General features: G+C 65.0%; 51 protein-coding genes, 2 tRNA genes and 1 riboswitch (2 of these 54 cut by a window edge). Of the genes, 38 read left to right on the forward strand and 15 right to left on the reverse strand.

What is annotated here, in order from left to right:
- A protein-coding gene (locus tag AC25Y4_RS00480) for a helix-turn-helix transcriptional regulator (protein ID WP_488118411.1) crosses the window boundary here: on the reverse strand, positions 1-537 show its 5' portion. 453 nt of this gene lie to the left of the window's left edge; only the first 537 of its 990 coding nucleotides appear in the window; it begins with the start codon at positions 535-537; its stop codon lies beyond the left edge, outside the window.
- A 60-nt stretch (positions 538-597) separates the two neighbouring features.
- Between AC25Y4_RS00480 and AC25Y4_RS00485 the strand changes: the two genes are divergently transcribed.
- Together AC25Y4_RS00485 and AC25Y4_RS00490 are read left to right on the forward strand one after the other, a co-directional pair.
- Positions 598-1,731 carry an ATP-binding cassette domain-containing protein gene (locus AC25Y4_RS00485; RefSeq protein WP_488118412.1) on the forward strand — a complete coding sequence of 378 codons (1,134 nt, stop codon included), beginning with the start codon at positions 598-600 and terminating at the stop codon, positions 1,729-1,731.
- Positions 1,728-2,549: an ABC transporter permease gene (locus tag AC25Y4_RS00490; RefSeq protein ID WP_488118413.1), complete on the forward strand. Its 822-nt coding sequence runs from the start codon at positions 1,728-1,730 to the stop codon at positions 2,547-2,549. Before AC25Y4_RS00485 ends, AC25Y4_RS00490 begins: the two co-directional genes overlap by 4 nt.
- Positions 2,550-2,688: 139 nt before the next feature.
- Here AC25Y4_RS00490 and AC25Y4_RS00495 read toward each other — a convergent pair whose 3' ends face one another.
- The gene (locus AC25Y4_RS00495; protein ID WP_488119496.1) at positions 2,689-3,261 is read right to left on the reverse strand and encodes a CoA-binding protein; all 573 of its coding nucleotides are present in this window, start codon (positions 3,259-3,261) and stop codon (positions 2,689-2,691) included.
- Positions 3,262-3,266: 5 nt separating this feature from the next.
- On the reverse strand, positions 3,267-4,562 hold the full coding sequence (locus tag AC25Y4_RS00500) for an O-acetylhomoserine aminocarboxypropyltransferase/cysteine synthase family protein (protein ID WP_488118414.1): 1,296 nt from the start codon (positions 4,560-4,562) through the stop codon (positions 3,267-3,269).
- Between the two features lie 121 nt (positions 4,563-4,683).
- On the opposite strand from AC25Y4_RS00500, the gene AC25Y4_RS00505 reads away from it, so the two are divergent.
- Complete coding sequence (locus tag AC25Y4_RS00505) at positions 4,684-5,868, forward strand: FAD-dependent oxidoreductase (protein WP_488118415.1); 1,185 nt, start codon at positions 4,684-4,686, stop codon at positions 5,866-5,868.
- A gap of 6 nt (positions 5,869-5,874) precedes the next feature.
- On the opposite strand, the gene AC25Y4_RS00510 is transcribed toward AC25Y4_RS00505, so the two are convergent.
- Both AC25Y4_RS00510 and AC25Y4_RS00515 read right to left on the reverse strand, forming a co-directional pair.
- A complete protein-coding gene (locus AC25Y4_RS00510; RefSeq protein ID WP_488118416.1) occupies positions 5,875-6,570 on the reverse strand; it encodes a DUF998 domain-containing protein in 696 nt (231 codons plus the stop codon).
- Positions 6,571-6,658: 88 nt separating this feature from the next.
- Positions 6,659-7,228 carry a TetR/AcrR family transcriptional regulator gene (locus AC25Y4_RS00515; protein ID WP_488118417.1) on the reverse strand — a complete coding sequence of 190 codons (570 nt, stop codon included), beginning with the start codon at positions 7,226-7,228 and terminating at the stop codon, positions 6,659-6,661.
- Between the two features lie 132 nt (positions 7,229-7,360).
- Between AC25Y4_RS00515 and AC25Y4_RS00520 the strand changes: the two genes are divergently transcribed.
- Together AC25Y4_RS00520 and AC25Y4_RS00525 are read left to right on the forward strand one after the other, a co-directional pair.
- On the forward strand, positions 7,361-8,281 hold the full coding sequence (locus AC25Y4_RS00520; RefSeq protein ID WP_488118418.1) for a VOC family protein: 921 nt from the start codon (positions 7,361-7,363) through the stop codon (positions 8,279-8,281).
- A gap of 77 nt (positions 8,282-8,358) precedes the next feature.
- Positions 8,359-8,423: riboswitch (guanidine-III (ykkC-III) riboswitch) on the forward strand.
- A gap of 10 nt (positions 8,424-8,433) precedes the next feature.
- Positions 8,434-8,757 (forward strand): DMT family transporter, encoded by a 324-nt coding sequence (locus AC25Y4_RS00525; RefSeq protein WP_488118419.1) that lies wholly within the window; start codon positions 8,434-8,436, stop codon positions 8,755-8,757.
- 8 nt (positions 8,758-8,765) lie between these two features.
- Here the strand turns inward: AC25Y4_RS00525 and AC25Y4_RS00530 are convergent, their stop codons facing one another.
- From AC25Y4_RS00530 to AC25Y4_RS00540, 3 genes are all read right to left on the reverse strand, one after another.
- Entirely contained in the window at positions 8,766-9,773 is a 1,008-nt protein-coding gene (locus AC25Y4_RS00530; protein ID WP_488118420.1) for a YeiH family protein, read from the reverse strand.
- Positions 9,774-9,847: 74 nt separating this feature from the next.
- On the reverse strand, positions 9,848-10,951 hold the full coding sequence (locus AC25Y4_RS00535; protein ID WP_488118421.1) for a fatty acid desaturase family protein: 1,104 nt from the start codon (positions 10,949-10,951) through the stop codon (positions 9,848-9,850).
- A 157-nt stretch (positions 10,952-11,108) separates the two neighbouring features.
- On the reverse strand, positions 11,109-12,626 hold the full coding sequence (locus AC25Y4_RS00540) for a dolichyl-phosphate-mannose--protein mannosyltransferase (RefSeq protein WP_488118422.1): 1,518 nt from the start codon (positions 12,624-12,626) through the stop codon (positions 11,109-11,111).
- A gap of 51 nt (positions 12,627-12,677) precedes the next feature.
- Here AC25Y4_RS00540 and rsmI point away from each other — a divergent pair, with 51 nt between their 5' ends.
- The 10 genes from rsmI to AC25Y4_RS00590 all read left to right on the forward strand — a co-directional run bounded on the left by rsmI (position 12,678) and on the right by AC25Y4_RS00590 (position 23,983).
- The gene (rsmI, locus tag AC25Y4_RS00545; RefSeq protein ID WP_488118423.1) at positions 12,678-13,553 is read left to right on the forward strand and encodes a 16S rRNA (cytidine(1402)-2'-O)-methyltransferase; all 876 of its coding nucleotides are present in this window, start codon (positions 12,678-12,680) and stop codon (positions 13,551-13,553) included.
- Between the two features lie 96 nt (positions 13,554-13,649).
- On the forward strand, positions 13,650-14,639 hold the full coding sequence (locus AC25Y4_RS00550; RefSeq protein WP_488118424.1) for an NADP-dependent oxidoreductase: 990 nt from the start codon (positions 13,650-13,652) through the stop codon (positions 14,637-14,639).
- Between the two features lie 82 nt (positions 14,640-14,721).
- A complete protein-coding gene (gene metG / locus AC25Y4_RS00555) occupies positions 14,722-16,284 on the forward strand; it encodes a methionine--tRNA ligase (protein ID WP_488118425.1) in 1,563 nt (520 codons plus the stop codon).
- Positions 16,277-17,188 carry a TatD family hydrolase gene (locus tag AC25Y4_RS00560; protein WP_488118426.1) on the forward strand — a complete coding sequence of 304 codons (912 nt, stop codon included), beginning with the start codon at positions 16,277-16,279 and terminating at the stop codon, positions 17,186-17,188. The genes metG and AC25Y4_RS00560 overlap by 8 nt, the downstream gene beginning before the upstream one ends.
- The gene (rsmA, locus tag AC25Y4_RS00565) at positions 17,185-18,066 is read left to right on the forward strand and encodes a 16S rRNA (adenine(1518)-N(6)/adenine(1519)-N(6))-dimethyltransferase RsmA (RefSeq protein ID WP_488118427.1); all 882 of its coding nucleotides are present in this window, start codon (positions 17,185-17,187) and stop codon (positions 18,064-18,066) included. Before AC25Y4_RS00560 ends, rsmA begins: the two co-directional genes overlap by 4 nt.
- Before the next feature lie 86 nt (positions 18,067-18,152).
- Positions 18,153-19,088 carry a 4-(cytidine 5'-diphospho)-2-C-methyl-D-erythritol kinase gene (locus tag AC25Y4_RS00570; RefSeq protein ID WP_488118428.1) on the forward strand — a complete coding sequence of 312 codons (936 nt, stop codon included), beginning with the start codon at positions 18,153-18,155 and terminating at the stop codon, positions 19,086-19,088.
- Positions 19,089-19,132: 44 nt separating this feature from the next.
- Entirely contained in the window at positions 19,133-20,941 is a 1,809-nt protein-coding gene (locus tag AC25Y4_RS00575) for an ABC-F family ATP-binding cassette domain-containing protein (protein ID WP_488118429.1), read from the forward strand.
- A 379-nt stretch (positions 20,942-21,320) separates the two neighbouring features.
- Entirely contained in the window at positions 21,321-22,193 is an 873-nt protein-coding gene (locus AC25Y4_RS00580; RefSeq protein WP_488118430.1) for a MetQ/NlpA family ABC transporter substrate-binding protein, read from the forward strand.
- Between the two features lie 87 nt (positions 22,194-22,280).
- Positions 22,281-23,324, forward strand: coding sequence for a methionine ABC transporter ATP-binding protein (locus tag AC25Y4_RS00585; protein WP_488118431.1), 1,044 nt, complete (start codon positions 22,281-22,283; stop codon positions 23,322-23,324).
- Positions 23,324-23,983 (forward strand): methionine ABC transporter permease, encoded by a 660-nt coding sequence (locus tag AC25Y4_RS00590; protein WP_488118432.1) that lies wholly within the window; start codon positions 23,324-23,326, stop codon positions 23,981-23,983. Before AC25Y4_RS00585 ends, AC25Y4_RS00590 begins: the two co-directional genes overlap by 1 nt.
- 23 nt (positions 23,984-24,006) lie before the next feature.
- Here the strand turns inward: AC25Y4_RS00590 and AC25Y4_RS00595 are convergent, their stop codons facing one another.
- Positions 24,007-24,498, reverse strand: coding sequence for a MarR family winged helix-turn-helix transcriptional regulator (locus AC25Y4_RS00595; RefSeq protein WP_488118433.1), 492 nt, complete (start codon positions 24,496-24,498; stop codon positions 24,007-24,009).
- 107 nt (positions 24,499-24,605) lie between these two features.
- On the opposite strand from AC25Y4_RS00595, the gene AC25Y4_RS00600 reads away from it, so the two are divergent.
- The 5 genes from AC25Y4_RS00600 (at position 24,606) to AC25Y4_RS00620 (ending at position 29,729) form a co-directional block, all read left to right on the forward strand.
- Positions 24,606-24,677, forward strand: a tRNA-Gln gene (locus tag AC25Y4_RS00600).
- 28 nt (positions 24,678-24,705) lie between these two features.
- A complete protein-coding gene (gene glmU / locus AC25Y4_RS00605) occupies positions 24,706-26,130 on the forward strand; it encodes a bifunctional UDP-N-acetylglucosamine diphosphorylase/glucosamine-1-phosphate N-acetyltransferase GlmU (protein WP_488118434.1) in 1,425 nt (474 codons plus the stop codon).
- Positions 26,131-27,108, forward strand: a complete 978-nt coding sequence (locus AC25Y4_RS00610; protein WP_488118435.1) for a ribose-phosphate diphosphokinase — start codon at positions 26,131-26,133, stop codon at positions 27,106-27,108. It begins immediately after the preceding gene.
- A 619-nt stretch (positions 27,109-27,727) separates the two neighbouring features.
- Entirely contained in the window at positions 27,728-28,975 is a 1,248-nt protein-coding gene (locus AC25Y4_RS00615; protein WP_488118436.1) for an APC family permease, read from the forward strand.
- A gap of 25 nt (positions 28,976-29,000) precedes the next feature.
- Complete coding sequence (locus tag AC25Y4_RS00620) at positions 29,001-29,729, forward strand: M23 family metallopeptidase (RefSeq protein ID WP_488118437.1); 729 nt, start codon at positions 29,001-29,003, stop codon at positions 29,727-29,729.
- A gap of 59 nt (positions 29,730-29,788) precedes the next feature.
- On the opposite strand, the gene gndA is transcribed toward AC25Y4_RS00620, so the two are convergent.
- Entirely contained in the window at positions 29,789-31,246 is a 1,458-nt protein-coding gene (gndA, locus tag AC25Y4_RS00625; RefSeq protein WP_488118438.1) for an NADP-dependent phosphogluconate dehydrogenase, read from the reverse strand.
- A 203-nt stretch (positions 31,247-31,449) separates the two neighbouring features.
- On the opposite strand from gndA, the gene AC25Y4_RS00630 reads away from it, so the two are divergent.
- Positions 31,450-31,959, forward strand: a complete 510-nt coding sequence (locus AC25Y4_RS00630) for a gluconokinase (RefSeq protein ID WP_488118439.1) — start codon at positions 31,450-31,452, stop codon at positions 31,957-31,959.
- Complete coding sequence (locus AC25Y4_RS00635) at positions 31,956-33,359, forward strand: GntP family permease (protein ID WP_488118440.1); 1,404 nt, start codon at positions 31,956-31,958, stop codon at positions 33,357-33,359. Before AC25Y4_RS00630 ends, AC25Y4_RS00635 begins: the two co-directional genes overlap by 4 nt.
- Here AC25Y4_RS00635 and AC25Y4_RS00640 read toward each other — a convergent pair.
- Entirely contained in the window at positions 33,356-34,072 is a 717-nt protein-coding gene (locus tag AC25Y4_RS00640; RefSeq protein WP_488118441.1) for a FadR/GntR family transcriptional regulator, read from the reverse strand. The two genes, AC25Y4_RS00635 and AC25Y4_RS00640, sit on opposite strands and share 4 nt — an antisense overlap.
- 276 nt (positions 34,073-34,348) lie before the next feature.
- Here AC25Y4_RS00640 and AC25Y4_RS00645 point away from each other — a divergent pair, with 276 nt between their 5' ends.
- The 3 genes from AC25Y4_RS00645 (at position 34,349) to mfd (ending at position 39,304) form a co-directional block, all read left to right on the forward strand.
- Positions 34,349-34,939 carry a 50S ribosomal protein L25/general stress protein Ctc gene (locus tag AC25Y4_RS00645; RefSeq protein ID WP_488118442.1) on the forward strand — a complete coding sequence of 197 codons (591 nt, stop codon included), beginning with the start codon at positions 34,349-34,351 and terminating at the stop codon, positions 34,937-34,939.
- Positions 34,940-34,977: 38 nt separating this feature from the next.
- Entirely contained in the window at positions 34,978-35,562 is a 585-nt protein-coding gene (gene pth / locus AC25Y4_RS00650; protein ID WP_488119497.1) for an aminoacyl-tRNA hydrolase, read from the forward strand.
- A 64-nt stretch (positions 35,563-35,626) separates the two neighbouring features.
- Positions 35,627-39,304, forward strand: coding sequence for a transcription-repair coupling factor (gene mfd, locus AC25Y4_RS00655; protein ID WP_488118443.1), 3,678 nt, complete (start codon positions 35,627-35,629; stop codon positions 39,302-39,304).
- Here mfd and AC25Y4_RS00660 read toward each other — a convergent pair.
- Positions 39,243-40,520 carry a Na+/H+ antiporter NhaA gene (locus AC25Y4_RS00660; protein WP_488118444.1) on the reverse strand — a complete coding sequence of 426 codons (1,278 nt, stop codon included), beginning with the start codon at positions 40,518-40,520 and terminating at the stop codon, positions 39,243-39,245. The genes mfd and AC25Y4_RS00660 overlap by 62 nt on opposite strands.
- An 89-nt stretch (positions 40,521-40,609) precedes the next feature.
- On the opposite strand from AC25Y4_RS00660, the gene AC25Y4_RS00665 reads away from it, so the two are divergent.
- On the forward strand, positions 40,610-41,377 hold the full coding sequence (locus AC25Y4_RS00665) for a nucleoside triphosphate pyrophosphohydrolase (RefSeq protein WP_488118445.1): 768 nt from the start codon (positions 40,610-40,612) through the stop codon (positions 41,375-41,377).
- Positions 41,378-41,578: 201 nt separating this feature from the next.
- Here AC25Y4_RS00665 and AC25Y4_RS00670 read toward each other — a convergent pair whose 3' ends face one another.
- Together AC25Y4_RS00670 and AC25Y4_RS00675 are read right to left on the reverse strand one after the other, a co-directional pair.
- A complete protein-coding gene (locus AC25Y4_RS00670; protein ID WP_488118446.1) occupies positions 41,579-42,715 on the reverse strand; it encodes an ABC transporter permease in 1,137 nt (378 codons plus the stop codon).
- Positions 42,712-43,689, reverse strand: a complete 978-nt coding sequence (locus AC25Y4_RS00675; RefSeq protein WP_488118447.1) for an ABC transporter ATP-binding protein — start codon at positions 43,687-43,689, stop codon at positions 42,712-42,714. The genes AC25Y4_RS00670 and AC25Y4_RS00675 overlap by 4 nt, the downstream gene beginning before the upstream one ends.
- A gap of 122 nt (positions 43,690-43,811) precedes the next feature.
- Here AC25Y4_RS00675 and AC25Y4_RS00680 point away from each other — a divergent pair, with 122 nt between their 5' ends.
- The 8 genes from AC25Y4_RS00680 to AC25Y4_RS00715 all read left to right on the forward strand — a co-directional run bounded on the left by AC25Y4_RS00680 (position 43,812) and on the right by AC25Y4_RS00715 (position 51,246).
- Positions 43,812-44,345 carry a ferritin gene (locus AC25Y4_RS00680; protein ID WP_488118448.1) on the forward strand — a complete coding sequence of 178 codons (534 nt, stop codon included), beginning with the start codon at positions 43,812-43,814 and terminating at the stop codon, positions 44,343-44,345.
- A gap of 77 nt (positions 44,346-44,422) precedes the next feature.
- Positions 44,423-45,682, forward strand: coding sequence for a histidine--tRNA ligase (gene hisS, locus AC25Y4_RS00685; RefSeq protein ID WP_488118449.1), 1,260 nt, complete (start codon positions 44,423-44,425; stop codon positions 45,680-45,682).
- Between the two features lie 74 nt (positions 45,683-45,756).
- Positions 45,757-47,037, forward strand: coding sequence for a phosphopyruvate hydratase (gene eno / locus AC25Y4_RS00690; RefSeq protein WP_488118450.1), 1,281 nt, complete (start codon positions 45,757-45,759; stop codon positions 47,035-47,037).
- 104 nt (positions 47,038-47,141) lie between these two features.
- A complete protein-coding gene (locus AC25Y4_RS00695) occupies positions 47,142-47,621 on the forward strand; it encodes an FtsB family cell division protein (RefSeq protein WP_488118451.1) in 480 nt (159 codons plus the stop codon).
- Positions 47,618-48,163 (forward strand): DUF501 domain-containing protein, encoded by a 546-nt coding sequence (locus AC25Y4_RS00700; protein ID WP_488118452.1) that lies wholly within the window; start codon positions 47,618-47,620, stop codon positions 48,161-48,163. Before AC25Y4_RS00695 ends, AC25Y4_RS00700 begins: the two co-directional genes overlap by 4 nt.
- Positions 48,160-49,443, forward strand: coding sequence for a S8 family serine peptidase (locus tag AC25Y4_RS00705; protein WP_488118453.1), 1,284 nt, complete (start codon positions 48,160-48,162; stop codon positions 49,441-49,443). Before AC25Y4_RS00700 ends, AC25Y4_RS00705 begins: the two co-directional genes overlap by 4 nt.
- A gap of 34 nt (positions 49,444-49,477) precedes the next feature.
- The gene (locus tag AC25Y4_RS00710) at positions 49,478-51,088 is read left to right on the forward strand and encodes an NAD(P)/FAD-dependent oxidoreductase (RefSeq protein WP_488118454.1); all 1,611 of its coding nucleotides are present in this window, start codon (positions 49,478-49,480) and stop codon (positions 51,086-51,088) included.
- An 81-nt stretch (positions 51,089-51,169) separates the two neighbouring features.
- Positions 51,170-51,246 (forward strand) — tRNA-Leu (locus tag AC25Y4_RS00715).
- A 169-nt stretch (positions 51,247-51,415) separates the two neighbouring features.
- On the opposite strand, the gene AC25Y4_RS00720 is transcribed toward AC25Y4_RS00715, so the two are convergent.
- On the reverse strand, positions 51,416-53,671 hold the full coding sequence (locus AC25Y4_RS00720; protein WP_488118455.1) for a hypothetical protein: 2,256 nt from the start codon (positions 53,669-53,671) through the stop codon (positions 51,416-51,418).
- A 169-nt stretch (positions 53,672-53,840) separates the two neighbouring features.
- Here AC25Y4_RS00720 and AC25Y4_RS00725 point away from each other — a divergent pair, with 169 nt between their 5' ends.
- The 4 genes in view from AC25Y4_RS00725 to AC25Y4_RS00740 are tightly spaced (each overlapping or abutting the next) and all read left to right on the forward strand, a layout consistent with a single transcriptional unit that may run on beyond the window.
- Entirely contained in the window at positions 53,841-54,446 is a 606-nt protein-coding gene (locus AC25Y4_RS00725; protein ID WP_488118456.1) for a TetR/AcrR family transcriptional regulator, read from the forward strand.
- A complete protein-coding gene (locus AC25Y4_RS00730; RefSeq protein ID WP_488118457.1) occupies positions 54,443-55,699 on the forward strand; it encodes an MFS transporter in 1,257 nt (418 codons plus the stop codon). The genes AC25Y4_RS00725 and AC25Y4_RS00730 overlap by 4 nt, the downstream gene beginning before the upstream one ends.
- Positions 55,699-56,934: an alanine racemase gene (locus AC25Y4_RS00735; protein ID WP_488118458.1), complete on the forward strand. Its 1,236-nt coding sequence runs from the start codon at positions 55,699-55,701 to the stop codon at positions 56,932-56,934. The genes AC25Y4_RS00730 and AC25Y4_RS00735 overlap by 1 nt, the downstream gene beginning before the upstream one ends.
- Positions 56,931-57,398, forward strand: partial view of a D-arabinono-1,4-lactone oxidase gene (locus AC25Y4_RS00740; RefSeq protein WP_488118459.1) — the beginning only. It continues 846 nt past the right edge of the window; the window shows 468 of its 1,314 coding nt (coding positions 1-468); its start codon is at positions 56,931-56,933; the stop codon falls past the right edge of the window. Before AC25Y4_RS00735 ends, AC25Y4_RS00740 begins: the two co-directional genes overlap by 4 nt.

The following is a 57,398-nucleotide window of genomic DNA, read 5'->3' on the forward strand; positions in this document are numbered from 1 at the left end:
CACGAGCATGTGCGGTTCGGTGCTTCGCACGGTCTCGGCACCTGTGGCATCCGTGTAGGCGAAGCGCAGGCGCTCGCCGTCGCGGCAGCTCAGCGCGAGTTGGGCCAGCAAGTCGGCGTCGACGATCGGCCCCGGCGCGGGCGATGGCGTGAGCGTTGCGTGCGACTGCAGGGCGTCGATGCGCCGCTTCAGGGCAGGCGGGAGCACCTGCTCGAGCTTGGCCAGCGCACTCAGCGTGGTGTGTTCGGCGCCGCGGAGGGTGGCCGTTGCCTGCGACCGGAGTCCGATCGCGATGGCCACGCCCTCGTCGTCGGTGAGGAGCAGGGGCGGCATCCCGGTGCCCGCTCCCAGTCGATACCCGCCGATGGGGCCGCGGGCGGCATCGATCTGGTAGCCCAGCTCACGCAGGCGGTCGATATCGCGGCGCACGGTGCGCTCTGTGACGCTGAGTCGATCGGCCAATTCGCTGCATGACCAATGCCGGTGGCTCTGCAGCAGCGACAGCAGATCGAGGGCGCGCGACGTCGTATCGGACATGTTCCCAGTATCTCGATTATTAGGACAAGAGGTGTCCTATAGCGTTTTTAGTCTGTCGCTATGACTACTCACACCAGCTCATCACCATTGATCAGGGCACGAGGCCTCGGCAAGTCGTTCGCGGTAAAAGGGGCCACGGTCAACGCTGTGCATTCCCTCGACCTCGACGTCCAGCGCGGCGAACTCGTTGCATTTCTCGGACCGAACGGTGCCGGCAAATCCACCACGATTCGCCTGCTGACCACGCTGCTTGCGGCGACGGCGGGGGAGGCGACAGTGGTTGGCTGCGACATCCGTCAGAACCCGGCCGGCGTGCGCAGGCGCATCGGCTACGTCGGACAGGGCGCGTCGGGCGGCCACACCCAGCGGGTGCGCGACGAGCTCCTGAGCCAGGGTGCCTTCTATGGAATCGGGCGCGCAGAGACCAGGGCGCGGGCCGATGAGCTCATTGGCTCCCTCGACCTCGAGGCCATCGCCACTCGCCAGGTGCAGTCGCTGTCTGGCGGCCAGAAGCGACGCGTCGATATCGCGCTCGGCCTCATCCACCGGCCAGAGCTGCTCTTCCTCGACGAACCGTCGACCGGCCTCGACCCGCAGAGCAGGGCCAATCTCTGGCAGCACATCACCGACCTGCGCGACCGGTTCGGCACCACAATCTTCCTCACCACGCACTACCTCGATGAGGCCGACCAGCTGGCCGAACGCGTCATGGTCATGGACAACGGCACCGTCATCGCCGACGACACAGCCCCGGCGCTGAAGGCAAACGTCGCCAGCGACACCATCACCCTGAGCTTCACTACTCCAGCGGATGCCGCCACCGCGGCCACGCAGATCGGCGGACAGGTCGCGGGCACCGTTGTCACGGTGGCTGCGCAGCACGGCGATAGGGAGGTGCCGCGCCTCGTGCGTGCGCTCGACACCGCGAAGATCCCACTCGTGGGCGTGACCCATCGGCAGCCGACGCTCGACGACGTGTTCCTCGCGCTAACCGGGCGCAGCCTCCGCGAGGAGGGGCACGCCGCCCAGGGAGCGGATGGCCAGAGCAGCGATGACAGCCAGAGCAGCGATGACAGCCGGAGCAGCGATGACAGCCGGAGCAGCGATGACAGCCGGAGCAGCGATGACAGCCGGAGCAGCCAGACCCGCTCAGAAACCAGCACATCAAAGACACCACAGGAGGCACGCTCATGAGCACCATCACCGACACCACGCCTGGCCGGCGCACGGCCGACACCGCTGCCGCTGCCGCTGCCGCTCGCAGCAACGTCGCGGTCGACACCTGGAACGTGCTCGTGCGGGAACTGCGTCCCGTCTGGCGTGACCCGTTCAGCGCGCTGTTCAGCCTCGTCCAGCCATTGGTGTTCCTCGGCCTGTTCGGGCCACTGCTCGTCGCATCGTCAGGCTTGCCGGCCGGGGAGACCCTGCAGTGGTTCGTGCCGGGCATCCTGGTCATGGTTGCCCTGTTCGGAACGGCGAGCACCGGCGCCAACCTGCTGGCCGAGATGCAGACGGGGTCGCACGAACGCACCCTCGTCGCACCGCTGTCGCGGAGCTCTTTGCTCATCGGTCGCGCCCTGAAAGAAGTGGTGCCGCTCACCGTGCAGGGGCTGCTGATCTGCCTGGTGTCGTTGCCGTTTGGCTTCACGGTGAGCGTGCCGGGGCTGCTCATCGGCTTCATCCTGTTGGCGATCTTCGGCATCGGCTTCGGCGCATTGAGCTACGCGGTGGCGCTGGCGTGCCGCTCGCGTGACTGGATGTTCTGGGTCATCCACCAGACGGTCATCTTCCCGTTGATGATTCTCTCCGGCATGCTGCTGCCGCTGGAGAACGGTCCGGCCTGGATGAAGTTGGTCGCCTCCGTGAACCCGCTGAGCTATGTCGTGCAGGCCGAACGCGACCTGTTCGCCGGCGACCTGGCCACGGCAGCGGTGGCTGGTGGATTCGTGGCAGCGATCATCACGGCGATCCTCGGCCTCTGGGTGGGCATCAGAGGAATGCGCAGGGCGTAGTGCGCCACACCGTTGGTTGAGGAGGCCGCCAGGCCGTCTCGAAACCCCTGCAGGCCGGTCTCCTGACGCACGATGTCAGAGATCGGCTCGCGGGATTTCGAGACACTCGCTGGCGCTCGTTCCTCGATCAGCGGGGTCGCTAGCGGATCGTCTTCCGCGCCGTGATCTGCCCGGTGTCGAAGCCGAGCAGGTGCAGCCCGCCGTTGAACCGGGCGTGTTCGATCTTGATGCAGCGGTCCATGACCACGTTCAGCCCCTTGGACTCGCCGTACTCGGCGGCATCCTGGTTCCAGATTCCCAGCTGCACCCAGATGGTGGGGGCGCCGATGGCCACGACATCGTCGATGACGGCGGGGATGTCGCTGCCGCGGCGGAAGACATCCACGATGTCGGGCACTTCGGGCAACGAGGCGAGGTCTGGGTACGCCTTCTCGCCGAGGATGGTCTCGGCGTTCGGGTTGACGAAGTACACCCGGTAGTCGCTCGACTGCTGCAGGTAGGTGCCGACGAAGTAGCTGGAGCGGGCCGGATTCGGCGAGGCGCCCACGATGGCCACCGACTTCGCCTCGCGGAGCAGCTTCAGGCGGGCCTTCGCATCAGGACCGACCCAGGTGCGCTGGGAGCGCAGCAGCTTGGCCAGCGGCGAATCGGCCGGAACGTCACAACTCAAGCCATTGGCCAGCTGGACGGTCTGGGATTCTGCAGTCTCTATCACGCTCATTTGGTGCCTCCCGCTGCCTTCGCAAGCCCCTGATCCAGATCGTAGATGATGTCGTCGACATCTTCGATGCCCACGCTCAAACGCACGAGCCCCGGCAGCACTCCGGCGTCGATGAGCTGCTGCTCGCTCAGCTGCGCGTGCGTCGTCGACGCGGGGTGGATAACGAGGGTCTTCGCATCGCCGATGTTGGCGAGGTGGCTGGCCAGGTTGAGGGATTCGATGAAGGTGCGGCCGGCATCCCTGCCACCCTTCACGCCGAAGCTGAAGACAGAGCCAGGTCCCTTCGGCAGGTACTTGAGCCCGCGTTCATAGTGCGGGTGGGTCGGCAGGCCGGCCCAGTTGACGTAGTCGACGCGCGGGTCGGCATCCAGCCACTCTGCGACGATGCGTGCGTTGTTGACGTGTGCCTGCATCCGGTATGGCAGCGTCTCGACGCCCTGCGCGAGCAGGAAGGCGGAGTGCGGGGCCAGCGAAGGGCCGATGTCGCGCAGCTGCTCAGCGCGGAGGCGCGTGAGGAAGGCGTACTCGCCGAAGTTGCCAGACCACTGCAGGCCGCCATAGCTGGGCACCGGCTCGCCGAACAGTGGGAATTTGTCGCTGTGCCAGTTGAAACGGCCGCTCTCGACGACGACGCCACCGAGCGTCGTGCCGTGCCCGCCGAGGAACTTCGTGGCCGAGTGGATGACGATGTCTGCGCCCCACTCGATGGGCCGGGTGAGGTACGGGGTGGCGACGGTGGAGTCGATGATGAGGGGGATGCCGGCCGCATGGGCGACAGCGGCCAGGCCCTCGATGTCAGCGACATCGCCAGACGGGTTCGCCACCGTCTCGGCGAAGATCAACTTCGTCTTGTCGGTGATCGCCGCGGCGTAGTCGGCCGGGTCAGAGCCCTGCACGAACGTGGTGTCGACACCGAAGCGGCGGAGCGTCACGTCGAGCTGGGTGATCGACCCGCCGTAGAGGTTCGCCGAGGAGACGATGTGGTCCCCAGTGCCGACGAGGCTGGCGAAGGTGATGTACTGCGCAGAGAGTCCGCTGGCCGTCGCGACGGCGCCGAGTCCGCCCTCCAGACTGGCGATGCGCTCCTCGAACGCTGCCACCGTCGGGTTGGCCAGCCGCGAGTACACGTTGCCGTACTTCTGCAGGGCGAAGCGCGCCGCGGCATCCGCTGTGTCGTCAAAGACGTATGCACTCGTTTGGTAAATCGGCAGCGCGCGGGCTCCGGTTACCGGGTCTGGAATGTTGCCAGCGTGAATTGCACGCGTGGTGAAGCCGTACTCGCGATCTGCCATGGCCTCACGCTAGTGCTGCCACGCCGCAGCCGGGCGGCGAGCGTGTAACAGAGTGCAATCCGCCGCGACCCTGGGGTAGCCAGTGTCAAGCGGATGCGCGGGGTACGGCAATATGGAGAGCATGGTCACACAGGTGGAAACGGTCGTCGTCGGTGGGGGAGCCATGGGCTCCGCAACAGCGTGGCAGCTCGCCAGGCGCGGGCGATCCGTCACGCTGCTCGAGCGATTCGGGCCAGGACACCTGAACGGCGCCTCGCACGGCGCCTCGCGAAACTTCAACACGGCCTATGCCGACCCCAGCTACGTCGCGATGCTCGCTGAGGCACTGCCGCTCTGGCGCGACCTTGAAGCGGAGACCGGCTCGCACGTCTTTGACCAGGTCGGCATCGTGAACCACGGCCGCAACCCCGCGTTCGATGATGTGGCGGAGGCGCTCGCCGGGATCGGCTTTGGAGCTGAATTTCTCACGCCGGATGCTGCGGAGGAGCGCTGGCCAGGCATCCGCTTCGATGGTCGGGTGCTCTACACGCCGGATGCCGGCCGCCTGAACGCCGACGCCGCCGTGGCGGCCATGCAGCAGGCAGCGCGCGCAAATGGTGCCGACGTGCGCCACGATGCCCGCGTGCTCAGCATCGAGGTGCTCGGCGATGACGAGGTGCGCGTGACGGTCGAGGGCACGGATGGTGCCGCGCCAGAGACGATCGTCGCCAAGCGCGTCGTCGTCACGGCCGGCGCCTGGACGAACAAGTTGCTTGGTGAGAACCTGCTCGGCGGCATTCCGTTGCCGCGCCTCGTCGTCACGCAGGAGCAGCCGGCGCACTTCGCCCTTCGCGATCAGTCAGCGGATGCCGCCGCGCGCGCCGCCCTCGACTGGCCAGGTTTCAATCACGCCATCGACCCGTCGAACCCCGGCTACTGGTACTCAGCGGTGTATGGCATGTACACGCCTGGCCAGGGCGTCAAAGCGGGCTGGCACGGTGTCGGCCCTGTCGCCGACCCCGATGCGCGCACCTTCCTGCCTGAGCCCGCCCAACTCGCGGCATTGCAGCGTTATGTGCGCGACTGGCTGCCTGGCGCCGACGCCGATGTGCTCGAACCCGTGAGCTGCACGTACACCACGACCGCAGACGAGAACTTCATCCTCGATCGTGTCGGCCCTGTCGTGGTCGGTGCGGGCTTCAGCGGCCACGGCTTCAAGTTCACCCCGTCCGTCGGGCGTATCCTGGCCGACCTGGCAACGGATGCCGCGCCACCCGCTTCCGCCGGCGCCAACCTCGACCTCTCGATCTTCGCGCTGTCGCGCTGAGCTGGGTCAGGCGCGCGCTGGCACAATCCCGGCGCTGGCAGCCGCCCGCGTTGACGCGGCGATGGGCCGGCGCAGGAGGGTGACCGCGACGAGCACTTCCCAGAGGACGATCGGGTAGACCGAGCCCCGTTCAATCGCACCGGAGGGCAGGGCGGAGTTGAACGTGGACAACAACACCACAGTCGCCACCAGCCCGACTACACCGGCGATGATGCTGAGGACACCGAGGGTCCGGGTGTCCGGAGTTTTCCGCCAGTGCAGCCCGAGGACGAGCGCCAGCGTGTTCGCTCCGAGGATTGCAAGGGTGGCGCCGGTGAAATGTAGCCACAGGGTGCCGTTCTGCTGTGCCTGTAGGGAGCCATGGAAGGTGCCGACCAGAACGTACCCGAGAGTGACGACGCCCGCCATGACGGCGGTGAATCGGCGAGAGCGACCGGACACCGTACGAGACAGCAGCACAATAGCCAGACCCAGCAGAAGCCCCTGGATGATGAAGCCCGCGTTCATGACCGCGTGCAGCGGCGAATCCAGTTCCCGCCCTTGGAAGACGCCTTTCGAGGCGGATCCGAGGTCGCTGATCCAGTTCTGGGCGTAACTGTACGTCGGCGACTTCCAGGCAGCTGCGGCGATGGCTTCGGCCGCGAGATATATGGCCGAACCGACGAGTAAAGCGCCGGCGGAAACAACACGGAGGACGTTCATGAGAACCTTTTTCCTTGAGTGACTGACTGAACAATCACAATTTGGGATGAGACGGGGTGTTGAAGGATGACTGAAAGGGGGCTGGGGTTTAGAGGTGTCGGATGCCGTGCGTGAGTGCTTTGGCCCACGGTGAGTCGATGCCGGTGAGGTCGGCCTGGACGATGAGGTGGCAGAGCTGCCCGTAGGCGATGAATCGTTGCACGTCGGCGTCGGTGATGCCCGGGATGGCTGCGACGACGTGGGTGACGGTGGCAAGGCCGCGTTGGACGGCGTCTCGGACCTCGGGGATGTCGCACGCGCTTTGTGCGTGCACCTGTAGGGCGATGAGATCCCGGTCGGCGATCAATTCGATGTACGCCGCCGTCATCGCTTCGGCAACGTCTGCTGGGTTCGTCGAGGAGGTGTTCTTTCCCCCAGCTTGAAGGGCTGCGGCGACCTGGTCGTAGCAACTGTCGATGGCATCGATGAACAGTTCTTGTTTGCCGCCGAAGAGGCGGAAGACGTAGGCGGGAGATACTTTTGCTTCGGCGGCGACGTCGGTGATCGGCGTGGAGTGGTAGCCGGCTTTGGCGAAGACATGGACGGCATGCCCCAGGATCCGGGGTCGTTGCTCCTCCGCGGTAGATCGACCGCTGCCAGATGCCTGCGTTGAAGCCATGTGACTGATTGAACACTAACTACCCGGTTGTGTCAAACGGATCTCGAAACAGACCCAGACGTCACCTGCCTCGTCGAGCTCCACAGCCCACCCGACCCCTGTCTCCTGTCGGCGGCCAGCGCTACCCTGATCGTGACCAACGACAAGGACGACGTTCAAGAGATGACGTTCGACAGGGGAAAGCCGATGACCGAGATCCCTCCACGTACCTACCCGCCAGGGGTCACCTCCTGGATCGACACCGATCAACCAGACCCTGATGCAGCAGCGCGGTTCTACGGCGCCCTGTTCGGTTGGACATTCTCGAACGCGATGCCGCCAGCAGCCCAGTCCGTCTACCTCATCGCGCAGCATGACGGCACGGACGCCGCAGCCATCGCGACGGGCGTTGGCGTCGCAGTCTGGAACACCTACATCGCCACCGATGACGCAGAGGAGACAGCGGTCGCGATCACAGCCGCGGGCGGCACGGTGCTGCACGGCCCGGAGGACGTCGCCCAGGCGGGCCGCATGGCACTCTGCGCCGATCCGCAGGGCGCTCAGTTTCGGCTGTGGCAGGCGAACCGTCGCCTCGGCGCGCAGGCGGTCAACGGGCCTGGTTCGTGGAACTTCAGCGACCTGCGCACCACAGACGAGCACGCCGCCAAGGCGTTCTACACGACGGTCTTCGGCTGGACCTACCTCGACTTCGGCCAGACGGTCGAGGCAATGATCGCGGTCGATGGCTACGGCGAGTACCTCGCAGCGACATCCGACCCTGAGATCTTTGAACGCCAGGTGGGGGCGCCGGCGGGATTCGCCGATGTCATCGGTGCGATCGAGCAGGTGCCAGACGCTGGTGCTGCCGGCGCGACTGCAGGCGCAGAGAACGCGCACTGGCGGGTGAAGTTCAGCGTTGCCGACCGGGCAGCGAGCCTCGATCTTGTCCGAGAATTGGGTGGCACGGTGCTCGGCACCGAAGATCAGGTGTGGGCATTGCTCGCCGATATCCGCGACCCGCAGGGCGCCGAATTCACCATCAGTCAGTTCCGCCGGCCGGAGGAACCCAGCTAGCACTGCACAGTGCCCTCATACTGCACAGTGCCCTCATACTGCACAGTGCCTGCACAGCCCCTCCCGCTACTCTGGACACAGGTCGCGCAGCCGCGACCCCGGACGACGGATCAGTACCCGGAACGCGACAAGACTGGCCACGGGAGTGACTAATGTCGTGGATCATCCTTATTGTGTCCGGCGTGCTCGAAGCCGTCTGGGCAACAGCCCTCGGTAAATCCGACGGCTTCACCAAGCTTTGGCCATCCGTCATCTTCGGTGTGGCGCTCGTCGCCAGCATGGGCGGACTCGCCTGGGCCATGCGCGATATCTCCACCGGCACCGCCTATGGCGTCTGGGTGGGAATCGGCGCAGCGCTCACCGTGACCTACGCCATGATCTTCGGCGGCGAACCGGCCTCACTCATCAAGGTGCTGCTGATCCTGGGCCTGATCGGCTGCGTCATCGGCCTGAAGCTGGTCGACGGCGGCCACTGAAGCAACTGTCAGCCCAGCTGCACCGCACCATAGGCGAGCGCCGCGATTATGGCCCACGAGAGCAGGCCGACCAGCAACGCGCGCCAACCGGTGCGCACCAACGAGCCGAGACGTACCGCAGAGCCAAGGCCGAACAACGCCATCGCGAGCAGCGCGGTCTGCAGGGTATCGGCCGCGTCCAATACAATCTCCGGCACCGGAAGCAGGGTGCGTACGAGCACGGCGGCGATGAAGCCGGCCACGAACAGCGGCACGATCGGCGGACGCGTCGGCGCCGCATCCGCTGCAGTGATGGTGCCGTTGCCCACCAGCACAGCATGCTTCCGACGTTCGACGACGGATGCCACAGCCACGATCGGCGCCAGCATCAGCACGCGGGTGAGCTTGACGACGATTGCGACGGCCAGCGCCGCAGACCCGGCGATCTGGGCAGTGGCAACGACCTGGCCGACGTCGTGCACGCCGGCCCCGACCCAGTGGCCGAATTGCAGTGTGCTCAGGCCGAGCGGATGCCAGAGCAGCGGCAGCACGCCGATCGCCAGCGTGCCGCACAGGGTGACGAGGGCGACCGGCGTGGCGGTCTCCTCATCCTTTGCCTTCACGACGCCGCTCATAGCGCCGATTGCTGACGCGCCGCAGATGGAGAAGCCGGTGGCGATGAGCAGCGGCTGATGCCCGGGGAGAGCGAACCAGCGGCCGAGCCCGTAGGTGCCTGCGAAGGTGATGAGCACGATGGCAATGGTGGTGGCGACAGCCACCCAGCCCAGGCTGGCGATGTCGAAGAGGCTGAGCTTTAGCCCGAGCAGCACGATGCCGATTCTCATCATGCGCTTGGAAGCCAGTGAGAGGCCGGGAGCCAGCACGCCCGTCACGGCGGGCCGAGCCGCCGGGATCTGGGCGACGATGATGCCGAGAGCCACCGCGGCCGTCAGCAGCGGTACAGCAGGAAAGAGCAGGTGGATTCCCCAGGCGACGAGTGCAGCTCCGGCCGCGACACCAACGCCAGGAAGCCACATGACTTCCACCTTACGGTGTCGTCGTGTGGCTTCCTGCGCGAGCGAGGTGTGGCGCGCGGCGTGCTTCCTGGCCGCTAGTGCGTGCGGAAGCTCCGCACCATGGGGCAGTCGAACGGGTCGCGGGCTGCGAGGCCCACCCGGTTCAGGTACTCGACGACGATGCCGTACGACTCGAAAAGCGTCGTCTCCGTGTACAGGATGTTGTGCGACTGGCAGTATTCCTTGGTGATTTCCTGCGCCTTGCGGAGGTTCGGGCGAGCCATGTTCGGGAACAGGTGGTGCTCGACCTGGTAGTTGAGCCCGCCCATGAAGGTGTCCATGAACGTGCCGCCACGAATGTTGCGCGAGGTGAGAACCTGGCGGCGCAGGAAGTCGACCTTGCTGTCGTGCGGAAGCTGAGGCATGCCCTTGTGGTTGGGGGCAAACGACGCTCCCATGTAGACGCCGAACACGGCAAGCTGCACGCCGATGAAGGCGAATGCCATGCCGAGCGGCAGGAAGTAGAAGATCGCGGCGACGTAGAGCACAATGCGAGCGGTCAGCATGGTGATCTCGACCCAGCGCTTGTCGACCTTGCCACGGCCGAAGACGGTGCGGAAACCGTGGGCGTGCAGGTTGAGGCCCTCGAGCATGAGCAGTGGGAAGAACAGGTAGCCCTGCTTGCGCGTGATCAGGGCGGTCATCCGGTTGACCTTCGAGGCGTCTTCCTCCGTGAAGCGGATGACGTCAACCTCGATGTCAGGGTCCTTGCCGATGACGTTCGGGTTGGCGTGGTGACGGCTGTGCTTCGTCATCCACCAGGAATAGCTGATGCCGACGAACAGGTTTGCGAGGATGCGACCTGCACGGTCGTTGGCCTTGCCGGACTCAAAGACTGCGCGGTGCGATGCCTCGTGTGCCAGGAACGCGAACTGGGTCAGGATGATCCCGAGCGCGCCGGCGATGAGGAGCTGGTACCACGACTCCCCAAGCAGGACGAAGCCGGCGACGGCGCCACCGAGTGCGACGACCAGGATGGCGAACATCATCCAGTAGAAGCCGGTGCGACGCTGGAGCAGACCGAGGTTGCGGACCGTGTTCAGCAGCGATGAGTACTCGCTGGTGGGGTTCTTTCGGTCGCCGCCTGGGCGCGTTTTGACGATTCGAACAATGGGGGCGGCAGACGAAACTTCCGACATCGAGGCCTCCGGATTCCGTGACTTCTCAGTCGAAAATTGAGCGATTACTCGTGGTGCAGATACTCGCCATACTAGGGGGAAATCCTCCTCATAGCGCGGCGATTCCCATCTGTTTCACAGCCGAAATATTCCCGAAATGGAATGTATGCACTTATGGCTATCGCCAGGTTGGCAGCCAAATATGGAGCTGCCAGAACAGGAAAGGCGTCTGCATCCCTGTCCAGATGGGGAAGAAGAAGGCGGTGACCAGAGTGGCAACCACGAGGAAGACCACCACGAGGCGACGACCCGCCGCCAGCCGATCCGGCGTGTCTGTGCGTTTGCCGAGGATCAACCCAATGACGAATGTGAGGCCGAGGAGCATGTACGGCTCGAAGGCGATCGTGTAGAACTGGAAAACCGTGCGGTGCAGGTACATGAGCCATGGCACGTACCCGGCGACCATTCCCATCAGAATGAGGCCAACTCGCCATTCCCGATAGCGCGCCAGGCGGTACACGAGATACAGGATCGCCGCGGTAGCCGCCCACCAAATGATCGGGTTGCCGACGGAGGTGATCGCTGCCGAACAGCTGTCGAATTCGCAGCCATCCTGGCCGCGCGTCGTACCGAGGTAATACATGCTCGTCGGGCGGATCATGAACAGCCACGTGAGCGGGTTCGCCTGGTACGGATGCGGGGTCTGCAAACCGACGTGATAGGTGTACGCGGCCACCTGGTAGTGCCAGAAGCTCTGCAGCGAGTGGGGGACCCAGGCCAGCGCACCGGTCCAGGCTGCACCCGCGGTGTCCGCCCAGTTGCGGTAGTAGCCGCCGCTCGTCACGAACCAGCCCGTCCACGAGACCAGGAAGGTCACGATGGCAATGGGCACCATGAGCAGGAAGTTGGCCGGTGCCTGCTTGAGGATCGCCGCACTGAACCAGAACGGCACGCCGGCGCGTCGCCGGGCGAGCGCATCCACAACGACAACGTAGATACCGAATGCGGCCAGGAAGTAGAGGCCAGACCATTTCACGGATGCCGTCAGGCCGAACGCGAGTCCCGCGGCCAACAGCCACGGACGCCACCACAGGGTCGGGCCCCACGTTGGTTCGTCGCCGCGCTCCCGCGACTCCGCCAGCCAGGCCGCCAGTCGGTTCGCATGCCAGGCCCTGTCCATCAGGACGGCGCCGAAGCCGAGCAGGGCGAAGAACATCACGTAGTTATCGAGCAGGGCGACGCGCGACATCACGATGGCGTGCCCGTCAATGGCCAGAAGGAAGCCGGCGATGGTGGCGAGCAGCGTGCTGCTGAACAGGACGCGCGCGATCACCATGATGAGACCGACGGCCAGGATGCCGATGATGGCCGTGACGATCCGCCACGACCAGCTGTTGTCGGCGCCGAACGCCGCCATGCCGAGCGCGATGAGCCACTTGCCGAGTGGCGGATGCACGACGAACGACGGGTCGGTCGAGAAGATCTGGGTGTCGCCGGCAGCGAACTGGGGATCCGTGTTCTCTGGCCACGTCGATTCGTAGCCGTTGTTGAAGAGCGTCCAGGCATCCTTCACGTAGAAGGTCTCATCAAAGATGAGGGTGTTCGGGTTCCCGAGGTTCCACAGTCGCAAAACGGAGGCGACCACCATCACAAACAGGGGGCCTGCCCAGCGGAACCAGGGTTGTGTTCGAAGCACCTGACCATCGTAGTGAGAGCAGACTGGCCCTGAGGCTGGGAGACTGGACACATGATCATTCTGGCTGCCACTCCCATCGGAAACCTCGGTGACGTCACGACGCGCCTGGTAGAGGCATTGGGCATGGCGACCGTCATTGCCGCGGAGGACACCAGGGTGACCGTGCACCTGCTGAAGGCGCTCGGCATCGAGAACCGGCCGAAGCTCATCAGCCTGCACGACCACAACGAGCGCGACAAAGCGGCTGAGCTCGTTGAGCTTGCTCGCGAAACGGATGTCCTGGTCTTGAGTGACGCTGGCATGCCAACCGTGTCAGACCCCGGCTTTCACCTCGTGGATGCCGCGGCCGCTGCCGGCGTCGTCGTCACCGCACTGCCTGGCCCATCCGCCGTGCTCACCGCGCTCGCCGTCTCTGGGCTCCCGACCGACCGCTTCACGTTCGAGGGATTCCTGCCGCGCAAGCCAGGTGACCGTCGCGGCACGCTGCGCGGACTGGCCAACGAGGCCCGCACCATGGTCTTCTTCGAGTCGCCAAACCGGCTGGCTGCATCGCTGGCCGATATGGCGACGGTCCTCGGAGAGTCCCGTCGCGTCGTCGTGTGCCGTGAACTGACGAAGTTCTATGAAGAGGTCAAGCGCGGAACGGCAGCAGAGCTCGCCGAGTGGGCTGCAGCGGGCGTGCGCGGGGAGATCTGCGTCGTTGTCGCCGGCGCAGAGCCGCGAATCATGGACATCGCCACCGGAGTTGCAGAGGTGCTCTCGCTCGTCGAGGGCGGCGCTCGACTGAAGGATGCGGCATCCGATGTCTCTGCCGCAACGGGCTTGAGCAAGCGCGACCTCTACGAGGAAGCACTCAAGAACAAGGAAGCGCTGAAGAGCAAAGAAGCGCTGAAGCCCAAGAAGGTCGTTCCACCGCTCAGCTCGTAGCGACTGGTCTGCTGCCTCTCACTGGCCTACTTCCGCCGCTGGCATACACTGGCAATGTGAGTAAATCTCACGCATTCGGGAGTGTGGGGCGGCGACATGGCACATATGGTTCAGTATTCGCGGTACGGCGGACCCGACGTTCTCGACGTTGTCGACGCGACGAAGCCCTCTCCCGGCCCCGGTGAAGTGGTCGTCCAAGTGATGGCCGCCGGGCTCAATCCCATCGATTCGAGCATCCGCGAGGGCCATTTCGCAGAGCGATTGCCCGCTCACTTCCCAGAGGCTGTGGGCAGCGACTTCGCTGGTTTCATCACGGATGTCGGCGTCGGGGTGGTGGACTGGGCGATCAACGACGCCGTCATCGGCCACGTCGTGCGGGGTGCACAGGCAACATTTGTCGTCGTGCCAGCCGCGAATATAATCGTCAAGCCGGAGCGCCTGTCGTGGGAGGTTGCCGGCAGCCTCTTTGTCTCAGCGGCCACAGCCACGAAGGCGATTGAAGACGCGCGGCCTCGGCCGGGCACGACCGTGCTCGTGCACGCGGCCGCCGGCGGCGTCGGCGCCCTGGCCGCTCAGCTCGCGCGGGCCACGGGCGCAACGGTGATCGGCACCGCGCTCCCAGAGAACTTTGACTACCTGCGCCAGTGGGGCGTCATCCCCGTCGAGCACGGACCCGGTTTCGAGGAGCGCCTGGCCGCCGTCGCGCCGCAGGGGATCGACATGGAGCTGGCCCACGATGTGAACGAAACCCTCGGCATCGTCAATTCCACCGACATGATGGCTCTCAGTCGGGTGGCGGCGGCCATCGCCAACCGCCAGCTCAAGCTGCCCATTGCTGCGATCTACCCCCTGGCACTGGTCCAGGACGCCTACCTGGAGTTGGAAACGGGCCATGCGCACGGCAAGATCCTGCTCAGCATGCTTCCTGTCGGCTATGCGCACCAGAAGGTGCACGGCGTCGACATCCGCGAAGTTGAGGCGACAAGGGACAGCCCGAATCGGGCTCCCGTTCCGCACCAGGAAGAAGCGCTTCCCCCGGTCATCGGGCACTTCACACCGCGTGAGCGCGACGAGAAACATCGTTGAGGCGGTCATGATGCGCAGGCAGGCACGCACGACGGGGAGTAACACGCAGAAGAAGGGCCTCGGCTCCCAATAAGATATGAGCATGTCCGACGGCTCCTCTTTCTACATCACCACCCCGATTTTCTATGTCAACGACGTCCCGCACATTGGGCACGCGTACACGGAGGTCGCAGCCGACGTCCTGGCGCGCTGGCACCGCCAGTCCGGCGAGAAGACGTGGCTGCTCACCGGTACGGACGAGCACGGACAGAAGATCCTGCGCACGGCTACCGCCAACGGCACCACGCCGCAGGCCTGGGCCGACCGCCTGGTTGAGACGGCATGGAAGCCGCTGCTCGAGACCGTGAACATCGCCAACGACGACTTCATCCGCACCACGGAAGAGCGCCACGAGGTCAACACCCAGAAGTTCCTCCAGCACCTGCACGACGAGGGCCACATCTACACGGGCGAGTACGAGGGCTACTACTGCGTCGGGTGCGAGGAATACAAGCAGCCGAGCGACCTGGTCGACGGCACGGGCGAGTACCTCGGCCAGCAGGTCTGTGCCATCCACTCCAAGCCTGTCGAACTGCTGCACGAGAAGAACTACTTCTTCCGGATGAGCGCGTTCGCCGACCGCCTGCTTGAGCTTTACGAGACGAACCCCGACTTCGTGCAGCCAGAGTCGGCGCGCAATGAGGTGTTGTCGTTCGTCAAGCGCGGCCTCGCCGACCTGTCGATCTCCCGCTCCAGCTTCGACTGGGGAATCAAGGTCCCGTGGGACGAAAGCCACGTCGTCTACGTCTGGTTCGACGCGCTCCTCAACTACATCACCGCGGCCGGCTACGGCCAGGACGACGAGAAGTTCGCCTCGCTCTGGCCGGCAACGCACGTCGTCGGAAAAGACATCCTGCGTTTCCACGCCGTCATCTGGCCAGCCATGCTGATGGCCGCCGGCATCGAGGTGCCCAAGCAGGTCTTCGGTCACGGCTGGCTGCTCGTCGGCGGCGAGAAGATGTCGAAGTCGAAGCTCACCGGCATCGCGCCGCAGCAGATCACCGACACGTTCGGTGCAGACGCGTTCCGCTACTACTTCATGAGCGCCATCACGTTCGGTCAGGACGGCTCGTTCTCGTGGGAAGACCTGTCGGCCAGGTACCAGGCAGAGCTCGCCAACGGTTTCGGCAACCTGGCGTCCCGCGTCATTGCCATGGTCGTGCGCTACTGCGACGGGGCCATCCCGACGCCTGGCGCGTTCACCGCTGACGACCTGGCGATTATCGCCACCGAAAAGCGCGTGACGGATGCCGCTGGGGAGGCCATCTCCCGGCTCGCCATCCACGAGGCCATCGCCACCGTGTGGGAGCTCGTCGACGAACTGAACGGCTACATCACCAGCCAGGAGCCGTGGGGACTCGCCAAGGATCCAGCCGACCGTGAGCGCCTCGAGACCGTGCTGTACACGGCGCTCCGCGGCCTCGGTACCCTCGCCGTGCTGCTGTCGCCTGTCGTGCCTGAGGCAACCACCAAGCTGTGGACCGCCCTTGGCGGTACCGGGGCTGTTGCAGACCAGCGCATCGACCAGGCCTGGCAGTGGACGGGAGGCGACACCGTCGCTCCTCTCGAGGCACTGTTCCCGCGCATCGAGGCGACGTTTGACTGACACCAGGGACCAGAGCTACCCGCCGCTGCCGATTCCGCTGGTCGTTGGTGTCTATGACAACCACACCCATGTGAACTACGCAGCCGGCGAGGGAACCCTGTCCGTGGCTGAACAGCTCGACCGTGCGTCGAGCGTCGGTGTCCGTGGCATCGTCCAGGTCGGCACAGACGTGGAGAGTTCGCGCTGGGCAGCCGAACAGGCGGCGCTCGAGCCGCGCATGCTCGCGGCCGTCGCCATCCACCCCAACGATGCACCTGAGCTGGAGCTGGCTGGAACGCTCGACGACGCACTCGCCGAGATCGCGTTGCTGGCAGCCCTGCCCCGCGTCGTGGCGATCGGTGAAACCGGACTCGACTACTTCCGCACGCCGGAAGAGGGCCGTGCCGCGCAGCAGCGTTCCTTCGAAGCGCACATTGAGATCGCCAAGGCACACAACCTGGCGCTCCAGATCCACGACCGCGATGCCCACGCCGCCGTGATCTCCACCCTGCTTCGCGTCGGAGCACCAGAGCGCACGGTGTTCCACTGCTTCTCAGGCGATGCAGAGATGGCCAGGATCTGCGCCAGGAACGGCTGGTACCTCTCGTTCTCCGGCACCGTCACCTTCAAGAACGCGTCGGAGCTGCGCGAGGCGCTGTCCGTGATGCCGCGCAACCTGATCCTCGTCGAGACCGACGCCCCCTACCTCACCCCAACGCCGTTCCGCGGCCGCCCCAATGCGCCATACCTGCTGCCGAACACGCTTCGCGCCATGGCTGAACACCTCGAAACGGATGTCACTGTGCTCGCCGCCCAGATCTCGTCAAACACAGAACTCGTGTACGGGCGGTGGGATGCTGAGCCGGTCACGGTGCTGCCCTCACCCGTTCAGCACGCGTCGGGTCCCGAAGGTGGTCTCGCATGAGTGAGCCCACTCCGGACTCCGCTGCCGCAAAGCCAACCGGTGCGCTCCTCGGCCCGGCCGAGATCCGCGACCTGGCCGAAATGCTGGGCGTCAACCCGACCAAGAAGCTCGGCCAGAACTTCGTGATCGACCCGAACACCGTGCGACGCATCGTGAAGTCGGCGTCGGTCGGTGCGGGGGATACCGTCGTTGAGGTCGGTCCTGGGCTCGGGTCGCTGACCCTCGGCCTGCTGGAGACCGGCGCACGCGTCGTCGCCGTCGAGATCGACAACCGCCTCGCAGAGCAGCTGCCGCTGACCGTTGAGCTGATGCAGCCTGGGGCGCCGCTCACCGTCATCCGTGAAGACGCCTTGCGCATCATGGACCTGCCTGGTGACCCGAACCGGCTAGTGGCGAACCTGCCGTACAACGTGTCTGTTCCGGTGCTGCTGCACCTGCTGGAGCACTTCCCGCTGATTCGTGCCGGTGTCGTCATGGTGCAGGCAGAGGTCGGCGAGCGTCTCGCTGCCCCTCCCGGATCCAAGGTCTACGGCAGCCCGAGCGTGAAGGCCGCCTGGTACGGGGACTTCAAGACGGTGGGCAAGGTGAGCCGCCAGGTGTTCTGGCCGGTGCCGAACGTCGACTCGATCCTCGTCGGGTTCGAGCGTCGAGCCGACCAGCTCGAATCCGCAGACCTCAGACTGGCAACCTTCGCGCTCGTTGACGCTGCGTTCCAGCAGCGTCGCAAGATGCTGCGCCAGGCGTTGTCCGTCGTGCTCGGCGATTCTGCGACAGCCACAGACATCATGCAGAAAGCCGGTGTTGACCCCACCGCGCGCGGTGAGCAGCTCACCGTTCACGACTTCCTCGCTATCGCACGGGCGTGGCACGGGGAGTAGCGGCGTGCGTCGCCTGCCTCGCCTCACTCAGCTCGTCACACTCAGCCGCGTCACGCAGCCATCATGCGCTGGGCTAGGTTAGAAATATGACTGTCTCGGCTTCCTCACAGGTGGTGCACGCGAGGGCTCCAGGAAAGATCAATGTCTTCCTCAAGGTGGGCGCCGTGCTCGAAGACGGCTACCACGAAGTCGCAACCGCCTACCAGGCCGTTTCTCTCTGTGAAGACGTGCGTGCATACCCGGCAGACGACTTCTCCGTGTCGTTCTCGGGTTCGATCGACACCTCAGGCCTCCAGACCGACGGCAGTAACCTGGCGATCAAGGCGGCACGAGCTCTGGCCAGGAAAGCCGGGTTTCGCGGGGGAGTCAGGCTCGAGATCGACAAGAACGTCCCCATTGCCGGCGGCATGGGCGGCGGGTCAGCGGATGCCGCTGCCACCCTGCTCGCCTGCGACGCGCTCTGGGGAACGGAAGCCACCAAGGACGAGCTGCTCGCGATCGCCGCGACACTCGGCGCTGACATCCCGTTTGCCATGACCGGCGGAACCGCTGTCGGAACCGGGCGCGGCGATGAACTCAGCCCTGCCCTTGCCCAGGGTCAATTCCACTGGGTGTTCGCACTGGCGGATTTCGGCCTGTCGACGCCCGGCGTCTACACGGAACTCGATCGGCATCGTGAGCGTCACGCCCAGGATATCTTCCCAGCATCAGTGCAGCCGACGGTCGATCCGAATGTCTTGCAGGCGCTCCGCGCAGGAGACCCCGTGATGTTGGCGGAGTCGATGCACAACGACCTGCAGGCGCCTGCGCTGCACATGGCGCCTGGCCTTGGCGCCGTGCTCGAACTCGGCGAGGAGCATGGTGCCCTTGCCGGTATCGTTTCGGGCTCAGGACCGACGATTGCCTTCCTGGTACCGGACTCCGACAGCTCGTATGACCTGCAGGTCGCACTCTCCGCCGCCCGTCTGAACGTGGTGCGCGCGGTTGGCCCCGTTCACGGCGCCCGCCTCATCCACGACTGAGCGCGACCGACCTCCCAGCTGGTGCCGGTAGGCTCGAAGGTACAATGGCACATTTGCTCGGGGCTGAGTCCCTGCACCTCGAATTTCCCACCCGCGTTATCTTTGACAGCGTCACCGCCGGCATCGATGAGGGCGACCGCATTGGCATCGTCGGCCGCAATGGCGACGGCAAGTCAACCCTGCTGAAGCTGCTCGCCGGCCGCATGGAGCCGGACTCCGGCCGCGTCACCCGCCGCCGCGGCGTCACGATGGGCGTCCTTGACCAGTCAGACGACCTCGTCCAGGGTGTCACCGTCGGTCACGCGATCGTCGGCGGCATCGATGAGCACGTCTGGGCAGGCGACTCCAAAGTGCGCGACGTCATCGGGGGACTCGTCCGCGACATCCCCTGGGATGCGCTCGTCGACGACCTGTCTGGTGGCCAGCGCCGCCGCGTCGCCCTGGCCGCGGTTCTCGTCGGCGACCACGACATCGTCTTCCTCGATGAGCCCACCAACCACCTCGACGTTGAAGGCATCTCCTGGCTTGCCGGTCACCTGAAGACCCGCTGGGCCCAGAACTCCGGCGGGCTGCTGGTCGTCACCCACGACAGGTGGTTCCTCGATGAGGTCTGCAACCAGACCTGGGAGGTGCACGACCGCCTGATCGAGCCCTTCGAAGGTGGCTACGCGGCGTACATCCTGCAGCGCGTTGAGCGTGACCGCATGAGCGCCGTCTCAGAGGCCAAGCGCCAGAACCTCATGAAGAAGGAGCTGGCCTGGCTCCGCCGCGGAGCTCCTGCCCGCACGGCCAAGCCCAAGTTCCGCATCGATGCGGCCAACGAGCTCATCGAGAACGAGCCGCCGCCCCGCGACACGGTCACGATGCAGTCGATGGCCATGCAGCGCCTGGGCAAGGACGTCGTCGACCTCATCGACGTCACCGTCACCTACCCGACCAAGACCGGCGAGAAGACCGTGCTGAACGACATCACCTGGCGCATTGCGCCCGGTGAGCGCACCGGAATCCTCGGCATCAACGGCGCAGGCAAGAGCACGCTGCTCGGCCTCGTCGCCGGCACGGTGAAGCCGACCAAGGGTACGGTCAAGCGCGGCCAGACCATCAAGGTCGCCGTGCTCACCCAGCAGCTCCAGGAGCTCGCCGGTATCCAGAACGACCGCGTCAGCGACGTCATTGCCCGGCAGAAGAGCTCGTATGTCGCCGGCGGCAAGGAAATCACGCCCGGCCAGATGCTGGAACGCATGGGCTTCATGAGCGCGCAGCTCTCCACCCAGGTCAAAGACCTCTCCGGTGGACAGAAGCGTCGCCTGCAGCTGTTGCTCATCGTGCTCGACGAGCCGAACGTGCTGATCCTCGACGAACCGACTAACGACCTCGACACCGACATGCTCGCCGCCATGGAAGACCTGCTCGACTCCTTCCCCGGCACGCTGCTCGTCGTCTCGCACGACCGGTACCTCATCGAGCGCGTGACCGACAACCAGTACGCCGTAGCGGATGGCGCCTTCCGCCACCTGCCGGGCGGCGTCGACCAGTACCTCACATTGAGCAAGGGCGGCACCCTGGGTGCCACCGGTTCACCGACAGAGGCATCAGGTTCTGCCCCCGCATCGAAGAAGCTTGCAGTCGGGGGAGCGGATCTCCGCAACGCGCAGAAGGAGCTCGCCTCGACGGAGCGCAAGGTGCAGAAGCGCCAGGCCGAGATCGCGGCCCTGCACGAGAAGATCGCCACTCACGACCAGTCGGACTACGCCGGCCTCGGCGCACTGACCACGCAGCTGCAGGACATCGAAAGCGCTGTTGTGGCGCTGGAGACGCGCTGGCTTGAACTCTCCGAACTGATCAACGGCTAAGCGCGGGTTTCGAGACGCGTCCTCGTGCCTCGGGCGCTCCGCTCCTCAACCACCGGCGTGTCCGTTGGTTGAGGAGTCCGCCAGGCCGTCTCGAAACCGGTGCAATTCTGCATCACCGCAGAATTGCCGCCGACCTGCGAAGGTCGAAAACCGCCTTTTTGCGGTGATGCTGCGATCTGGCGATATCTGCTCGCAGAAGCTGTGACTTCATGTGACGTAACGGTCAACGTGCCGAAGAATCTCCCGCTAACGTAGAAAACGTGCCTCGCAACGCAGCGGCACAGACCCCCACTGCATGTCTTCGTGGTTTTTCTGTGCCGTCTTGCCCACTCACCGATTCCGGTGCGGCCCAGGCGCACACAGCGAAAGGGAAACACACGTGAACAAGAAGATTTTGGCTGCCCTCGCAGTCGTACCGCTCATTGCCGCCCTGTCCGGTTGCGCCGCAAGCGCCGGTGGAGACGAGGTCGTCAAGATCGGCGTCGTCGGCGCCAGTGACCCGTACTGGGCCGACTACAAGACGGCAGCAGCCGACGAGGGAATCAACGTCGAGATCGTTGACTTCACCGACTACCAGCTGCCGAACCCGGCCGTTTCCGCTGGGGAGCTCGACCTCAACCAGTTCCAGCACATCGTCTACCTCGCCGACTACAACGTGTCGAGTGGCGACGACCTGGTTCCGATCGGGTCAACCGCGATCTACCCGCTCGGCCTGTACTCCACGCAGTACGACAGCGTCGCCGACATCAAGGAAGGCGACACCATCGCCGTTCCCGATGACGTCAGCAACCAGGCTCGCGCACTCCTCGTCCTGCAGTCGGCCAAGCTGATCACGCTGAAGTCGGGCGGAACGATCTTCTCCGACCTGTCTGACATCGACGCCGACAAGTCAAAGGTCAAGGTCACCGCCCTCGAGGCAGCCCTCACCGCGACGTCGCTGCCCGACGTTGCCGCAGCCGTCATCAACAACGACTTCGTCGAGAAGGCTGGACTCAGCTTCGAAGACGCCATCGCGCAGGACGACCCCAGCGATGCGAACGCGCTGCCCTACGTCAACATCTTCGCGGCACGCGCAGAGGACAAGGACAACGAGACGTACAAGAAGCTCGTCGAGATCTACCAGAACTCGAAGGCCGTGCAGGATGGCGTCCTCGAGGTATCCGGTGGCTCCGCTGTTCTGTTGAAGACCCCCGTCTCCGACCTTGAGGCCTCGCTGGCCAAGGTGCAGGCAGACACCAAGGCGCAGAAGTAGCAGCACCCAGTTGTAGTGAGTCGGTGGTCGCGGTGTTCAGGGAACATCGCGACCACCGCTTCGCCGTTTGAGTCAGGAAACCCCCGCATGACAGGCACTACCCACCCCGTTGTCAGTTTGAGAGACGTCAGCAAGGTCTACCCGCCGACGAGCAAGGGCGGCAGCCCTGTCGTCGCCATCGACGGCGTCAGCCTCGACATTGCGGCCGGCGATGTGTACGGCATCATCGGCTACTCAGGGGCGGGTAAAAGCACCCTGGTTCGTCTCATCAATGCGCTGGAGCGTTCTTCCGGCGGCCAGATCTTCGTCAACGGGCAAGACATCGCCGGCCTGCCTGAACGTGAGCTACGCCGCGTGCGCCTCGGCATCGGCATGATCTTCCAGCAGTTCAACCTGCTGAACTCGCGCACCGTCGCCGGCAACGTGTCGTATCCGCTCGAAGTCGCGCGGATGCCCAAGGCCGAGCGTGTCGCCCGTGTCGCAGAGCTGCTCGAGTTCGTGGGTCTCAGCGACAAGGCGCGCGCCTATCCTGACCAGCTCTCCGGCGGCCAGAAGCAGCGGGTCGGCATCGCACGGGCGCTGGCCACCCAGCCAGACATCCTGCTCGCCGATGAGGCCACCAGCGCCCTCGACCCTGAGACGACCCATGAGGTGCTCGCGCTCCTGAAGCGCGTCAACGAGGAATTCGGCGTGACGATCATCGTCATCACGCACGAGATGGACGTCATCCAGACCATCGCCACGAAGGTGGCCGTCATGGACAAGGGCAAGGTGATCGAGAACGGCGACGTGTTCGAAGTGTTCTCGAATCCCCAGCAGCCGGCATCCGCTCGCTTTGTGTCAACGGTGATCCGTGGGCTGCCGACGGCCCAGGAACTGGCCGTGCTGCGCGAGCGTCACAGCGGCCGCATCGTGACGCTGTCGTTCCGCGACAGCGTTGTCAGCCAGTCGGAGGTGTTCGGTGTCTTCGCGGTTGCTGGCATCGCATTCGAGGTGATCTACGGCGGCATCAACGAGATCCAGGGCAGGCCGTTCGGCCATCTCACCCTGGCCCTGACAGCGGATGACGCCACCGTCGACACCGCGCTCGACCGGGTACGACGACTCACGACTGTGACGGAGGTGCGCTGATGGATGACCTGCTGAACCTCATGCCGGAGTTCTGGACCGCCAGCGTCGAAACTCTCTACATCGTCGCGCTCTCCCTGTTGTTCGGTGGCCTCGGTGGGCTGCTGATCGGGCTGGGCCTCTACCTGTCGCGGGCGGGCAACATCCTGGAGAACCGTGGGGTGTTCCTCACCCTGAACGTGCTGGTCAACTTCTTCCGGCCGATCCCGTTCATCATCTTCATCGTGGCGATCCAGCCGCTGTCGCGCATCGTCGTCGGCACGGGAATCGGAAACCCTGCAGCCATCTTCGCCATCTCGCTCGCGGCGTGCTTCGCCATCGGCCGTGTGGTTGAGCAGAACCTGGTCACCGTCTCACCCGGCGTGATTGAGGCGGCCAGGGCTGTGGGCGCAAGCCCGCTGCGGATCATCTTCACCGTGCTGCTGCCAGAGGCGCTCGGGCCGCTGATCCTCGGCTACACGTTCGTGTTCGTCGCCCTCGTCGACATGGCGGCCATCGTCGGCGCCGTCGGTGCGGGCGGGCTCGGAAAGTTCGCGCTGACGTACGGGTTCAGGCAGTTCAACCCCATCGCAACCTGGGCGGCTCTCCTGGTGATCATTGTGCTGGTGCAGGTCGTGCAGTTCCTCGGCAACTGGCTGGCACGCAAGGCCATGCGGCGCTAGCAGCGGATGCCGGCCGACGTGAACTAGTCGAAGTCGAGCGAGAGTTTCCGCAGCAGTCCGGCCAGGCGTTCCTGGTCGGACGACGACAGCGTCGACAGGAGCTCTTCCTCGGCGTCAAGGAGCCGCGTGATGGCGGCATCCACTCTGGTGAGCCCGCTCTCTGTCATCCCGACGAGCACACCGCGACCATCGTTGGGGTCGGTGCGGCGGGTGACAAGGCCTCGCTCGACGAGCCGATCGATGCGGTTCGTCATGGTGCCGCTCGAGACGAGGGTCTGCTGCAGCAGCGCCTTCGGGCTCAGTTCATAGGGGGTACCTGCCCGGCGCAGGGCCGAAAGTACGTCGAATTCCCAGGAATCCAGCTCTGAGCGAGAAAACGCACTTCGCCGTGCGCGGTCGAGGTGCTTCGACAGGCGGCCGACCCGAGAAAGTACCTGCAGCGGCGCAAAATCAAGGTCGGGGCGTTCGCGCAGCCAGGAGTCAACGATACGGTCGACTTCATCATGGGCGGGCATCCGTCTATTATCTCCTGTGTATCTCGCCCCGAGTATGCAAAACGCGCGTGGGTAGGTGCTCGCATCTGGCAGACTTGACTGCGGCGCTCGGCCAAGAGTCGACGCAATCCGCCGTGGTGTAATGGCAGCACGACAGCCTTTGGAGCTGTTAGGTCTAGGTTCGAGTCCTGGCGGCGGAGCTGTGAGAAATGACACCAGGGAGAATACGTGACCGACAGTACACTCGCCATCATCATCCTTGCCGCAGGGCAGGGCACACGGATGAAATCGAGCTTGCCCAAGCTTCTGCATCCACTGGCGGGAATGCCGGTCATCAGCCACGTGCTGGCGACCGCACATGAGCTCGGCGCCGCGCACATCGTGACGGTCGTGCGGCATGAGCGAGACAAGCTCGCCGCCGTCGTCGAAACCGAGCTGCCAGAGAGCATCATCGTCGACCAGGACGACATCGCAGGCACAGGCCGCGCCGTCGAGCAGGCCGTCGACGCGCTGCCCACCGACTTCGAGGGCGATGTGCTCGTCATCAACGGTGACGTTCCCCTGCTGGATGCCGCCACCCTCTCCGGCTTCATCGCCGCGCACCGCGCTCACAATGCTGCGGCCACCGTGCTCTCTGCGGTACCGGACGATGCAACCGGCTATGGCCGCATCATCCGCTCTGCAGGCGGAGACTTCGACCGCATCGTCGAGCAGAAGGATGCGACGCCAGACGAACTCGCGGTCAATGAAGTGAACGCCGGCGTGTACCTGTTCGGTGCCTCCGCGCTGCGCGACCAGCTGGCCAACCTCACCACCGACAACGCCCAGGGCGAGAAATACCTGACGGATGTCATTGAGCTGCTGCGTGCAGCCGGCTCTGAGGTGAGCGCCGTTCCGGTGGCAGAACCCTGGATCGTCGCCGGAATCAACGACCGTGCCCAGCTGAGCGAGGCGGCTCTCAAGCTGAACGCGCTCATCGTGCGCGGCTGGCAGCTCGCCGGCGTGACGGTGCAAGACCCCGCGACCACCTGGATCGACCTGAAGGTCACGCTGGCCCCCGACGTCACCGTGCTGCCAGGCACGCAGCTTCGCGGTGCGACGGTTATCGGCACCGGTTCGACCATCGGGCCAGACACCACGCTGCTCGACTGCGAGATCGGCGAGAACGCAACGGTGCGCCGCACAGACGGCACACTCGCCGTCGTCGATGCCGGCGCCACCGTCGGACCGTTCTCCTTCCTCAGGCCGGGAACGCACCTCGGTGCTGACGGCAAGATCGGCGCGTTCGTTGAGACGAAGAACGCCACGATCGGTGAAGGCAGCAAGGTTCCCCACCTCAGCTATGTCGGCGATGCCGTCATCGGGGTGCACTCAAACATCGGTGCCGGTACGATTTTTGCCAACTACGACGGAGTGAACAAGCATCACTCCACCGTTGGCTCGTACGTGCGCACCGGATCGCACAACGTCTTCGTCGCGCCGATTACAATTGGTGACGGAGCGTATTCAGGAGCTGGCACTGTCGTTCGTAAGAGCGTCCCTGCCGGGGCGTTGGCTATCAACGTCGCTCCACAGCGCAACATGGACGGCTGGGTACAGGCCAACCGCCCCGGAACAGACGCGGCGAACGCTGCGTCAGAGAGCGGAGACTAATTGTCTGGCATCAAGGCCAAGGGTGAGAAACGACTCGTACTGGTTTCAGGACGAGCGCACCCCCAACTGGCAGAAGACATTGCCGCTGAGCTGGGATCCGAGCTCGTTCCCACCGATGCACGTACATTCGCCAACGGCGAGATTTACGCCCGTTTTGACGAGAGCGTTCGCGGAAGCGACGCATTCGTCATCCAGTCACACACCGCACCGATCAACGAGTGGCTCATGGAGCAGCTCATCATGGTCGACGCGCTGAAGCGTGCATCCGCCAAGCGGATCACCGTTGTCGCCCCCTTCTACCCGTATGCACGCCAGGACAAGAAGGGTCGCGGTCGCGAGCCGATTTCTGCCCGTCTCGTCGCCGACCTGTTCAAGGTCGCCGGCGCTGACCGCATCATGTCGGTCGACCTGCACGCCGCGCAGATCCAGGGCTTCTTCGACGGCCCCGTCGACCACCTCTTCGCCATGCCTGTGCTGCTCGAGCACATGCAGCAGAAGCTCGACCCGTCGACGATCACCGTCGTGTCGCCCGACATGGGCCGCGTTCGCGTAGCCGACATCTGGAGCGACAAGCTCGGGGCGCCGCTGGCCATCATCCACAAGCGTCGCGACCCGCTGGTACCGAACCAGGTCTCCGTGCACGAGATCGTTGGCCAGGTCGAGGGCCGCGTCTGCCTGCTCGTCGATGACCTCATCGACACCGGACGCACCATCGTCAAGGCCGCAGAGGCCCTGAAGGCCGCCGGCGCTATCGGTGTCGTCGTCGCTGCGACACACGCCGTGTTCAGCGACCCGGCCATCGAATTGCTGCAGTGCGATGCCATCGACTCTGTTGTCGTCACCGACACGTTGCCCATCCCAGAAGAGAAGCGCTTCCCGACACTGACCGTGTTGCCGATCGCGCCGCTGCTGGCCAAGGCCATCCACGCGGTCTTCGAGGACGCATCGGTCACCTCCATGTTCGACGGCGCCGCGTAATAGCTCTCCTGGACGCGTAGTCGTCCGTGTGTAACGAGCCCGCTGGTTCGGCCGCCGAGACCCCCGTCTCTGCGCTCGACCAGCGGGTTCTTTCGTTTGTGCCGGGAATCCGCCAGGCCGGCCATTGGGCAAAAGTCTCACTTCCGAGCGCACGATGCGTACGAGCACGAGGGTCCCGCCGCCGGCCTCGCCGGCCGAGAACGCCAGCGCGACGCGATATCCAGTCACCATGAGGTCGCGCAGCGCTCAACCAGTAGCGAGTACAGGATGAATCGAGCCACTGTCACCGAATACAGGACGGATCGCGCTCTCTGCGGCAACGTTTCCGGTTTTCGCGACATCCGCCGGCCGAGGTACGAGGTGCGAGGTACGAGGTACGAGGTGCGATCAACAAATCGAGCATGTGCGTTCACCACAAAGCGGCGCCGCGGCCAACCGCTCTAGACCAGCTCGCGTCGGGTCGTGTCGCGAAAACCGGATGCTCGCCTCGAGAGTGGCGAATCTGTCCTGTATTCGACGACAAAGTCGCAATCCTGTATTCGATACGGCGCCATTCACTGTGGCGCCGGGCGCCTCGCGAGCGCGCCTGCTGTTTACACGGCAGCGATAGTGTTTCGCCATGACCGCGTCAGAGCCAGCCCTGCATCGACGCCTCGGCGTGTGGAGCGCGACCAGCGTTGGCCTGGCTGCGATGATCGGTGCCGGCGTCTTCTACGTCTGGGCCCCCGCTGCCGCCGTAGCGGGCACAGGACTTCTGCTCGGGCTCCTCATCGCCGGCATCATCGCGACCCTCAACGCCGTGAGTTCTGCTCAGCTGGCCATGGCTCATCCGGTCTCAGGCGGCGCGTACGCGTACGGTCGGGCCACGCTCGGCCCGTGGTGGGGCTTCTCGGCCGGCTGGCTGTTCCTGGCGGGCAAAACAGCGTCGGCTGGTGCGATTGCCCTCGTTGCAGGCAGCTACCTCTGGCCTGGTGCCGCCACGCCCGTCGCCGTCGTGATCGTGGTCGGCCTCGCCGCGATCAATGCTGCCGGCATCCGCTCGACGGCGCTCGTGAGTTCCGTGATCGTGCTCATCGTCATCGGCGGGCTGCTGCTTGTCATTGCGGTGACGGTCGGTGATGGTTCGCTCGAATCATCGCACTCGGTTGTGGAAACAGGGGCTGCCGGTGGTTGGTATGGCATCCTGCAATCGGCCGGTCTGCTGTTTTTCTGCTTCGCCGGGTACGCGCGGATGGCGACGCTCGGTGAAGAAGCAGTTCGGCCTCGCCACACGCTGCCCAGGGCCATCATCCTGGCCCTGGCCATCGCACTCGTCGTCTATGGCGCGATCGGGGTGCTGTGCGTTGGCGTGCTCGGCCCACGCGCACTTGCTGATTCCGCGGCACCTCTCGCCGATCTCGTCGGTGGCGAATGGAGTACTCTCACGCGGGTCATCGCGGTGATCGCCAGCGTAGGATCGCTGCTCGGTATTCTCGCGGGCCTCAGCCGTACGTCGCTGGCAATGGCCAGGGAGCACGACCTTCCCGGCCGGCTCAATCGAGTTTCGGCGGAGCGCGGCGCTCCGATGGCCGCGGAAGTCACCGTGGCCGCACTCGTCGTCCTCGGCATCCTCGTGCTTGACCCCACCCGACTCATCGGCTTCTCCTCCTGTGCAGTGCTCGTGTATTACGCAATCGCGCAGCTGGCAGCGTTTCGGCAACCGCCGAATGAGCGCTGGCTGCCGCGGGTCGTTCAGATTGTCGGACTGGGCGGATGCCTCCTGCTCGCGTTCACCCTGCCATGGCAAGGAATCCTGGGCGCGGCCCTCTGGCTTTCGGTGGGCATCGTGGTGCGGGCACTCCGGCTTCGCCGCGCGGCGTCCGGATAGTCTGGCGCCATCGGGAGGAGCAAGCGTGAGCGAGACCGTTACCCTGTCGCTGCCGTTCAAGGGACGGTGGGCGGTACAAAACAGCCCGGCGCGTCGGGTGCCGAGTCATGGCGTCGACCTGCTCGGCCAGCGTTATGCCATCGACTTCGTCGGGGTGGACAACGCAGGCAGGGCGGCATCCGCTAGAGACTGGCGCACCTTCTTCGGCACCGAACCTCCTGAGCGGTTCGTGTCGTTCGGCCGGCCCATCCTGGCACCGACAGGCGGCACCGTCGTTGCGGTGCATGACGGTGAGCCAGACCACGTCGCGCGGCGGTCGCAGCTGGCGCTCGCGTCCTATGCGCTGGGGCAGGCATCGCGGATGCGGCAGGGCGTCGCTGCCATCGCCGGCAACCACGTGATCATCGCCGATGGGAGCACAGGGCTCTTCGTCGTGCTCGTTCACCTGCGCAACCGCTCGGTGCGGGTGGCCGTCGGAGACCAGGTCGGCATCGGAGACCGCATCGCCGACTGTGGCAACTCCGGCAACTCAACCCAACCGCACGTTCATCTGCAGGTGATGGACAGCCTCGACATGACTGTGGCGCAGGGAGTCCCGATGGTCTTCCGGGATTTCCGCGAATGGCCACGGCGGGCAGGTTCCAGAGGTGACGGTGGTGCCGCGCTGGGCAGTGCACCGCTGAAGAGGGACAGGGGGATGCCAGATGATGGCTCGGTCGTCGAATCTCTAGCGTCAGACCAGCCGGCGCCTTAACGACGAAACCCCGCCAGTACAGGCGGGGTTTCGTGTGATGCAGGGGTGAGTGCTCGCGCTTAGTGGCTCGATCCCTCTGTCTCGATCTCGCTGCGGTCGCCAGACCACAGTGTGTGGAACGTGCCAGGCATGTCGACGCGCTTGTAGGTGTGCGCTCCGAAGAAGTCGCGCTGTCCCTGAACGAGTGCGGCCGGCAGGTGCTCGCTGGCGAGCGAGTCGTAGTAGCTGAGCGCAGAGGAGAAGCCGGGGGCTGGGATGCCGGAGAGTGCGGCCGTCGAGACGATCCGACGCCAGGCTGCTTCACCGTCGGTGACGGCCTGGGCGAAGTACGGGTCGACCAGCAGCGTGGTGATGGACGCGTCGTTCGCGTATGCGTCCTTGATGCGGTTCAGGAACTGGGCGCGGATGATGCAGCCGCCGCGCCAGATCGTGGCGATCGCACCCTTGTCGATGTTCCAGTTGTACTTCTCGGCCCCAGCGATGATCGCGTCGAAGCCCTGGGCGTATGCGACGATCTTTGAGGCGTAGAGCGCAGCGCGCACGTCCTCCTGGAAGGTGTGGCCGACGACAGCGATCTCTGGACGCGCGGTGATGCCGGCGCGAACCGGTCCACGCTGCTCGGGGTGGCTGGAGACGGCGCGGGCGAAGACGGCTTCGGCGATGCCGCCGACGGGAACGCCGAGATCGAGCGCGTTCTGCACTGTCCAGACGCCGGTGCCCTTTGAGCCGGCCTCGTCGAGCACGATGTCGACGAACGGCTTGCCGGTCTTCGCGTCGACCTGGCGCAGCACTTCAGCGGTGATCTCGATGAGGTAGCTTTCGAGCTCGCCCTGGTTCCACTCGGAGAAGATGTCAGCGATGGCAGTGGGGGAGTGGCCGCCGACCTGGCGCAGCAGGTCGTACGCCTCGGCGATGAGCTGCATGTCGGCGTACTCGATGCCGTTGTGGATCATCTTGACGAAGTGACCTGCACCATCGGTGCCGACGTGAGTGACGCACGGAACGCCGTCAACGACCGCCGCGATCGATTCGAGGATCGGGCCGAGCGTGACGTATGCCTCTGCTGAGCCACCCGGCATGATGCTCGGACCCTTGAGCGCGCCCTCTTCACCACCAGAGATGCCGGCGCCGACGAAGTTGACGCCGGTTGCGCTGACGGCCTTCTCGCGACGGATGGTGTCGTGGAAGTCGGCATTGCCGCCATCGACAATGATGTCGCCGGGTTCAAAGAGCTCGGTGAGCTGGTCGATAACGGCATCCGTTCCCTTGCCGGCCTGCACCATGATGATCGCGGTGCGCGGCTTGGCCAGCGATGCGACAAAGTCCTCGATGGTCTCTGAGGCGACGAAGCCGGCCTCAGGGTGCTCGCTCACGAGCTGGTGGGTGCGCCCGGGGGAGCGGTTGTATACGGCGACGGTGTTGCCTTCGCGGCTGGCGAGGTTGCGGGCCAGATTCGAGCCCATCACCGCCAATCCGACCACGCCGATATTTGCCTGAGCTGCGCTGCTATCTGACACATTCACTCCCTTGGGTCGATGGATTCCAGACCGTTTTCAAGGCTATCGGTAGAAGACGAATCCCGCACTCGACACCGGGTTCCGCTCATTTTGACACGGCAGACGTAACTGATAGCTTTACTCATTGAAATCTGATTTATTGAGTGCAACACCGCCCAATGATCTGATGTAAAGAAGCGTCTGATAAGAGTGGCGGAGCGTCAATGACTGATGTAATTCAGCCCATCATTGTGATGGGCGTCCAAGGCTGTGGAAAATCCACCGTCGGGCAGGCACTCGCGGATTCCCGCGGAATGCGTTTCCTCGATGGCGATTCACTGCACAGCGCAGAAGCCAAGGAAAAGATGGCGTCCGGGCATCCGCTCACCGACGCCGACAGGCTGCCGTGGCTCACCCTGATCGCCCAGACCATCGCAGAGGCGCTGGAGAACGGCGACCCGCTGGTCGTCGCATGCTCAGCCCTCAAGGTGAGTTACCGCGACCTGATGCGCGACATCGTGCCCAGCCTCTACTTCGTACAGCTCGAAGGCAGCCAGGCCCTGATTGCCGAGCGACTCTCTCACCGCAACCACGAGTACATGCCCCCCACATTGCTCGATTCGCAATTCGCGACGCTCGAGCCGCTGACCCCAGCTGAGGCCGGCGCCCGGGTTGATCTCACACGCAGTCCCGCCGAAATCGTCGGGCTGATCACCACTCAGATAGGACAATGATGACCGACCTAGAGATGAACTGGGTGCTCTCAACACCCGCCCTTCTCGGAATCGCCGTAGCGGCCATCGGGCTACTGCTCGTGCTGATCATGAAGTTCAAGGTGCACGCGTTCCTGTCACTCATCATCGTGAGCCTGCTCACGGCAGTGGCGACCGGAATCCCCACGACGAGCCTCATGCCCACACTGCTCGGCGGCTTTGGCAGCACACTCGGAAGCGTGGCGCTTCTCGTCGGTCTCGGCGCGATGCTCGGCCGGATGCTGGAGACCAGCGGTGGCGCACAGGTGCTCACCGATGCACTGATCAACAAGTTCGGTGAGAAGCGTGCTCCGCTCGCCCTCGCCGTCGCCTCGCTGATGTTCGGTTTCCCGATCTTCTTCGACGCAGGGCTCGTCGTGATGCTGCCCATCATCTTCGCCGTCGCACGTCGCCTCGGCGGATCGTTCCTCTTGTATGCATTCCCGTCGGCTGTCGCATTCTCTGTGATGCACATCTTCGTGCCGCCGCACCCCGGTCCCGTTGCCGCGACAGGACTGCTGGGAGCGGATGTCGGACTCGTGCTGATCTTCGGCCTCATCGTGGCACTGCCCACCTGGTACTTCGTCGGACACCTGTTCGGCCGCTACGTCGGCAAGAAGTACAACCTTCCAGTGCCGTCGATCCTGCGCGGAAGCACCGGCGACTTCGCCGACTTCGCGTCCAGGCCGAAGCTCGGCACCATCCTCATCCTGCTGCTGTTGCCGCTCGGACTGATCTTCCTGAACACCGGCCTGAACATGGCCGCAACCGCCGGACTCGTCTCGCTCGACAACGGCTGGGTCCAGGTGCTCCGCACGCTCGGTGAGACCCCTGTCGCCCTGCTGATCACCGTGCTGCTCGCGATGATCCTGCTCGGCTGGAGGAAGGGCAAGTCGGCCAGCCTCATCGACTCCGTCGTTGACAGCGCGCTCGGCCCTGTGTGTTCGGTCATCCTCATCACCGGTGCAGGTGGAATGTTCGGTGGCGTCCTGCGCTCAAGCGGCATCGGCAACGCTGTTGCTGACTCACTCGATGCGATCGGCCTCCCCGTCATCGTCGCCGGCTTCGTGATCGCAGCCGTCGTGCGTGTCGCCCAGGGTTCGGCAACCGTCGCACTCACCACCGCAGCGGCGCTCATGCAGCCCGTCGTGATGGGAAACAGCGACTACAGCCCGATCCAGCTCGCTGCGATCGTGCTCGCCCTCGCTGCCGGTTCGGTATTTGCCGGTCACGTGAACGACTCTGGATTCTGGCTGGTAAGCCGCTTCTTCGAGATGGACACCAAGACCACACTGAAGACGTGGACGGTCGGCCAGGCCCTGGTTGCCGTCGTCGGTTTCGTGATTGCGCTGGCGATCTTCCTGATCGCCGGGCTCTTCTAACTGAAGAACGGCCGCGCGGTGTCCGCCCAGGTGGACTCGACCTCGCTCACGGTGCGTCGCATGATGAGCTCCATCGACTCCCGCGCGGCCGTCGGGTGCCCGCCCTGGATCGCGTCGGCGACATCCACGTGCCACTGCAGCGCGGTCTCGTGGGGATGGGTCGGCATCAGCCCGAGTTCGGTGCGGCTGGAGAGCACCGCGGCGATGGGTTCGTCGAGTTTGGCGAACATCTCGTTTCCGGAGCCGTGCAATACGAGCTTGTGGAACAGGATGTCGAGCTGAAGAAAGTGCTCGAGGTCGCCTGAGCGGCCGACGGTGCGCATCTGGGCTGCAACGGCCATGAGCTCACCTGACAGGCTCTGCGGGCTGTGCGTTGCGGCGAGCTCAGCAGCTATGGGCTCAACGGCCGCGCGCAACTCGGTGAGCGAGCGCAGCTGGGCTGCACGCCCTGCGCCGGCCAGACGCCAGCTGATGAGTGTCGGGTCGTATGCGTTCCACGCCGACTGCGGGAGCACCCTGATGCCGAGCCGCTTGACCGACTCGACGAGGCCGATCGACTGCAGTACTCGTACCGCCTCCCTGGCCACAGACCGGCTGACGCCGAGGCGCTGCCCGATCTCATCTGAGCGGATGATCGACCCTGGGGGATAGGTGCCGTCGACGATTGAGGTACCGATGTCATCGAGCACACGGGTGTGGAGGCTTGACGGCATGTTCGTACTGTATCGGGCGCCGGAGGGGAGCGCTTCGTCCCATGCCGCGAAACCGGAATGCATGAGCAGAAACCTGCGCTAGACTGACACACTGAACTTCGGCGAGGGAATCGCGACCACTGGAAACAGTGGATGCGGCTCCGTTATCGACGCGGCGAGAAGACCCTTTCGGACTTTCCTCACGCTGACATGCGTTCGAGTTGAACCAGTACACCGATTCGCGAGGCTCCGCCTGCGAACATCATCTGGGTCGAAAGACCCGCAAGGAGAAACCTCATGGCTGACAACTTCGCTCTCGACGCAGAGCTGCGCGAAAACTTCGGCAAGGGCTTCGCCCGCCGCCTTCGCGTTGCAGGCAAGATCCCCGCCGTCATCTACGGCCACGGCACCAACCCGGTCCACGTTGCCGTTCCGGCACACCAGACCGCACTGGTTCTCCGTAAGGCAAACGCCATCATCGAGATCAAGCTCGACGGCGAAAGCCACCTGACCCTGGTGAAGGATGTCCAGAAGGACCCCGTTCGCCAGATCATCGAGCACATCGACCTCATCGTCGTCCGCAAGGGCGAAAAGGTTCAGGTTGAAGTTGCAATCCACGTTGAGGGCGAAGCAGCTGCGGGCACCAACGTCGACTTCGACACCAAGACCCTGCTCCTCGAGGTCGAAGCTGTCAACATCCCGGAGAACGTTGTTGTCAACGTTGACGGACTCGAAGACGGCGCGCAGATCCACGCCAAGGACATCACCCTCCCGGCCGGCGCTTCGCTCATCACTGACGCTGACGCCCTGGTGCTCTACGTACACACCCCGCGTGGCGAGACCGAAGAAGACGCCGCTGAGGAAGCTCCGGCAGCAGCTGCCGAGTAGTCATCCCCCACTGGTTTCGTCGTAAGCGGAGGAATCCCCTGGACGAGAATCTCTGGCTCGTAGTCGGGCTCGGTAACCCCGGGCCCGGCTACGCCGGTAATAGACACAATGTCGGTCAGATGGTTCTGGCCGAACTCGCCGATCGCATGTCGGCGAACTTCAAGTCGCACAAGACCAACGCGACGGTCGCCGAGGGACGCAGTTTCCCCGGTGGGCCCAAGCTGGTCCTGGCCAAGCCCAACACGTTCATGAATGTGTCCGGCGGGCCGGTCGCTGCGCTCTTGCGCTTCTACTCGATCGATCCGTCGCGCCTCATCGTCGTTCACGATGAGCTCGACGTGCCATTCGACACCCTCAAACTCAAGTTCGGTGGCGGTCACGGCGGTCATAACGGCCTGCGCGACATCATCGCCGCCACGGGCACCGGCGACTTCACCCGGGTGCGCGTCGGCATCGGGCGTCCGCCTGGGCGGCAGAGCCCTGCGGACTTCGTGCTGCACGACTTCGCGTCGACGGAGCGGGCCACCCTGCCCAACCTGCTGGCAGATTCAGCGGATGCCGTTGAGCTCATTGCCGCAGAAGGCCTCGCCTCTGCGCAGCAGAAGTTCCACTCCCCGGCCTAGGGCCTACCAGCGCGCGGTAAGCGAACGCTCAGACTGTGTCGGTGCTGACGTTTAGACTTGTCGAGTGATCCTCCAGGGCCTAATCAATGCGCTTTCTGGCGCCTCCACGTTCGAAAAGGCCCTCGGCTTCGCCGCACGGGACGCCGATTTCTCCCTGACAGAGGGACTGCGCGCTCCGCTGCTTGCGGCTCTCCTGGGGCGACGGCGCACGCTGGGCGCCACCCAGGCGCTCTTCGTCATCACCGCAACCGGGCGCGACTCAGAGGCGCTCCGCGAGAACCTGGCGTGCTTCGCACCCGGTTCGACGCCCACCGGTGAGAATCACGCCGAGATCGTCGACTTCCCGGCGTGGGAGACACTGCCGCACGAGCGGTTGAGCCCGAGCGCCGAGATCGTGGGCCGCCGGCTCTACGCCCTCCGCCGCATGCGCGAGTGGGAGAAATCAGACCCGGCGACGCGTCGTCCGCTGATCGTGGTGGCATCCGTTCGCGCCGCCCTGCAGCCGGTGGCCGACAACCTCACCGACTATGAGCCCATTGAACTGGTGGCCGGCGGCCGTGGACACGACCTGGCCCAGATCGCCCTGCAACTGGTGAATGTGGCCTACTCCCGCGTCGACATGGTGACCAGGCGCGGCGAATTTGCCGTGCGCGGTGGCATCCTCGATGTGTTCCCCGCCATCGCCCCGCACCCGTACCGCGTGGAGTTCTTCGGCGATGAGGTCGAGCAGATCCGCGCATTCTCGGTGGCCGACCAGCGCTCGATGGCCGAGCCCATCGCATCCGTCACGCTGCCACCCAGTCGCGAACTGCTGCTGAGTCCGGCCGTGCGCCAGCGCGCAGCCGAGATGCAGCACGAGTTCCCGAGCCTGTCTGGCATGCTCGCCAAAATCGCAGAGGGCATCCCGGTCGAGGGTATGGAGAGCCTGGCCCCCGCGCTGCTTGAACGCCTGGTGCCTGTCACGCACTACCTGCCAGAGGGTGCCGCCGTTGCGGTCATCTCGCCTGAGCGGGTGGCATCGAGGGCGATCAGCCTCGCCGAGACGAACCGCGAGTTCCTCTCCGCTGCCTGGAATGCCGCGACGGCCGGCGCTGAGGCGCCGATCGACCTCGATTCTGGCGACTTCCTCACCCTCGGCGCGCTGCGTGATTCTGTCACGTTCTCTGCCCCTGGCCAGAGTGCCCCGAATCATCCATGGTGGACGCTCAGCACGTTCCAGGCTGCACCCGACGACGCGCCCGTCTTGCCAGAACACCGCGAGATGGACGACCTGCTGACGGTGCGCATCCAAGCGGATGCCGTGCCGAGCTTCCAGGGCAGCGTCGAAGGCGCCGTCGGGCACCTGGCCACCCGGTTGAAAGACGGCTGGACCGTCGTCATCACCGCGCGCGGCATCGGCCTGGTGGAGCGCGCGGCCGACGTGCTGGCCGGCTACGAGCTCCCGGCCCGTATCGTCGATGAGTTCCCAGCGGATGCCGAACCCGGCATCGCGTACGTGGTGAAGGCATCCGTTGAACACGGCTTTGAGCTGCCGGAGACCAAGCTCACCCTGGTGAGCGAGACCGAGTTCTACGGCCGCACCATCGGCTACGACGCCCGCCAGGTGAAGAAACTGGCGACGAGGCGCAAGAACGTCGTCGACCCGCTGCAGCTGAAGGCCGGCGACTTTGTTGTGCACCAGACGCACGGTATCGGCAAGTTCGTCGAGCTCACGCAGCGGGAGGTGTCGAGCGGCGGGCGCAATCCGGTGAAGTCGAAGCGCGAGTACCTGGTGCTTGAGTACGCGCCGTCCAAGCGCGGACACCCTGGGGACAAGCTGTTCGTGCCCACAGACCAGCTCGACCTGCTCAGTCGTTACGTCGGCGGTGAGGCCCCAGCGCTCAGCAAGATGGGCGGCAGTGACTGGTCTGCGGCCAAGACCAAAGCGCGCAAGGCCGTGCGCGACATCGCTGTCGAACTGGTGAAGCTCTACTCTGCGCGGATGGCGAGCAAGGGTCACGCCTTCGGGCCTGACACCCCCTGGCAGCGTGAGCTCGAAGAGGCATTCCCGTTCGCGGAAACGCCAGACCAGCTCACGACCATCGACGAGGTGAAGGCCGACATGGAGCGGCCCATCCCGATGGACCGCCTGCTGTCAGGCGACGTGGGCTTCGGCAAGACCGAGGTCGCCGTGCGTGCCGCGTTCAAGGCCATCCAGGACGGCAAGCAGGTCGTCATGCTCGTGCCGACGACGCTGCTGGTGCGCCAGCACATGGAGACGTTCCAGGAACGCTTCGCCGGGTTCCCGGTGCACCTGCGCGCCCTGTCACGCTTCCAGACCGAGAAGGAGTCGCGGGAAACCCTGGCCGGCCTCCTCGACGGCACCGTCGACATGGTTATCGGTACGCACCGGCTGTTGTCTGACTCGATCATCATCAAGGATCTCGGCCTGGTCATCATCGACGAGGAGCAGCGCTTCGGCGTTGAGCACAAGGATTCGCTCAAGAAGCTGAAGACCAACGTCGACATCCTGGCCATGAGCGCAACGCCGATCCCACGCACGCTGGAGATGGCCGTGACCGGCATCCGTGAGATGTCGACACTGGCCACCCCGCCAGAAGACCGGCACCCGATCCTCACGTTCGTCGGCCCGTATTCCGACCGTCAGGTGGGGGCTGCCATCCGGCGCGAGCTGCTGCGGGAGGGCCAGATCTTCTTCGTGCACAACCGGGTGTCGAGCATCAACCGGATCGCAGCGCAGCTGAAGGAGCTCGTGCCAGAGGCGCGCATCGCCGTCGCGCACGGGCAGCTGCCTGAGGCCCAGCTCGAACAGGTTGTCGTTGACTTCTGGGAGCGCAAGTTCGACGTGCTCGTCTCGACGACGATCATCGAGACCGGCCTCGACATCGCCAACGCGAACACCATCATCATCGACCGGGCAGACAAGTACGGGCTCAGCCAGCTGCACCAGCTGCGCGGCCGTGTCGGTCGTGGCCGCGAGCGGGCGTATGCCTACTTCCTCTACGACGAGAACAAGCCACTGTCAGAGACCGCGCACGAGCGGCTGTCGACCATCGCTGCCAACAACGAACTCGGCAGCGGCATGCAGGTGGCTCTCAAAGACCTGGAGATCCGTGGAGCGGGAAACCTGCTCGGTGGTGAGCAGGCCGGCCACATCGCCGGCGTCGGCTTCGACCTGTACCTGCGCATGATCGGCGAGGCCGTGTCGACCTTCAGGGGAGATGTAGCTGAGGGCCAAACCGAGCTGCGCCTCGAGCTGCCGGTCGACGCTCACATCCCAGAAGACTACGTCGACAGCGAGCGACTGCGTCTGGAGGCGTACCAGAAGCTGTCGAGTGCGAGTTCGCCGGCTGCCAAGGATGACCAGATCGACCTCGTACTCGACGAGCTCACCGACCGCTACGGCGAGCCGCCGCTGCCGGTGAAGAACCTCATCGCCGTGTCGCGTCTTCGCCGCCAGGCGCAGCGCGCAGGCCTCGGCGAAGTCGTCGCGATGGGGTCGAACCTTCGCGTCGCGCCGGCCGACCTGGCCGACTCCATGCAGGTGCGCCTGCAGCGGATGTACCCGGGTACCCGCTACGTCGCCCAGACGGGTTCGATGATTGTCCCGTTGCCGCGGGTGCACGGCGAGGCACCGGATGACGCGACCCTCATCGAGTGGACCGGCACCTTCCTTGGGGCTATTTTCCCGCCACCTGTGGTTGTCGCTGAGTCGACCGGTACTGCCGAGCCCGCGCGGTAACCACCAGCGCAGACACGACGATGGAGACCCCTGAGCCGAGCAGAACGGCCAGGGTCGCCTCGTCGATGACGACGTCGTTGCCGCGGAACGCGAGCTCGCCCATGAGCAGTGACACCGTGAAGCCGATGCCGCCGAGGCACGCGACGACGATCACATCGGGCAGCGTCAGCACGGCTCCTCCCCGTTTTTTGGAGATCGACGCGCCGAGCCAGCCGGCGAGCGTGATGCCGATGAACTTGCCGACGGGCAGCGCGATGAGGATGCCCCAGAAGGCAGGGCTGAGCTCGCCAATGCTGACCGCTGGGATGATAACCAGGGCGGCAGAGAAGGCGAAGAGCGGCAGGATGATGCCGTTGGAGTACGGCTCGATGACCTGGTGCGCGCGCCCTGCAGGGATGCGGGCCATGACCAGGCCGAGCACGACGCCGGCGATTGTCGCGTGCACGCCTGACTGGTAGGTGAAGTACCAGGTGAGCACGCCGAGCACGCTCAACGTGAGCACGAGCGGCCACTGCGGCCTGCGAGAGAGGATCCAGCCGGATCGGGGCTTCAGCAGCCGGCTGATCATGCCGAAGAGGGTGGCCGTGATGGCGGCGTACCCTATGTAGGCCAGCTGGGCATCCTGGGTGAAGAAGAACGCGATGATGAGGATGGCGACGAGGTCGTCGAGCACGGCGAGGGCAAGCAGGAAGACCCGTACCCTGGTCGGCAGGCCGCGCCCGAAGACCGCGAGCACGCCGAGGGCGAAGGCGATATCCGTTGCCGTTGGTACAGGCCAACCGGCGGCGAGGTCGGTGCCACGCGTCACAACCAGGTAGATCGCGGCAGGCACGATGACGCCGCCGAGAGCGGCGAAGGCCGGCAGTGCGGCTTTGCCGGCACTGTTGAGGTCGCCGATCACGAGTTCACGCTTCAGCTCGACGGCCACGTTGAAGAAGAAGAGGGCGAGGATCCCGTCGCTGATCCAGTGGGAGATCGAGAGATCGAGTCCGAGGATGCCGAGATCACGATGTTCATCGAAGAAAGTGATGACATCGGCGCCGAATGACAGGTTTGCGATGAGGAGTCCGACGACGGCCGCGATGAGCAGCAGTGCTGCAGCGTAGCGCTCTGATCGGAAGAAGTTCGTGCGGAAGATATTCATGCGGGTGGCTTTCATGAGTGCCTGTTCCAAACCGTCAAGGTTCGAGTAGAGATCGAGAGTGGAATCCTCCACCCGCCGACCAGACTTCCCGGCTCACCAAAAATCAAGCTTAGCGAGGCAGTCTACGATGTTGTGAACAGCGAAAGCGTGGAGGCATTTTTATGACCGATGAGTCAGGCAAGAGCCAGCTCGAGATCCTGATCGATACGGTCGCCCAGCTCAGAGCGCCAGGCGGCTGCCCGTGGGATGCAGAGCAGACCCACGCCTCACTCGTGCAGTACCTCATCGAGGAAAGCCACGAGCTGATCGACGCGATCGAAGCCGGCAGCCGGGAAGAGATGCTCGAAGAGCTCGGCGACGTGCTGTACCAGGTGCTCTTCCATGCCGATATCGCCGCGCACACGAGTGGCGAAGACTTTGATATTCAGGATGTCGCCGCCCACATGACGGCGAAAATGGTCGGCCGTCATCCCCACGTTTTCGGCGGCACGCAGCTGGAGACCGCCGACGAGGTCGCCCAGGCCTGGGACGGCTACAAGGCTGCGGAGAAGCCGCATCGCACGAGCGTGCTCGATGGCATCCCGCAGGGAATGCCGGCGCTCTCGCTCGCCGATAAGGTGCTGGGGCGTGCCCACAAGATCGGATTGCTCGACCCGAGTGCGCCGCAGGCGATGCCCATTGCGAGTGAGGACGAACTCGGTCCGTTGCTTCTGGCGATCGTGTCATCGGCCAAGTCAGCTGGACTCGATTCAGAGCGTGCCCTGCGGAGTGCACTGCGCGACCTGCAGGATGAGATCAGGGAAGCCGAGTCTGAGGCGGAAGTCGAGACGACGGCATCCGCTGCAGGCGAATCGGGGGAGTACCAGGGCGACGCCGACCAGTTCGACATCGACCCGTTCGACGCCGGCATCATCGGTCGCCAGGCGTAGCGAGCGTTCAAGCACTCGACTCGCAAGAAATCGACCCAAAGCATCAGTTTTGGGTCGATTTCTTGCGAGCGGATGCCGTGCGCGCCCGAGGGCCGGCAGCCGGGGTCTCGAGACGCTCGCTGACACTCGCTCCTCGACCGAACGGACCGAACGGACCGAACGGACCGAACGGACTGAACGGACCGAACGGACCGAGTGCCGCTAGGCGATCCGGCTCCCCGATGCGAGGGTGCGCGCCGGCGTCCGGGTACGGCGCCACGCCCACGTGAGCGCACCGGCACCGAGCAGCAGGTGGATGCCGAGGCCGACGAACCACGACGGCACTGCTGCGTCGTAGATCTCCTGCGAGGTCGGGTAGTCCGTTGGCGGGTAGTTCGCCTTGGTTTGCGCGCAGTAGTCGTTCACCTGGTTGAGTTCGGGCGGTTCCTGGGCAGTACGAACGCCCACGGAAATCCAGCCGAAGAGGTCCTCAGGGTAGCCGCTAGCGTCAAAGACGCCAGGAGACGCGTCGGCCACCACGACGTAGGGATTGGCGGCGAGGATCCACCAGTAGAGGTCGAAACGCGGAACATCCTGCGTGCGTGTTACGGGCGCTGCACAGATCACATCAGAAGCGGCCCCGCTTTGCTCGTCGTAGGTTGCCGACGCGACGTCGATGCTCACATATGTCGTTTCGGTCTTGGTGGCCGTGCCGAGCAGGGCGAACGCGATGAGCGTGCCAACGCTCAGTGCCGCGACGACGAGGTACGTCACGACGATGGAGAACAGGCCCCTGGTCAGTGCGCCGGACAGTCCCACTCCGACGGCCGCAACCACGCCGAGTTCGATGGCGAGCATCAGCGTCGACATCGCGATGGTCGCGGCTGAGACCCCGCCGAGTACGACGGCAAGGATGAGGAACGGCACGGCAGCGGCGAGGAACGCCAGCGCCGTGATCCAGGCAGCCAGGAACTTGCCGAACACCAGCTGCCCCGTGGTGACGAGAGTGACCTGGGTGGTGGCAAGGGTGCCGGCCTCCCGATCGCCGTTGATCGCATTGCCGGAGAGCGCAGGGGAGACCAGCGTTCCGAGCAGCAGCACGAAGAACACGATCGTGGAGAAGACGCCGCCTCCGCCGCTGTCCCACGCGTTGGTCGACACCCACAGCAGCGCGGTCACCGCACCGACCAGCAGCACGAAGATCCCGAGCAACACGTACCAGGCGACTCCGCGCACACGCTGGCGAAGTTCCAGCGTGACGATCAGCCACAGCCCGGAGAGGTACGTCCGAAGCGCCGAATCCGGCACGGATCCCGGACGCTCTGCCGGCTGGGTCTCTGTCAGGTCTACGCGGCTCACAGTGCAGCCTCTCCGGTTGCGCTGGTTCTGCTGAGGTCGGTTCTGCTGAGGTCGAGGAAGGTGTGCTCCAGGTTGCCGACGGCCGGGCCGAACGCCGTGATCGGAACGCCCCGGCTCACCAGCTGGGCCAACAAGTCAGCCGCTGCGGCCTCGTGGGCAATCTGCACCAGCGTGCCGAGGTTGTCGATGCTGCTGATCTCTGGTCCGACCCCAACGCTGGCAAGCGCTGCAGCCAACGCGGCGGGATCCAGTGAGCGGATGCGCCACGCCCTGGCACTCGCCCCGGCTTTGGCCACGCGGTCAGCGCTGACCGTACGACCCTCGGTCACGTAGACAGCGGCATCCGCCATCTCGTCGAGCTCGGCGAGCACGTGGCTGGAAATCAAGATTGCCGTGCCCTCAGCAGCGAGATGCTTCACGAGGTCACGCAGGGCGGCACGGGCGACGGGGTCGAGGCCGGATGCCGGCTCATCGAGCAGCAACACCGACGGATTGTGCACGAGCGCCCGAGCGAGGCTGAGACGCTGCTTCTGGCCGCGGGACAGCACGCGAGACGGCTGGTCGGCCAACGGGGAAAGCCCGGTCAGCACGATCAGCTCCGACGCACGCACTTCGGCCTGGGCGCGGCTCAGCCGATACATCCGCCCCGTCACCTCAAGCGCGGCGCGCACGCTCAGGCTGGGCCAGGCGCCCAGCACGTCGGGCATCCATCCCATTGACGCGCGAACCGCAGCGGGGTCCGTCACTGGGTTGTGGCCGGCCACCGTGATGGTTCCGGTGTCGGGGGCGAGCAGCGTGGCCAGCATGAGCATCAGCGTGGTCTTGCCAGACCCGTTGGGGCCGATGAGCGCCGTGACCGATCCTGGCGCCACGCTCAGCGTGGCATCCTGCACGGCATGCACCGATCCGAAACTGCGACTGACTCCGACGACGTGAATGCCGCCCGATGTGGTGCTGCTCACGGTGCTGCTCATGCATGACCCCCTTGTGGTGCTGCCGTCACCGGCATACTGGCTGCGAGTCTAGTTGGAGCGAAGCAAGTTCGTGGAGCCTTACCTCACTGGTGCTTGCGCTCCGTTGCCGTTAGCGTCTGATCATGAGCGAAACGTCATTCAACGAACTTCTGGCCGCCCAGATCGGGAACGAGTTTGCTGCGTCGCAGCAGTACATTGCCATCGCCGTCTGGTTCGACAACCAAGACCTTCCGCAGCTGGCCGCCCACTTCTACCGCCAGTCGATCGAAGAGCGCAATCACGCCATGATGCTGGTGCAGTACCGCCTCGACCGCGGTCTCGACATCGTGATCCCCGGCATCCCGACCGTCCGCAACGACTTCCTGAACACGGTGGAGCCGATTGCGCTCGCTCTTGAGCAGGAAAAGCAGGTCACCAACCAGATCGAGGCCATGTTCAAGGCGGCTCGCGCAGATGGCGACGCCCTCGGCGAGCAGGCCATGCTGTGGTTCCTCAAGGAGCAGATCGAAGAGGTCGCCTCCATGTCGACACTGCTGACCGTCGCCAAGCGCGCCGGCGACAACTGGTTCGACCTGGAGAATTTCGTCGCTCGCGAAAACGTCGGTGACGGCGGGCTTGAAGCGGATGCCCCCGGAGCCGCAGGCGGCGCTCTCTAAGCGGAGCGCACACACGCCGCACCACGTCTGCCAGCTTGTCGCAATTCTGCATCGCGGCAAGCTGGCAGAATTGAGTCATGGCGACTTCTGTGACTCCTCCCCGTGGCATGCGTGACTTCCTTCCAGCCGAGAAGGCAACCAGGGAACATGCGCTCGGGATCATCCGGACGAACTTCGCCGCCCACGGTTTCGACGAGATCGAAACGCCCGTGATGGAGGACTCAGCTCGCCTGCACTCCGGCCTGGGTGGCGACAACGAGAAGCTCGCCTTCGCCGTGATGAAGCGGGGACTCGGCGCAGACGACCTCGCCGCCGCGGCCGAGACCGGCGATGTCCTGTCGCTGGCCGACCTCGGGCTGCGCTTCGACCTCACCGTGCCGCTGGCCCGCTTCTACGCGACGCACCGCGCCAACCTGCCCACCGTGTTCCGGTCGATCCAGATCGCGCCAGTCTGGCGTGCTGAGCGCCCGCAGAAGGGGCGCTACCGCCAGTTCATGCAGTGCGACATCGACATCATCGGTGAACCGAGCGCCCTCGCAGAGATCGAGCTGATCACGGCCACCGCGGCAACGCTGGACGCCCTCGGCCTCACCGGATGCTCCATTCGCATCAACGACCGCCGCATCCTCAGTACGCTGCTGGCCCACTGGGGTGTGCCAGTTGAGCTCAACGAGCGCGCGCTCATCACCATCGACAAGCTCGACAAGATCGGCGTCGACGGCGTCGTCACCGAACTCGGCACGCTGGGTGTCGAGACCGCTGGCATTGCAGAGACACTGAACTCCATCGGCACCGCAGGGTGGGCCCTCGCCGACGGTGAGGTGCCAGCACCGGCCTGGCTCGACCTTGAGGCATACGCAGACCTGCTCGCCCTGAAGAGCGCGCTGCCCGGTGTCGCACTCGTCTTCGACCCCACCCTCGTGCGCGGCATGGGCTATTACACGGGCACCATCTTCGAGATCGCCCACCCCACCCGCGGCTACTCACTCGGTGGTGGCGGACGCTACGACGGCATGATCGGCCGCTTCCTCGGCACAGATGTCCCCGCGTGTGGTTTCTCGATTGGCTTCGAACGCATCGTCGACCTGCTCGAAGAAGATGCGGCATCCGCTCAGAATGCGGTCGTTCTCGTGCACGAAAAAGATGCAGACCCGGCCCAGCTGGTGGCGCTGAAGGGCCAGCTCATCGCCCAGGGCCTGCGGGTGCGCCTTGAGCGCAGGGCGAAGAACATGAAGGCACTTCTCGAACGAGCTGCGGAGGCCGGCTACGGTCGCTTCGCCTTCGTGAACGCCGAGACGACGGATGCCGTTTCACTCGAGTTCAAGTCGCTCGGATAAGGCCTTACTAGACTGGCTATGGATTACAGCGTAGTTTCCGTCAAACCATCCACACCAGAACACAGGAGATAGTTGTGGCTCTCATTGAGGCAGTAGACGCCCGCGAAATTCTCGACTCACGGGGCAACCCAACGGTCGAGGTCGAGGTTTTGCTGGAGGATGGCACGGTCAGCCGTGCTGCAGTCCCATCCGGCGCATCGACCGGCGCATTCGAAGCATACGAACTGCGCGACGGCGACAAGGGTCGCTACCTCGGCAAGGGCGTGCTCAAGGCCGTTGACGCCGTTATCGACGACCTCGGACCGGCCATCGAAGACCTCGACGCCACCGACCAGCGCATCGTGGACGCCGCACTCATCGCGGCCGACGGCACGGAGAACAAGGAGCGCCTCGGCGCCAACTCCATCCTCGGCGTCAGCCTGGCCGTCGCCAAGGCAGCAGCGCACTCCGCCAACCTGCCGCTGTTCCGCTACCTCGGTGGCCCGAACGCACACACCCTGCCCGTGCCGCTGATGAACATCATCAACGGTGGCTCGCACGCAGACAACGACGTTGACATCCAGGAATTCATGATTGTGCCGCTGGGCGCAGAGTCCTTCAGCGAAGGACTTCGCTGGGGCGTCGAGACCTACCACGCTCTGAAGGGCCTGCTGAAGTCGAAGGGCCTCTCCACCGGTCTCGGCGACGAGGGTGGATTCGCTCCCAACCTGCCGAGCAACCGTGCGGCACTCGACCTCATCGTCGAAGCCATCACCCTTGCCGGCTACACGCCCGGCAAGGACATCGCACTGGCACTCGACTGCGCTGCAACCGAGTTCTACTCCGACGGTGCATACAACTTCGAAGGCAAGAAGCTCTCCGCAACCGAGATCGTCGCGTACTACGCAGAGCTCGTTGAGGCATACCCGCTCGTCTCGATCGAAGACCCGCTCGAGGAAGAGGACTGGGACGGCTACGTTCACCTCACCGAGCAGCTCGGCGACAAGGTGCAGATCGTCGGAGACGACCTGTTCGTCACCAACCCGGTTCGCCTGGCCAAGGGCCTCGCGATCGGTGCAGCCAACTCGATCCTGGTGAAGGTCAACCAGATCGGTACGCTCACCGAGACGCTCGACGCCGTCGCTCTCGCGCAGCGCAGCGGTTACACCGCGATCCTGTCGCACCGCTCAGGTGAGACCGAAGACACCACCATCGCCGACCTGGCTGTGGCAACGGATGCCGGTCAGATCAAGACCGGTGCGCCTGCCCGCAGCGAGCGAGTCGCTAAGTACAATCAGTTGCTGAGGATCGAAGAAGAGCTGGGCGAGGCTGCGGTCTACGCCGGCCGTTCCGCTTTCCCGCGATTCAAGGGCTAAGTACTCTGTAAGGCTCTCGAAGCGCGGTGATCCGCGCTTCGAGAGCCTTCTTTTTGTTAGAAACAACGCAACGAATGCACAACAACGTACGCGAGGGGAGAACGGTGGCCAGGACTCGTCCGCAGAAGCAGCCGATCGCCCTCGACGGCGCGGAATCAGCAGCCGGGGGGTGGCTGCGCGGCATCCGCTTGTCTGGCTTCTCCTTCGTGATGATGGGAATCCTGGTGCTGGCCGTCGTCGTGCTCGCTCCCAGCCTGCGCACGTACGCTGAACAGCGGCAGCAGATCGATGAGCTGCAAGACAGCGTGCAGGCCGCACAGGCCGCGGTCGACAAGCTCACGTCGGAGCGTGAGCGATGGAATGACCGTACCTATATCGAGACGCAGGCTCGCGATCGGCTCTCCTATGTGCAGCCGGGCGATATCTCGTTCCTCGTGATCAACGACCTCGCCCTGCCGACCACCGAGGCGGCCGATACCGCCCCGGTGAGCAAAGATATTCAAGACACCCAAGTCGATTGGCTCAAATCAATGTTTGCCTCTGTCATGACAGCCGGCCTCGTTCCAGAGGCGGCCGCCCAGTGACCAGACCCCCCTTCGATGCGCCCACTGAGCGCGACATCGCCATCGTCTCCGCCCAGCTCGGACGCCCGGCGCGCGACGTCGCCGGTATTGCCGCACGCTGTGCCTGCGGCGCTCCGACCGTGGTCGCGACAGCTCCCCGCCTGAGCGATGGAACGCCGTTCCCGACGCTGTACTACCTGACGCACCCGGCGGCGACCGCGGCGATCTCCTTCCTTGAGGCCACCCAGGTCATGAACGAGTACAACGAGCTGCTGGCCGAAGACGCCGACGTGAAGGCTGCATACCTGGCCGCCCACCAGAGCTTCCTCGCTGATCGCGAGACCCTGGGCACTGTCCCTGAGATCGCCGGGATCTCCTCCGGCGGTATGCCGCAACGGGTGAAGTGCCTGCACGCGCTGGCCGGGCACGCTTTGGCCACCGGTCCTGGCGTGAACCCCATCGGCGACCTGGCGCTCGAACGCGCGAACTGGTCACCGCTGGTGTGCGAGTGCCTCGACTACGAATTGGATGACGTGAACCCGACGGGGTCGGCGCGCGAGTGAAACCGGGCATGCGGCGCAGGGGCCTCGGAATCGGAGTGGTGATCGCGGGAGCGATGCTGTTCAGTTCGGTGGCCGTTGTCGCTGCCCCAGCCCAGGCCGACCAGGTTCGTGACCTCGAATACTGGTTGAACGACTATGGCTTTGCGCAGGCATGGAATACGACCCAGGGCGACGGCGTCACGGTCGCCGTGATCGACACCGGCATTGCCAGGGGAGTGGCCGACCTGTCCGGCGCCGTCTCAGGCGGCACGGACGTCTCCGGCATCGGTTCAGCGGATGGCCGCACGCCCGTCGGTGAAGACAGCGACCACGGCACCATGGTGGCCTCGCTGTTGGCCGGGCGCGGAACGGGCAACGGGAATGGCGTCATCGGCGTCGCTCCTGCTGCCTCGCTGCTCTCGATCTCCGTCGCCTTCGGCAATTCGAATTCTCCGGTGAGCAATGACGACCAGATCGCCCAGGCTGTGCGCTGGGCCGTGGACAATGGCGCCGACGTGATCAACATGTCGCTCACTCGCAACACGCTCGACTGGCCTGAGAGCTGGGACGACGCCTTCCTGTACGCCTTCGAGAACGATGTCGTCGTCGTAGCGGCAGCCGGCAACCGCGGCAGCGGGACCACCGAGGTCGGGGCCCCTGCCACGATCCCCGGCGTCCTGACCGTTGCTGGTGTTGACCGGAACAAGAAGGCAAGCTTCGATGCGTCGTCACAGGGCATCACCATCTCTGTCGCTGCACCGAGCGAGGAACTCGTGGGTGTCAATTCCCGGAGTGAATACATGGTCTGGGACGGCACGAGTGCAGCGACACCCATCGTGTCGGGGCTGGTCGCACTGGTGCGAGCTGCACACCCGGAACTCGATGCGGCCCAGGTGATGAACAGGGTCATCGCGACGGCAAACCCGAACGGGCAGAATGTCCCAAGCCCCATCTACGGCAACGGACTGATCGACGCCTATGCCGCAGTGACGGCCTCGGTTCCGGCAGCCTCTGGTCAGACCCCAGCCCAGCTGTTACAGGACTGGATTCACCTGCACAGGCGCATGGACACATCCCCAGGCGCAACCGACACTCCAACGTCGATCGCGCCCGTCCCCCCGCAGCAGGACCCACCACTGCCGGTGAGCAATGTCGCGGCCCTGTGGGTTCCGAACCAGTTCACCCTGACCTATATCAGCGTTCCGCTCGGTGTACTTCTGGGATTTGGTATCCTAGTAACGCTGTTCGGCATCGGCGCCTCTCGGCATCTCAAGCGTGCACGTCGCAATCACGGATCGTAAGCGCATAAAAATTCATGTAGGAGGCCTTTTCATCGTGCCCAAAATTCTCATCGTCGGTGGCGGCTACGCCGGTTTCTACACCGCTTGGAAGCTTGAGAAGTGGCTGCGCAAGGGGGAGGCTGACGTAACGATCGTCGACCCGCTGCCCTACATGACGTACCAGCCCTTCCTTCCGGAGGTCGCTGCAGGCTCCATCGAGGCGCGTCACGCTGTCGTTGCACACCGTCGTCACCTGAAGAAGACGAACATCGTCACCGCGAAGGTCACCAACGTGAACCACGCGGAGAAGAAGGCGACCATCCAGCCGCCCATCGGCGATGCATACGACTTCGAGTACGACATTGTCGTTGTCACCGCTGGTGCAGTGTCACGCACGTTCCCGATCCCGGGTGTTGCAGACCAGGCCATCGGCCTCAAGACCATTGAAGAGGCAGTCGCCATCCGCGACCGCGTTCTCACCAACTTCGACAAGGCAGCCAACCTGCCTGCCGGCCCAGAGCGCGACCGCCTGCTGACGTTCGTTGTCGTCGGTGGCGGCTTCGCCGGCATCGAGGTCTTCGCAGAGCTGCGTTCATTCGCCAGCGACCTGCTGAAGCGCTACCCGGAGATCAGCTTCGAAGACACCCACTTCCACCTCATTGAGGCAATGGGCCGCATCATGCCAGAGGTGTCGCTGGAGACCAGCAAGTGGGTCATCAACAACCTCGACCAGCGTGGCGCAACGATCCACCTCGACACCCAGCTCACCTCGGCTGTCGACGGCAAGATCGAGCTCTCCACCGGTGAGAGCTTCTACACCGACCTCATCGTGTGGACTGCCGGCGTCATGGCCAACCCCACGATCGTGCGTCACACCGACCTGCCGATCGAAGAGCGCGGTCGCCTCCGCGTGCGCGCCGACCTCCGCGTCGGCACCGACGACGAGATCATCGAGGGCGCATGGGGCGCCGGCGACGTGACCGCAGTTCCCGACCTCAGCGGTGGTGGAGTCGGCGGCTTCTGCGTGCCGAACGCACAGCACGCTGTTCGCCAGGGCAAGCTCATGGCCAAGAACATCGTTGCCGTTCTTCGTGGCGAGGGCCCCAAGGAATACCTGCACAAGAACCTCGGCGCTGTTGCAGGCCTCGGTATTGGTATTGGTGTCTTCCAGTCCGGCAAGTTCGCGCTGAAGGGCTTCCCGGCCTGGGTTGCGCACCGCGGATACCACGGCCTGGCAATGCCGAGCTGGGAGCGCAAGCTTCGCGTCGTCTGGGGCTGGGTGAACAACTTCTTCCTCGGTCGCGACATTGTGTCGATCGCTGCTGTGCAGAACCCGCGCGCCGTGTTCGAAGAGTTCGCATCGCGTCCGAAGCCCCCGGTTGAGGCAGCTCCTGCTGTCGCCGCACCGGTCGCCAAGGCACCCGCAGCGCGCGCATCTACGGCGAAGGCCCCTGCGGCCAAGGCTCCTGCAGCCAAGGCTGCTGCCAAGGCTCCCGTCGAGAAGGCTGTGACCGAGAAGGCCGTCGTGACCGAGAAGGCCGCGACCGTCAAGGCTCCGGCTGCGAAGGCACCGGCTGCTGCCAGGGCTCCGCGCAGGCCTGCAGTCAAGAAGGCTGCAGCACCGGCCACCGACGCTCCGTCGTCTGACTCGGTGTCCGCTTCCTAAGAGACACACCTCCTGAGTAAGGGCTGCGGTCGTTTGACCGCAGCCCTTACGCTTAGGAATTTCTAAGCTCAGGAATTACCCGCCCCCGTAGCCCAATTGGCAGAGGCAGACGACTTAAAATCGTCACAGTCTGGGTTCGAGTCCCAGTGGGGGCACCACTATTTACGCGTGGCACTCGTGGCCGCGGGCGCAGAGCTGGGCATCCGCTCGCTGAGAATCGCCGTTACGCCCGAGAGTCGCCGCTGGAACGGCGACTCTCGGCAGATTCGGCGACTTTCGGCGGATGCAGAGAGCAACGGATGCAGAGAGCATTTACGCCGAGCGCGATCAGCGGATGATAGGGGCGATGTACTTCTGCCAGGCCCAGACACACACGCTGAGAGCTGCAAACCCGATTGCGCTGAACCACACGATGGCTGCGGTTCCGTTCGCGTTGGCCGCGTTGACGGACGGCAGCATCACCAGGAACAACGCGGTGAGAGCGAGCACCGACAGGCCGACCCACACGGGCGGGGACCAGTTCAGCACGCTGCGCCCGCTGGTCCACGCCAGGGGAGCGAGGATCACTGCTGCTGAGCCGATCGATGTGAGCGCCACGATGTTCATGAACTCGGCGGCGAAGGTGCCGACCACGCCGGTCGCCGGCGGCAGGATCGCCAGCGCGACCCAGGAAAGTGCGCCAACGAGGACCAGGCTGATCGTGCGCACAGCTCCAATACGACCACGGGCGATGACGGCGCGGGCTTCGGCGACCGGGTCTGGCAGCGCATCGGCATCCGTTGATGCCAGCCCGACGGTGATGGTGCTGAGCAGCCCGAACAGGAGCGCCGGGTGCAGGTCAAGGAACCGGGAGCCCAGAGCCGCAACCGCGATGAGGATCAGCGACCCTGGCACGAAACGGTAGCTCGCCGGCGTGTTCAGCACGCGGGTACTCCACCACAGCGGCACCGCAACGCTCACGACGTTGACGACGGCGACGCCGAGTACTGAAGCGATGAGCAGTCGCAGGTAGGCCGGCTGGTCGGTGACAGGGCCGGAGAGCACGACAAGCGCCGCAGCGGCCAGCACGGCCGACACCTCCACGAACCACCGGTTGACGTGCAGCGTCGGCGCGGTTTCAAACTCCACTGACGCACGGTTGCGCCCGGCGATGCGGGTCGGCCTCCAGAGCGGCCGTCCGCCCCGCGCACGGGAGATCGTGCCGGCGAGCATCAGGGCAGGGAGAACGACCAGCAGCAGCACGCCGAAGGTGAGCGCTATGGCCTGCAGCCACGGAATGGCCTGCGTGAAGCTGAACGGAACGATGGCCGTGGCGAACCTGGTCGGATCAGTCCAGCTGCCCGGCGGGCGGAACGCGGGCGCTGCCCCTGCCTGTGCATCGCTGTCCGGACGGGGGAGGGGAGTCGCAAACGGGCTGTGGGTGCCAGGGTCCGCCGACTCCGCAGGGGCAGGCGCGGGCGCCGGAACGAGGGGGACGATGGCAGCCGGCGGCTCCGTGCCCGCACCCGCAGACGGGGCTGGCGAAGCGGATGCCGGCGGCGTCGTCGTGTTGGCGAAGGTGAGGGTGACGGCTTCGGAGCCGCTGCTCAGGTTGCCGGCCGCGTCCTGCTGCACGGCGATCACCTTGTATGCTCCTGCAGCGACGCTCGTGGTGCTGCAGGCCCAGCTGCCGGCCGAAACGGTGGTCGTGCACGCCAGGTACGGGCCGGCGTAGACCGAGACCGTTGCGCCGTCTTCTCCCGTGCCAGAGTACGAGCTACCGGCCAGCGCGACGATGGTGCCGGTGGCTGGGCTCAGGATCACGGGGCTGGCCGGGCGTTCCAGGTCGAAATGCACGGTGGTCGCCGCGCTCGTGTTCGATGAGGATGGCGAGCTGAAGTCTGACTTCTGGCTGGCGCTGACCGACTGGTTGCCGCTCGGAACGGACCCGGTGAGTGCGCACGACCAGTTCCCAGCGCTGTCGACCACCGCGTAGCACTGGGCCCCTGTCGCCAGGGTCGCGGAGACTGTTGCCCCCGGGTATCCGGTCCCGCGTACCGTGCCGTTGGACGATGCCTGGCCGGTCGGGCCGCCAACTACAACCGGCGCGCCGAGCACCGCGACAGCGATGGTGGTGCTGAGGCTGGAATCGCCTGACACCACGACGCGGATCGGCACGGCAGATCCGCTGGGCAGGCGCACCTCGTCGCAGCTCCAGGTGCCGGTACCGTCGGCGGCGACGATGCACGACGGTTCTGCGCCATTCGCCACGAAGATCTGAATTTCCTGATCGGCGTCGCGGGTGCCGGAAACACTCGTGGTGCTGCGTCCGATGAAGGTGCCGGCTGTGGGCGCTGTGATGGTCGGGGCGCTGGCGGGCGCATCTGTCGCTGGGGTAGTGGCCGTCGACAAGGGAGTGGCGACGTCGCTCGGAGGAACCGTCTCGGCGTACGCCGGCGAATCGCCAGGGGTGCCGACGAGTATTCCGCCGGCCAACAGGCCGACGACAAGAAGCGCGAAGACTGCAACGGATGCCGCGAGTCGGCCCGGTGCGTGCGTGCGAGGTCGCGAGACAAAGAGACCGCGTTTGATCATGATTGCCACATTCACCCCTCCTCCATTTCACGGGGTAGAACGCGTGAAGTCAACTTCCTGCGCGGCGCGGAGAGTAATCTGCGGGAATCGTTATCGTTCGTTAACCTGCGATAGGGCATACTTGCGACTGGGTCAGATGTCCCACTTCTTCGTGTCGTGAACAGCGTGAGGAGGCCGCGTGCCACGCATCCCCGCACCAGAGCGACGTATCGCGCTGGTTCATGCTGCGTTGACCGTTGTCGCCGAACACGGAGTGGCCGCAGCGACCACGCGCGCGATCGTCGCAGAAGCCGGGATGTCGCTGGCGAGCTTCCACTACGCTTTCGCGTCACGGGACGACATGATGGCCGAGCTCATCCGCTACGTCGTCAGCCAGGAAGAGGTGGCGATCCTCGGTGGGGTCACGGAGCTGCCGGCCGGTGGCAGCATGCGCGACTACATCGCTGCGGGCCTTCGCAACTACCTCGATCTGCTCCGCCGCGACCCACAGCGCGAAAAGGCGATGTTCGAACTCACCCACTTCGCGCTCCGCTCACCGGGTATGACTCCCCTTGCCGAGGAGCAGTACGACCACTACTTCACTCTGGCCGCCGCTGCACTTGAGCAGGCCGCAGAGTGGACCAGCTGCAGCTGGGACCGCCCGGTTGCCGACGTCGCGCGGATCCTCGTCGCGTTGACAGACGGGCTCACCATTGCCTGGCTGGTGAACAGGGATGACGCAGCCGCGGCATCCGTCATTGATTTTGCGGCCGACACGGTTGCTGGATTGTCGAGACACGTATGAGTACGCAGACCGTTGTCGCTGTATTCGCCGAACCAACCAGACGCGTGCCAGGCCGGTGGATCGCAGCATTCGCCTCGGCCTGGCTCGGTATCTGGATGGCGCAGCTCACCCCGGTGCAACTCCTGCTGCCCGCCCAGATCGACGCGCAGCTGCACCCGGAGAACTGGGTGGACAGCGTGGTCGCCTTCGGCATCATCTCCGGGATCGCTGGACTGTGCGCGGTCGTCGCGTACCCGCTGACCGGCGCACTGTCAGACCGCACCACCTCGCGCTTCGGGCGAAGGCGCCCCTGGATCGCCGGCGGCACCGTCGTCTTCGCGCTCTCGCTGCTGGCCCTCGGGGTGCAGGACACCATGGTGGGGATCGGCATCTTCTGGGCGCTGGCGCTCACCGGGTTCTGTGTGCTGACGGCCGCGTTGACGGCGACCATCTCCGACCAGGTGCCCGTCAATCAGCGCGGACTGGTGTCTGGCTGGTTGTCTGCCCCGCAGGCGATCGGCATCATCTTCGGTCTGCTGCTCGTCACCATGCTCTTCACCGGCCAGTTCGCCGGCTACGCGGTCGTCGCGGTGCTGTTGGTGGTGCTCATCGTCCCGTTCCTTTTCCAGCCAGACGCGGTGCTCCGGCCAGACCAGCGTCCGAAGCTCAGCCTGCGGGGAATCCTGGAGAGCCTGTGGATCAGTCCGCGGGCCTATCCAGACTTCGGCTGGACCCTGCTCAGCCGAGTGCTGGTGAACTTCGGGAACGCCTTCGGCACGACAATGCTGCTGTACTTCCTGATGTTCGGGCTCAACGATTCAAACGCCGAAGACGACCTCATCATCCTGACTCTCATTTACATGGTGTTCGTGATCCTCGCCTCCCTGTTCCTCGGTGCGCTCAGCGACAAGCTGGAACGTCGCAAGGCGTTCGTGTTCGTGGCATCCGCCCTGCAGGGTATTGCGGCGCTGATGCTCGCCTTCATCCCCGACCTGACCGTCGCCATGATCGCCGCTGGCATCCTGGGGCTGGGCTACGGATGCTTCCTCTCCGTTGACCAGGCGCTGGCAACCCAGGTGCTGCCAGACCCCGCAGCCAGGGGCAAGGACCTCGGAATCATGAACATCGCCACCGCAGTTCCCCAGGCGATCGCTCCTCTGATCGGAGCGATCACGGTCGCCGCTCTCGGCGGTTTCACCGGGCTCTTCATCCTCGCCGGTGTCTTCGCATTCGCGGGCGCGCTGGCTGTGTCGCGAGTGAAAGGCGTGCGGTAATGCAGATCGACCTGGAGACCGCGCCGCTGGCCCAGCCGTGGCTGATGCCCGAACGCTACTGGTCGCAGATGACGACGGCCACGGCAGATCTCGACACCCCGGTTGCCGCGCTCAACCTCGATGCTCTTCGGTACAACACGCACGACATGCTGCGGAGAGCTACGGGCAAGCCCATCAGGGTGGCGACCAAGTCGCTGCGCGTGCGGAGCATCATCGAACAGATTCTCACGCTTCCCGGCTATGAGGGGGTGCTGGCGTTCACGCTGGCTGAAGCGCTCTGGCTCACCGACACCGTGTCAGACATCGTCGTCGGGTACCCCGGCGCAGAACGGCACGCCACCATGCAGCTGGCGCGCTCGCCGCAGGCCGCCGCCAACATCACCCTCATGGTGGACTCCATCGAGCAGCTCGACTTCATCGACTCGGTCGTGGCACCGGGCGAGCGGGAGACCATCAGGGTCGCCATCGAACTGGACTCGGCCTGGCAGGCGCCGGTGCTTGGTCACCTCGGGGTGCGGCGGTCACCCGTGTACACGCCAGAGCAAGCGGTGTCACTCGCACTCCGGATTGTGGCCAGGCCCGGGTTCGCCCTCGTGGGAATGATGGGCTACGAAGCGCAGATCGCCGGGCGAGGAGACAACCCCATCGGCCGGCCCGTTGAGGGCGGCCTCAACCGGTGGATGCGCAAGCACTCGATCACGGAGCTGGCCGAACGGCGCGGCGCCGCTGTCGCTGCCGTGCGGCAGGTCGCCGACCTCGAGTTCGTGAACGGCGGCGGCACAGGGTCGTTGGAGAGCACGGGGGCCGATGCCTCCGTGACCGACATCGCTGCGGGCAGCGGATTCTTCGGCGGCCACCTGTTCGACAACTACTCCGAATTCCAGCCGGCACCGGCCGCCGCGTTCGCGCTCTCCGTTGTGCGGAAGCCCGCACCAGAAATCGCCACCATGCTCGGCGGCGGCTGGATCGCCTCAGGGCCGCCGCACGCCGACCGCCTGCCGCAGATCGTCTGGCCGCAGGGCCTGGCGATGATGCCCAGAGAGATGGCCGGTGAGGTACAGACGCCGCTGACCGGAGCCGCGGCGAGGCACCTCACCGTGGGTGACCGGGTGTGGCTGCGCCACACCAAATCGGGGGAGCTCAGCGAACGCGTCAACGAATTCGCACTGGTCGATGGCGACCAGCTCATTGGAATCGTTCCGACGTATCGGGGCGAAGGAAAGGCATTCCTGTGACAGCAAATGGCGGAGTGTGGCGCAACTGGGCCCGCACCGAATTGGTGCGACCGAAGCGGGTCGAACGACCGACGAGTGCCGCCGCGGTGCAGCGCGCCGTCACCGCAGCTGGGCGAGGCAATCTTCGCATCAAGGCGGTCGGGGCCGGGCACAGTTTCAGCGGCATCGCGGTGGCCCCCGGCGTGCAACTCGACCTCACCGACCTCACCGGCGTCCTCAGCGTTGACGAGTCGACGCATCGGGTGACGCTCGCCGCCGGAACACGCCTGCACCGGCTGCCGGCTTTGCTCGCGCCATACGGGCTGGCCCTCGCCAATATGGGCGACATCGACCGGCAGACGATCAGCGGCGCCACGTCGACGGGCACCCACGGCACCGGAGGGGAATTCGGCGGGCTCGCCACCCAGATCGTTGCCCTCACCCTTGTCGTCGGCGACGGCTCCCTGCTGCACATCAGCGAGACA

It is taken from the genome of Leifsonia sp. Y878 (assembly GCF_057669685.1).

Excerpts from the sequence above, each read along its gene's own strand:
- rsmI (WP_488118423.1), top strand. The coding sequence starts at position 12,678 with ATGATCATTCTGGCTGCCACTCCCATCGGAAACCTCGGTGACGTCACG.
- AC25Y4_RS00645 (WP_488118442.1), top strand. The coding sequence starts at position 34,349 with ATGGCTGACAACTTCGCTCTCGACGCAGAGCTGCGCGAAAACTTCGGC.
- AC25Y4_RS00615 (WP_488118436.1), top strand. The coding sequence starts at position 27,728 with ATGACCGCGTCAGAGCCAGCCCTGCATCGACGCCTCGGCGTGTGGAGC.
- AC25Y4_RS00730 (WP_488118457.1), top strand. The coding sequence starts at position 54,443 with ATGAGTACGCAGACCGTTGTCGCTGTATTCGCCGAACCAACCAGACGC.
- hisS (WP_488118449.1), top strand. The coding sequence starts at position 44,423 with ATGGCGACTTCTGTGACTCCTCCCCGTGGCATGCGTGACTTCCTTCCA.
- AC25Y4_RS00550 (WP_488118424.1), top strand. The coding sequence starts at position 13,650 with ATGGCACATATGGTTCAGTATTCGCGGTACGGCGGACCCGACGTTCTC.
- AC25Y4_RS00680 (WP_488118448.1), top strand. The coding sequence starts at position 43,812 with ATGAGCGAAACGTCATTCAACGAACTTCTGGCCGCCCAGATCGGGAAC.
- AC25Y4_RS00485 (WP_488118412.1), top strand. The coding sequence starts at position 598 with ATGACTACTCACACCAGCTCATCACCATTGATCAGGGCACGAGGCCTC.
- AC25Y4_RS00575 (WP_488118429.1), top strand. The coding sequence starts at position 19,133 with ATGGCACATTTGCTCGGGGCTGAGTCCCTGCACCTCGAATTTCCCACC.
- rsmA (WP_488118427.1), top strand. The coding sequence starts at position 17,185 with ATGAGTGAGCCCACTCCGGACTCCGCTGCCGCAAAGCCAACCGGTGCG.
- AC25Y4_RS00490 (WP_488118413.1), top strand. The coding sequence starts at position 1,728 with ATGAGCACCATCACCGACACCACGCCTGGCCGGCGCACGGCCGACACC.
- AC25Y4_RS00510 (WP_488118416.1), bottom strand. The coding sequence starts at position 6,570 with ATGAACGTCCTCCGTGTTGTTTCCGCCGGCGCTTTACTCGTCGGTTCG.
- AC25Y4_RS00515 (WP_488118417.1), bottom strand. The coding sequence starts at position 7,228 with ATGGCTTCAACGCAGGCATCTGGCAGCGGTCGATCTACCGCGGAGGAG.
- AC25Y4_RS00675 (WP_488118447.1), bottom strand. The coding sequence starts at position 43,689 with ATGAGCAGCACCGTGAGCAGCACCACATCGGGCGGCATTCACGTCGTC.
- AC25Y4_RS00665 (WP_488118445.1), top strand. The coding sequence starts at position 40,610 with ATGACCGATGAGTCAGGCAAGAGCCAGCTCGAGATCCTGATCGATACG.
- AC25Y4_RS00505 (WP_488118415.1), top strand. The coding sequence starts at position 4,684 with ATGGTCACACAGGTGGAAACGGTCGTCGTCGGTGGGGGAGCCATGGGC.
- AC25Y4_RS00535 (WP_488118421.1), bottom strand. The coding sequence starts at position 10,951 with ATGTCGGAAGTTTCGTCTGCCGCCCCCATTGTTCGAATCGTCAAAACG.
- AC25Y4_RS00640 (WP_488118441.1), bottom strand. The coding sequence starts at position 34,072 with ATGCCGTCAAGCCTCCACACCCGTGTGCTCGATGACATCGGTACCTCA.
- AC25Y4_RS00590 (WP_488118432.1), top strand. The coding sequence starts at position 23,324 with ATGGATGACCTGCTGAACCTCATGCCGGAGTTCTGGACCGCCAGCGTC.
- AC25Y4_RS00595 (WP_488118433.1), bottom strand. The coding sequence starts at position 24,498 with ATGCCCGCCCATGATGAAGTCGACCGTATCGTTGACTCCTGGCTGCGC.
- AC25Y4_RS00735 (WP_488118458.1), top strand. The coding sequence starts at position 55,699 with ATGCAGATCGACCTGGAGACCGCGCCGCTGGCCCAGCCGTGGCTGATG.
- AC25Y4_RS00630 (WP_488118439.1), top strand. The coding sequence starts at position 31,450 with ATGACTGATGTAATTCAGCCCATCATTGTGATGGGCGTCCAAGGCTGT.
- AC25Y4_RS00530 (WP_488118420.1), bottom strand. The coding sequence starts at position 9,773 with ATGTGGCTTCCTGGCGTTGGTGTCGCGGCCGGAGCTGCACTCGTCGCC.
- metG (WP_488118425.1), top strand. The coding sequence starts at position 14,722 with ATGTCCGACGGCTCCTCTTTCTACATCACCACCCCGATTTTCTATGTC.
- AC25Y4_RS00500 (WP_488118414.1), bottom strand. The coding sequence starts at position 4,562 with ATGGCAGATCGCGAGTACGGCTTCACCACGCGTGCAATTCACGCTGGC.
- AC25Y4_RS00525 (WP_488118419.1), top strand. The coding sequence starts at position 8,434 with ATGTCGTGGATCATCCTTATTGTGTCCGGCGTGCTCGAAGCCGTCTGG.
- AC25Y4_RS00585 (WP_488118431.1), top strand. The coding sequence starts at position 22,281 with ATGACAGGCACTACCCACCCCGTTGTCAGTTTGAGAGACGTCAGCAAG.
- AC25Y4_RS00635 (WP_488118440.1), top strand. The coding sequence starts at position 31,956 with ATGATGACCGACCTAGAGATGAACTGGGTGCTCTCAACACCCGCCCTT.
- AC25Y4_RS00570 (WP_488118428.1), top strand. The coding sequence starts at position 18,153 with ATGACTGTCTCGGCTTCCTCACAGGTGGTGCACGCGAGGGCTCCAGGA.